Below are 56,983 nucleotides of genomic sequence, written 5' to 3'. Positions count from 1 at the left end.
AGCACTAAAGACAACGTATTGGCCCGCACGTCGCGCCTCGCCAGCTCAACAGCCTGGGCGCAATTGTTATCGGTCGAAACGAACATCAGGCCAGCACAAGCGGGACGGACATAAGGCGGGCGGGGTTGGGCGGCGGCGGCCAGCGGGAGGCCGGCCAGCAGCAGCCAGGCAAGATTTTTCATGAACAAGCGGCGGCGGGGTGCCCGGCTTCTACGCGCCGGCAGTCCCCAATGATTCGCGCGCCGGGGCGGGAGCCGCGGGGGGTTCCGGGGCCCCAATGGCTGCCACCGCGGCCGCGGCGGCCTTGCTGATGTCGCCGCTCACTTTTTGCAGGAAGGCCAGCTGCTCGCGCCAGGCGGGGTCGTCGGGGGCAGCGGCGGCGGGCGGGGTGTCGGCGGCCACTTCGGGCGGGGCGTCGGGGGCGAGGGTGCGCAGGGCCGCCGCCAGGGCCGCCTGGGCACTCACCAGGGCCCGCCGGGTGGCAGCCGTGAATTCGGGGCCCGGGTCGGCGGCGGCCAGGGCGGCGATGCCCGCGGCCAGGGTGTAGTTCAGCACCACGAACTCGAACACGGCGGTGGGCTGGCGGTGGGTGCGCTTGGGCTCGGAGAGCATCCGCTGGAAGGCGGCGGCGAGGTTGGCGGCGGCCACGTAGGCGTTTTTGCGGGCCAGGCGGTAGGGCGTGCGGTCGGGGCCGGCGGGGGCGGCCAGGCGGGCCGTCACCTGGTGCAGGTAGGCCAGGTTGGCCCGCAACACCTTGGCCATCAGGCCGGGCAGGTCGGTGGCTTCCCAGCGCGGAAACAGGAAGTAGCCGGTGCCAAAGGCAATGGCGCTGCCGATAACCGTGTCGATGACCCGCTCTTGCAGCACGTTCAGGTACTCGAACTTCAGCAGCCCGTACATGATGATGAGGTAGGCCGTGAGGAAGACCACGAACACCACGTAGCTCAGCCGCTGAAACGAGTAGGCCACGACGGCAAACACCACCAGCACGGCAAAGCGCGCGTCGTTGCTGCCGATGGCGGCCAGCACGGCCAGGCCCAGCAGGCCGCCGCCCAGTGTGCCCAGCACCCGCTGCTCGTTGCGCTGCCGCGTGAGGCTGAAGCCGGGCTTGAGCAGCACCGTGGCCGTGAGCAGAATCCAGTAGCTGTGGGCCCCGTGCCAGAGCAGCTCCGACACGCCAAACGCCAACCCGCTGGCCACCAGTACCCGCAGCGAGTGCCGGAACACCGACGACTGCAGGGTGAAGTTCTGGAAGTACGCCCGCGGCTCCCAGGCCTGGCTGGCCACGAACTGCCCGTGCTGGGCGGCGCGCTCGGGCACGGCGGGGGCCGCCCCGGGCCCGAGGCGGGCGTCGAAGTAGCGCCCCATGTCGGTGAGGCGGCGGCTGAGGTCGCGCAGGGTGACGAGCGTTTTCTTCAGGGGCCACACGCTGGGCCCGCCCGCCCGAGCCCCCAGCGCGTCGAGGTGGGCCTTGATGGCGTCGAGGGCGGGCAGGAAATCGGGCGGGGGCCCGGCCAGCGCGCGGTTGGCCTGCACGGCGGCCCCCAGGCGGTCGAGGGCGGCGGCCTGGCGTCGCAGCAGCTGGGCAATTTCGTCCATCACCCCGCTCCCGCCGAAGTCGCGCCGCAGGGCTTCGTAGTCCAGGAATACGGCCGTGGCCCGCTCGTACAAGTCCACCAGGTCCACGAAGGTGAGCACGAGGCGGCGGCCGGTGCTCGTGGACTCGTTCACCACCTGGCGGCTGCGGAAGAGCACGGCCCGCACGGCCTCCTGGGTGTCGCTCACGGCCACCTGGCGGGCCACCAGGCGGCGGTAGTCGTCGGCCAGGTTGGTGCGGGTGCGGTAGAAATCGGCCTTGGCGTTGAGGAAGCCGGCCAGCGCGTGGATGCTCTCGCCCAGCGCCTGCTGGGCCGCCCGGTAGGGCCCCACCCAGTTCAGCACCAGCGCCAGCAGCCCGTACCAGGCGGCCCCCGCGGCCAGGGCCAGCGCGTGGGGCAGCACCAGCGCCGGCCGCGCCGCCGGGTGGGCCAGCGTGAGCACCAGGGCCAGCAAGCCGGCCGTGCCCACGGCCCCGGCCCGGGCCCCCCACACGAGCAGCATGCTCAGCCCGAAGCTCAGGGCCACCACCTCCAGGCCCAGCAGCCAGCGCACCGGGGCCGCGTAGCCCGTGAGCAAGGCCACCGCGAACACCAGCGCCAGGGCCGCGAGCTGGCCGTTGCGGCGGTGGCTGGCGGGGCCCGGCGTATCGGGCACGCTCACGCACACCGCCCCGGTGGCCATGGTCAGGCCCAGGTCGAACTGCCCGAACTGGGCCCCCAGCGCCGCCGGCAGCAGGATGGCCACGGCCGTGCGCAGCCCACTCGAAAAGTCGGCCCCGAAGAAAAAGTATTGCAGGCGGGTGGGAAAGCGCGGACGGGGCATGGGGCCAATGTACGGCCGGCCGGGCCCCGGGGGTGCGGGCCGCCGGGGTTTGGCCGCGCCCCGCACCCCCGGGGCCAGCCGCGCCGGCGCTACCGCACTTGCGGCACCGTCGCGGTGAACGTGCTGCCCTGCCCCTCGGCGCTGGTGAAGGACAGCGTGCCGCCGTGCCACTCGACAATCGTTTTGCACAAGGCCAGGCCCAGCCCCGTGGACGGCTCCCCGCGCAGGCCCGGCCGCCGGGCTTTGGTGAAGCGCTCGAACAAGTGGGGCTGCAAGTCGGCCGGAATGCCGATGCCCTCGTCCCGCACTTGCACGCGCACCCCGTCGGGCCCGGCGTCGACGCTCACCCACACCGTACCCCCGTCGGGCGTGAACTTGACGGCGTTGGCCACCAGGTTGATGAGCACCTGGGTGAACTTGTTCACGTCCAGGGCGGCGTACACCGGCGCGGCGGGCAGCGCGTACTCCACCCGGTGGCCCAGCAGCGCCTGCGCCCGCTGCAGCTGGTCCAGCGGCTCGCGCAGCACGGCCCCCGCGTCCACCCGGCTCCGTTTCAGGTCGGTGCCGGCCGCCGCCAGGAACTCCAGGCTCACGAAGTCGCGGATCAACTTCACGCTTTCGCGGCTGGTTTCTTCCAGCACCCGCAGCATTTCCGGCACCCGGCTACCGGCCGGCACCGGCACCTCCTCGCCCAGGTACTGCACTATTTGCTGCACCATGATGAAGGCCCCGCTCAAATCGTGCGACAGGATTTCGAGCGTGGCGTTTTTGCGGCTGTTGAACCGGTCGGCGTTTTCCTGGTAGCGCTTGAGCACGCTGGTGTCGCGCAGCGTGCCCCCGAGCAGCGCCCCGCCGCCGGCCGTGGCCTCGTAGTACGGGGTGAGGCAAAACCACTGGTCCGGCTCGCCGGCCATTTGCAAACGAATTTCTACCTCGTCCCGGGCGCGGCCCCGCTGCCACAGCCGCCAGTAGTGCGCCAGGTACGCCCGGTCGTCGGGATGAATCCGCTGGAGCAGGCCGGGCAGCTCGTCGTTCACTTGGTCGGGGCGGCCGCCCAGCACCCGCTCGTAGGCCGCGTTGACGAACACCACGCGGCCGGCCGCCAGGTCGTACACGAACTGCACGTGGGGACTGGCGGCCGCCACGTTGGCGAAGAACGGAGCGGCCTCAAACACTGCCGTCAACAATAGCCTGTTGGGCAGCGGGAGCCGGCCGGGTGGCCAGCCGGTCTTCTAAATAGTCGAGGGAGAAGCTGCCGCGCACGAAGGCGGCCAGCAGCTGCCGTTCGTACAGGTCGGGGGCCAGCGGGGTGCCGTGGGCGAAACGCAGGGCGAAGCCCACGAGGCGTTGGCGGCCCGGCTCGGTGGCCAGGAGCGAAAAAGAGGGATGCATCAGGGCAGGAACAGGGAGGCTTCGTCCCTATAGATTGCCGTGGTGGAGCGTCACCAAACCCCGCCCTGGCCCCGCTCGGGCGGCATCATGGGGGAACGGCGCGGAGCCACCCGGGTTTTACGAGAGGTAAGGACCCTGTATACCCCAACCCCGCGTAAATGTTTGGGGCCGGTTTCCAAAGCCAGCCGCCGGGCGCCGCCGAACGGCCGGAAAATGGCGGGTCATTCCGTCGACCTTGGCCCCGGGCCCCGGCGCGGCAACCGCGCTAGTACAGCACGTCGTCCACGGGCTCGATTTTGGGCGGCAGCGCGGTTTCGCCCAGCAGCTCGCGCAGGTCGATTTCGATGCTGCGGCAAATGGTGGTCATCGGCACGTCGTGGATTTGGTTGTCGAAGGGGTTTTCGGTGGCGTGGCCCATCAGCTCGATGATGTTGAACACCCACGACACCAGCACCGCGAAGGGCACCATCAGCCAGACGTGGTACTGGCCCAGGGCCACGCGGTGGTCGAACTCCTCGACCAGGCCCAGCGGCAGCAGGGCGGCAAACACCCACACGAACACGAAGCTGAAGTAGGCGTACTGGCGCGGAAACGGCGTGTTTTTGATCCGCTCGCAGCCGCCCTGGGCGTTGAACATGTCCTGAATCGTTTCCATCAGGGCCACGTGGCGGAACTCGCTGAGCAGGCCGCCTTCGTAGAGGGCCCGCAGCTCCTCGCTCTGGTGGCGCAGCAGGTGCGTGGGCGGGTTGCTCATGCCCTTGGCGGCGGCCGACTCGGCGGGGTCGAGCAGGAAGGGGGCCACTTCGGCGTCCCAGCGCTCAGCGATTTGGCGGCGCAGGTGCAGGCGCAGGGCGTTGCACCAAGCCACCTGGCGGTACACGAGGCGGCGGTGCGGCTCCTGGGGGTCGGGCAAGTGGGCCCCCTGGCCGGGTTCGGGCTGCACGAAATCGAACACCCGGATGGCCCAGGTGCGGCTCACGTTCACGATGCTGCCCCACAGCTGGCGGCCCTCCCAGAACCGGTCGTAGGAGCCGTTGCTTTTGAAGCCGATGTAGAACGCCACCGCCGTGCCCAGTGTGGCCACCGGCTGCCACGGAATGTCGAGCACGTGCACGTCGAGGGGCCCGTAGAGCAGGCAGACCAGCGTGTTGTAAATGGTGAAAACGATGAGGCTGCGGCGCGACATGCGCCAGATAAGCGCCGGCCGAAGGTTGGAACGGATGTACATGAAGGAATAATGAATTAATTCCCAAAAATACGCAGCTGGGGGCCCCCGCAGTTAGCTGGCGGGGCAGGAGCCGCGGCCGGCCGGCGGCTTCGGTTTGGCACTTTTTCGGGCCGGGGCCGCCAGCAGCGCCCGTCAGAACGCTTAAAATTAGCGTATTTTGGGGAGCCTATTCGCCGTTACTTCTTTTTATTCCCGTCCGATGATGCTACCTGTTCCGCCCAAACCCCTGCTGCTGGCCCTGTGCCTGGCCGCCGCCACCGCCCACGCCCAGAAGCGCGCCATGCCCCCCAAGCCCGACCGCGCCGAAGTGTACGACTCGGTGGCCCAGCCGGCGGTGCCCATCGGCGGCACCGCGCGCTACGCCCAGTTCCTGGCCGACCACCAGCGCTACCCCACCACCGCCATGCAGCAGGGCCAGCAGGGCACGGTGCCGGTGCGCTTCGTGGTGGAAAAAACCGGCGTCGTGAGCCACGTGGAGGTGGCCAAGCCCGTGGCCCCGCTGCTCGACGCCGAGGCCGTGCGCCTCATCAAAAGCGGGCCCCGCTGGACGCCGGCCAAAAACCGCAACCAGGTGGTGCGCCAGCGCGTGACGGTGCCGGTGAGCTTCGTGCTCTCGCCGCCGGCCGCCCCCGTGCAGCTGCCGGCCAAGGGCGGGGCCCCCGCCCCGCCGCCCAACGCGGCCGACATTGCCGCCTCGGCCCACCCCGACCAGCCGGCCGTGGTGGCCCCCGACCGGCCCGCCCAGCCCGTGGGCGGCACCGACGCGTTTTTTGCCTGGATTGAGAAAAACCAGCAGTACCCCAAGCTGGCCCGCCAGCGCAAAATCCAGGGCAAGGTGCCGGTCGAGTTCATCGTGCAGGCCGACGGCAGCCTGACGGATGCGCGCGTCATCAAAAAGATGGGCTCGGGCCTGGACGAGGAGGCCCTGCGCCTGATTCGCACCGCCCCGAAATGGGAGCCGGCCAGCTACCGGGGCAAGCCGTTAAAGCAAAAGATGGTGCTGCCCGTCTTGTTTCAGCTGTAGGCCGGCCGCGCCCCCCCGCCGCCCGCCGCGGCAACGCTGGCGGGGGCCGGACTTTTCGCCCGCTTTCGCTGTTGTGGTTATTCCGCGCCCCCTTTCCCGCCGCCCATGTTTCTCTCTTCAACCGATACCCTGCTCTCCGACGACGTGGCCGCCCTCACGAACGCCCCGCCCGTGTGGCCCTACCAGGCCCGCTACCGCCGCCTGGCCCAGGCCCTGGCCGAGGAGCTGTTTGGGGCCCTCGACGAGGAGCTGCACCCCGTGGTGCTGCTGCTGGCCCTGCCCGCCGAGCACACCTTGTCGGCCCGCTGCCTCGAGCCCCACGCGCGCGCTCTGCCCGCCGACCACTTTGCCGGGGCCGTGGCGCGGGGCCGGTACTTGCAGGATTCTGTGCCCCAGGGCGGCTACCTGGACCGCGACGACCTGACGCCCGCCATCCTGCGGCGGCGGCAGCAGGGCCGGGGCCTGCGCACGGCCGTGCAGGAGGTGCTCGACGGGCTGGATGTGGACACGTCGCACGTGCACTTCGCGGGCTGGCCGGTGCTCATCAACGAGCACTTTATTGTGACGGTGCTGCGGCTCCAGCGCAAGGCCCTGCGGGCCCACCCCAGCCTACTGCCCGACCGCTACTACACCGACGGCCGGCCGCTGGCCGCGTCGCTGGTGATGGCCGCGCTGTACCGCTTCAACGAGGAGGGCGTGAAGAACCTGAGCGAGCCCGAGCCCGGCGCGGGCGTGGTGGGCCGCCCCCGCGAAACCGAAGAGCTGCTGCGCGCCGCCGGCCGCGCCTTTCTTGACACGCCGGCCCAGGCCCTGGGCCTCGACCCGCTGGTGGCCCAGCTCTTTACCACCTGCAACACCATCTCGAGCCTGCGCTACGAGGGGGCCGAGGGCGTGGGCCGGCTGCTGCTGGGCCGCCGCCACCACCCCAACCTGGAAGAAATATTCGCCCTCACCTGCCCCACCCCGCTCACCGACTACCGGGCCGTGCGCAAGCTGCTGGAAATGACGGCCCCCGACGTGCACCTGCTCGCCGACGGCGAAAACGTGTACGCCCTGGGCCGCCAGGTGGGCCACTACGACGCCACGCGCGAAGACCTGTTCGCCGTCAACTTCATCACCCACTACGCCTGGGAGCTGCAGCACGCCAGCCACGTGCTCATGCGCACCCACTACGGCCTGCCCGGCCTGCCCCGCGCCCGCCTGAGCCGCGCCAGCTTCCGGCGCGACCTCAAGCGCACCTTCGGCCTCACCGAGGCCCCCAAGGTGGAAAAGCTCTGGGACGTGGTGTTCGAAGCCAGCCGCCAGAAGCACGGCACGCTGCTCGTCATCACCACCGAGGCCCTGGCCGAAGCTGACCGCCTCAAGCTCCAGTGCACGCTCATCGAGCCCGTGCCGCTCACGCCCCTCATCACGCGCCTCGTCACGGCCATCGACGGGGCCGTGCTGCTCGACCCCGAGGGCTACTGCTACTCCATCGGCGTGATTTTGGACGGCACCGCCAGCGGCCGCGGCGACGGCAGCCGCGGGGCCCGCTACAACTCGGCCATGCGTTACGTGGAAAGCTCGCGCTACCCCTGCCTGGCCGTGGTCGTGAGCGAAGACGGCCTGGTGAACGTGCTCACCTCCAAGCGCGAGGGCGGGGAGCGGTAGGCAGCTGGGCAACTCAGGCCCCCGTTGCCGGCGGTGGGCGGGAGCGGGGTGGTCCGGCGACTTTTTCAGTCGTCGGGCCACTCTGACAGTACCCCGGAGCGGCTGCTTTTTCAGTGACTGCTGTTACGCGGTGCTTCAGCTCAGGGGGCCCCAGGGGAGCAGCGCGAGCTTTGTGGTTAGTCAGAGTGGCCCGACGACTGAAAAGTCGCCGGACCACCCCGCTCTGAGCCACCGGCGGTTTGCTTTTTCTACGCGTCATTTGGAAACGCGCCGGCCGTCGTGCCAGCGCACTTTGCCTTAATCGTTCAGGCCCCTGCCCATGCTTAACCTTAGCCCTACCGCTCGCCTCGCCCTGCTTCTGTGTTGCTGGCTGCTGCTGCCCGCGGCCGGCCGGGCCCAGGCCCATTACCCCACCCCGGTAGAAGGCGACTTCGCGCTGCCCCAGTTCCGGTTTGCCAGCGGCGAAACGCTGCCGGTGCTGAATTTGCACTACACCACCGTGGGCCAGCCGCGCAAGGACCGCAGCGGCCGCGTCACGAACGCCGTGGTCATCATGCACGGCACCACGGGCGCAGGCACCAGCTTTCTGAGCGACCTGTTTGCGGGGCACCTGTTCGGGCCCGGACAGCCGCTGGACGCGGCCAAGTACTACGTCATCCTGCCCGACGCCATCGGCCACGGCAAGTCCAGCAAGCCCAGCAACGGCCTGCGGATGCAGTTCCCGAAGTACACCTACGACGACATGGTGCTGGCCAATTACCGGCTGCTGACCGAAAAGCTCGGCGTGGCCCACCTGCGCCTGGTGATGGGCACGTCGATGGGCGGCATGGAAACCTGGGTGTGGGGCTACCAGTACCCCGGCTTCATGGACGCCCTGCTGCCCCTGGCCAGCCTGCCGGTGGAAATTGGGGGCCGCAACCGCATGCTGCGCAAAATGGCCATCGATATGATTGAAATGGACCCCGAGTGGAAGGGCGGGGCCTACACCGCCGAGCCCAAAACGGGCCTCGCCGGGGCCGCGTCGTCGCTCATCTTCATGACCAGCAGCCCCAAGCAGATGCAGCGGCTGGCCCCCACCCGCGCCCTGGCCGAAGCCGCCCTGGCCAAAACCGAAGCCAGCCTCTACGCCGCCCTCGACGCCAACGACTTCATCTACCAGTTCGACGCCTCCCGCGACTACAACCCGGCCCCGCACCTGGCCGCCATCCGGGCCCCGCTGTTCGCCATCAACTCGGCCGACGACCAGGTGAACCCGCCCGAGCTGGGCATCCTGGACAATGAAATCAAAAAGGTAGCCAAGGGCCGGTACATCCTGCTGCCCATCACCGACCTCACCACCGGCCACGGCACGCACTCCAACCCCGCCATCTGGGGCAGCTACCTGCAAGAGCTGCTGACGCTGACCGAAAAGCCCAAGCTGTAGTGCTGCCCGGCAGGCTGAGGGCCCTGCCGGCCGGACACCGCGAACAAGCGGTCATAGAGGACATCCATGGCCCACAGGCGCGGCGAAGCCTGGCCGGCTGGGGCGCGACACGATGGCTGTCGTCGCCGCGGTAGCCCGAACTAGTCCACCTCGGCCAATGCGCGGTATCCTAAATAATTTGCCCTTAAATTTGGCTTACTGCCCAAAACAGGCTTTTGCTTCTTTCTATGACCGCCGACGAACGCCTCAACCAACTCGAGCCGCTGATTGCCGAAACCATCACCATCCTGGACCGGCACACCTACCAGCTCAAACAGTTGGGCAGTGCTATTAGTCAATTGAACGGCGCTGTTGGTCAATTAACTACGGCAGTAGCCCAGCAAGGGGATAATATCACCTTCCTGCTGCACGAGCAAATGGCAATGAAGACCGACATCGCGGACATAAAAACCGACGTTGCCGGCCTCAAAACCGACATCGCGGACATAAAAACCGACGTTGCCGGCCTCAAAACCGACATCACGGACGTAAAAACCGACATCACGGACGTAAAAACCGACATCACGGACGTAAAAACCGACATCACGGACGTAAAAACCGACGTTGCCAGCCTCAAAACCGGCCAAACCGAAACTAACAGCAAGCTCGACCAACTGCTGCAACTACTACAAAAGCCGGGCAACTAGCGGCCGGCCTTCTGTTGGCTCGCCACTCCGGGCAGCGCCGGAAACCGCGCCGGGGCCCGGCGGTGGTGCGTAGCCTGCTCGTAGGCGTAAGCGTACTTTATCAGCGTCGGCTCGTCGAAGGAACGGCCCAGGAACTGCAGGCCGGCGGGCAGGTGGTCGTAGGTGAAGCCCATGGGTACGGTGAAGGCCGGCTGGCCGGTGTGCGGGGCAATGAGCTGGCTGTTATCGCCTTTGTAACCTTTGAAGTCGCCCACTTTGGCGGGCGGGTTGTTCCAGGTGGGGTACACCAGGGCCCCCACTTGGTAGCGGTCCATTACGGCCGTTACGGCGCGGCGGAAGGCGATGCGGCGCGGGTCGGTATAGGCCTCGCCGCGGCCGGCGGTGCTGGCCGCCGGGCTCACGCCGTGGGCCAGCTCGTCCTGCAAATTTTCCTTAATGTAGGCCGCGTATTTGCCCGAGGCCAGCACGGCGTCGATGTTTTTCACGGGCACGCCGGGGCCCTGGGCGGCCAGGTAGGCGTTCACGTCGTGCTTGAAAACCGAGGCCCACTGGCCCTTGCTGACCTGGGCAAAGTCCGGGATGTCCACGTCCACCACCACGGCCCCGGCCCGGCGCAGGTCGGCCACCGCCTGCGCGAACACGGCCTTCACCTGCGGGTCGGGGTTCCGCTCGCTCAGGGTGCGGAGCACGCCGATGCGGGCCCCCTTGAGTCCGTCTTTGATCAGAAACCGCTGGTAGCCGCCGGCCGGCACCTGGCCGGCGCTGTAGGCCGTGAGCGGGTCGGCCGGGTCGGGGCCGGCCATCACTTCGAGCAGGCGGGTGGCGTCGGCCACGGAGCGGGCCATGGGGCCCCCGGTGTCGTTGCGCAGGTACAGCGGCACGATGCCGGCGCGGCTCACCAGCCCCAGCGTGGGCCGGAACCCCACCAGCGCGTTGTGCGACGAAGGCCCCCGGATGGAATTACCGGTGTCGGTGCCCAGGCCGGCCGTGCCGAAGCTGGCCGCCACGGCCGCCGCCGTGCCCCCGCTGGAGCCCGCCGGCACGTGCGCCAGGTTGTAGGGGTTGCGGGTTTCGCCCGCCAGCGAGCTGATGGTCACCATCGGGCTAAAGGCCCACTCGGCCATGTTCGACTTGGCCAGCACGATGGCCCCGGCCGCCTTAAGGGCCCGCACCACCGTGGCATCGGTGGTGGGCGCGAAGCCCTTGAGGGCCAGCGAGCCGGCCGCGGTTTGCAGGCCGGCCGTGTTGTAGTTGTCCTTCACAATCAGTGGGATGCAGTGCAGCGCCCGCATTTTGCCGGTGCGGCGGTACTCGGCGTCCAGCTCCTTGGCGGTGGCCAGCGCGGCGGGGTTTGTTAAGATGATGGCGTTGAGCCCGGTGGGCTGGTCGTAAGCGGCGATGCGGGCCTGGTACGCCCGCACGAGCTGCTCGCAGTTGCAGTCGCCCCGTTTCAGGGCCCCTTGCACGTCGGCAATCGAGGCCTCTGCCACCTCAAAGCGCGGGGCGTTGGCCGGGGCGTCCGGCCTGGCGGATTGCCGGCAGCCGCTGCCCAGCACCGTGCCGAGCAGGACCAGCAAAAAGAGCCGGCCGGATGTGTAGCGTGTCGTCATACGGAAGGAATAAGGAATTAGGCAAAGGAAATTAGCGCTTGGCCCGGAACGACCACGTGACGCGGAACACCGCCACCACGTCGCCGGCCTCGTCCACGCCCGTGCTGGTGCACACCACGGTGCGGCCCTCGCCGGTGGCGCGGCTCTCGGCCACGGCTTGGGCAATGGCCGCGCCGTCGGGGCAAGTGAAGGTTACCAGGCCGGTGGCTTTCTTGGTGAACTCGGCCGTCAGGCCCGTCACCAGCATCGACACGGGGGCCCCGGTTTGCACGTGCATCATGGCCTGGAGGCCGCTGGCCAGCTCGGCCGCCATCGCCAGGCAGGCAAAGTAGATGCTACGAAACGGATTCTGGGTAAGGTACTTGTACCGAATAGTGACCGTGGCCCCTTCCGGCGTCAGCGCGCGCAGGCGCAAGCCGGCCAGCCAGGCCATCGGCAGTTTGCGCAGCATGAACAGCCGCAGCTTGGCCGGGCTGAGCACCTGGCGGCGGAAGGCGGCGGCTTGCGGGGTATCGGTGGTGACGGGCATGGGGCGAAGGTACGTTTTGCCACTGCCAGACGACGCAACGCAGCAACTGCTAGCGGGGCCCAGTGTTGCACCCCGGCGGGCCCCGACGGTGCAGTCTGTGCCGGGGTGAGCCCCGCTTCCTACCGCACGGCCGCTAGCCCTTCTTGTCCAGCACTAGCACCACCTTGTTCCAGTTAGCCGCCGCGTTCACCACGGCCCGAAAGGCTTCGAAATCGGCCTTGGGCCAGCGCACTTCGCGGTAGTGCTCGGCAATGGTCACGGTCACGGTCTGGCCCTGCTGCACGTAGGACGAGCGGAAATCATAGACGGGTTTAACGGCGTCGGGGCCCGCTTTCACGTCCACGTTCAGGTCGGCGAGGTTGCGCACGCTGTAGCCCGGCGGCACGTCGAAGCGGATGGTGCGCAGGTAGCGGCGGTTGTGCTCGTTTTCTACGTCGAACTGGCGGGTTTCGGTCTGGTACAGCTCGGTTTGGCTGCCGAGCAGGGTGCCGATTTTGAAGAGGTAGCGCGGCCCCGCCTTGTCTAGCAGCGACGCCGATTCGCACTGGCCCTCGACGATGAACGGCTTGTCGAGGGGGTTCACGCCGCGCTCCGCGTTGCGGACGCCCAGTCGCTGGAAGTTGCTGGCGTCGGGCACGATGGATTTTTGCAGCTGCTGCAACAGCTCGGTGCGCTTGGCTTCGGGAATCAGCGGCCAGTAGGGTTGGATTTGGACGGCCGGGTAGCCGCCCAGGGTCTGGCGCAGCTGCACGGTGCTGGTGCTCAGGTCGGGCGAAAAGGCCACCGCCACGTCGAGGTCCTGCGGGCTCTGGTCGGCCCCCAAGGCCGGAATATCTTTCACCCGGCCCACCGCCGACTCTATGGTGCCCAGCGCCACGCTTTTGATGAACAAGCCCGAGCCGGCCGTCCACTCGGCCGGCAGCATCCCGTAGCGGTACTCGGGCCGGCCGGGGGCCAGGTACTGCCCGGTGGCCGGGAAGTACAGCGCGAAGTGGTCGAGCGAGTCCCAGGTGTCGAAGCTGCCGTCGAAGGGCGTGGCGTCGCGGCTGCTGGTCACCACCAGCTCGTAGTCGATGCCCATGCTGCGGTACAGGGCGGCCAGCAGGCGGGTGAAGCCGGCCTCGGGGGCGTTGTGGCTGGCCACCACTTGGGCCAGCACGGGACTGGTGCTTTCCTCCAGATTGAAGTTGAGCTTGACGTAATTTTCAGCGGCGGCAATGCGCTCGGCCAGCGGGCCGGTGGCGGGCAGCTTGGCGGCGGCCAGCACCTGGGCCACGGCCTTCGCATCGTCTTTGCTCTGCGCGGTGGTGGAGCGGTACACGTATTGGCTGGCATCGGCCCAAGTGAACTGGCGGGCCGCGCCCTTGCTGGCGATGTAGGCCAGCTTGTAGGCCACGCGCATGCGCTGGGCTTTCATTTGGGCAAAGGCTTCTTCGCGCAGCGCGGGCACGGTTTTCAGGGCCAGACGCAAGACCCGGTGGCCGGGCAGGGTGGTGTCGGCCACGGTGGGCGGGCCGTGGTACACGCGCGTTTCGAAGGTGAGGACGGTAGGCGAAATCAGCTCGAAGGTGACGTCGCGGGCGGGCGTTTCCCCCTGCAACACCTCGTTGCCGAAGTAGTTGAGGGGCCGCTCACGGGTATAGAAGTACTCCACCTCGCTTCCTTTCTCCACCCCGTCCACGGCAAAAACGCGGTAGCCGCGGCCCCCGTCCTGGTCCTTCAGCTCCTTCATGTCGGCGGCTTTCACGTCGCGCACCTCGCCCCGCGGGCTGATGGTGCGGGCCTTGATGTCGACCACGGCCCCGGACTCCAGCACCGGCACCACAATTTTGTTAAACCGCTCGATGCCCTCCGAGGTGTTGACGCGCACAATGCGGTGCTCGGTGGCAAACAGGCGCAGGTCTTTGCGGCCGGCGTCGTAATAGTACTCCAGACTCGTGAAGTTTTTCAGGATGATGGCCGGCAGCACGGCCTCGGCCGCCGACACGGGCAGGCGCTGGTGGCGCCCCCCATCCCAGTCGTAGCCCGCGTGAATAAGGTTGGGTGGCAGGGTCTGGGCTGGGGCCCCGGCGGCGACCAGCAGGAGCAGAAAAAGTAAAAGGAATCGCATAATTACTATTTGATAATCAAATGTTTATTGAATAGAACATTAGCCTTTTTTCTTCTTTAAAATCACCACTTCGCGGTACGCGGTGCCAAGCTTGTTCACCACGGCGTTCCAGCGGCCAAATTGCTGGGGCTGGAGTAGCAGGTAGTTCACGTACAGCTCCCGGTCTTGGATAATCTTGTCGCCTTTGCGCTCGTAGCTCACCTTAAAGCCCAGCGCGTCGCCCTGGGCCTGGGCGCTGGGGGGCAGGTAGCTCACCTCGTAGCCGGCGGGCACTACCAGCTCGGTGCGGGTGTGGTCGGTGTGGGCAAACTCGTTGTAGCGCGGCAGCTTGCGGGTAGTCGAGTCGATGCGGTCGGTGGCGTAGGGCCGCTCCAGGCTGAGGTTGACGTATACCTCGTCGTCCACCCGCTGCACGTAATCCTGCAGGCGGTAGTCGTAGCTGATGCTCAGGGGCCGGTCGCGGGCGTCGAGGTTGGCAATGGTGTACTTGTCCACGAAAAACTTGTTGTTGCCGCGCTCGAGCAGGCTTTTAACGTACTTGGTTTCGTCGGTGCCGTCCAGGCCGTCGAGGCCGTAGCTCTGCCGCACCTTGGAATAGCCGGCCAGGCGGAGCTGGCCGGTACCGCGCAGGGCGGTGCCGTCCAGCGTCAGTACCGACGTGTCGTCGGCACCGCTGCGGGCCTTGTCCATCGCCGGGATGTCGACCACGCGGCTGGTTTTGGCGTCCAGCGCCAGCAACCCTTCCTTGCCCTGAATCATGGCCGAGGGCATGCCGTAGGGCGTGTGCTTGCTCGTGGCGTCGAGGAACACGTAGTGGCCCGGCGTGGGCTCGTAGGTGGCAATCATGTGGTTGTCGACGCCGGGCGTGGCCAGCTCGGCGTACTTGTAGGGCAGGTCGCGGGTGCCCACCCAGGTCAGGTAGGCGTGTTGCACGCCGGCCAGGTGCAGCATCTCGTTGGTGAGGTTGGCCATGTCCTTGCAGTCGCCGTAGCGGCGGGCGCACACCAGGCCGGCGTCGTGCGGAATGAAGCCGCGCAGGCCCTGCTCGAAGGCGATGTAGCGCACGTTGTCCTGCACCCAGTAGTAAATGCGGCGCACTTTTTCTTCTTCGCTGGGGGCCCCGGACACCAGCGAGTCGACGCGGTGCTGCAAGGCCGGGCTCGGGTGCCGGTCGATGCGACGCACGAAGTCGGCGTACATCGTGTACAGCTGGGGCACGCCCGAGAGCAGTTGCCGGGCCTGCCCGCCCACGGGTGCTTCCTCCACGAAAAACACGATGTGCGGCAGGTAGTAGCTCGCCTCGGGCGCGTCCTCGTCGCGGGGCGGGCTAGGCAGGTTGTCGGCCGTCCAGCGGTACACAACCTGGTTGCCCTTTTCCTCCTGCGTGTACTTGATGGGCGTGTTCTCGGCGTGGAAGGTTTTGTAGCCGATGCGCACGCCTCTGGGGGCCGTAATGGTCAGCTCGGCGTGGCGCACGGGCACGTAGGAAGCCACGTAGAACGGCAGCACGAAGCGGGCATCCACGTGGCGCACGGTGTAGTCGGTGACAGTGCGGGCCCCGGGCCCGACGGCCGGAAACGAAAACGACGTGGACCGGGTATCGTCGAAAAACACCCCGTTCTGCATCTCAAACTTGTCCTTGAAGTCCGTCACCTTCACGGTTTTGAACTTGTCGCCGGCCGGCACCAGCGTGCGGGCCCCCAGCTTCTGCAAGCGGCTGAAGTGGGAACTGGACACCCGGTCGTTGGCGTACATGGCCGACTGTTCGCCGAGGTGCAGCATGTCGGCGTGGTGGCGGGCCAGCACCTGCACCGAATCGTTGCGGATTTCCACGGTCAGGTCCTGCCGCAGCTCCAGGTACACGGCTTTTTCGCCCGGGTATTGCTGCTGCATGGCGGCCAGCAGCGGGCTGGGGGCCTGGGCGCGGGCCGCCACCGCCAGTAGCAAGGCCGGCAGCAGGAATAATCGACGCAGCATAATGATTCAATTAATAATCAATAGGTTAATAGGATAAGATTGTCCGGCTTCGTTATTTCTTCCCGTACACCATCTGGTTCCAGTACACGTCGGTGTGCAAGGGCTTACCGGCGGCGTTGTAGGCGGTGGCGGGGCCGCTGCGCTCGCCGCTGAGGTAGGTTTCTTCGCGTTCCAGGGTGCCGTCGGGGCGGTAATAGCGGCAGCGGCCGTGCAGTTCGCCGTGCAGGTAATGTTCCTGCTCCATGAGCTTGCCGTTGGGGTAGAAGCTTTCCAGCAGGCCCACGCGCGCACCGTGCTGGTACGCCCCGCGCCGAAACACCCCACCCGCGGCGTAGTAGAGCGTGGCCGGGCCGGTGGGCTCGCCGTGGGCGTAGGTTTCGGCGGTGGCGGGGCGGCCGTTGGCGAAGGCGGTTTGCACGGGGCCGCTCAGGTTGGCTAGGGACTGCCAGGGCGCTTCGGGGGCCCCGGGCCCGCGGAAGCTCACGAGCGCGCCGTGCTCGTAGCGCTTCTCGGCCAACAGCTCGCCGGCGGGGTTGTAGCGACGGCTCGGGCCGTGCAGCTCGTCGGCAACGTACTGCTGTACCGTTTCCACCTGGCCGTTGTCAAAATAAAAAATCCACTCGCCTTCTTGCTGGCCGTTGGCGTAGCGGCCTTTGGCGCGCAGCTGCCCGCTGGGGTAAAAGGCCTGCCAATCGCCGTTCACCTGGCCGCCCTGGTATTCCAACACCTGGTTGGGCTTGCCGGTGGCAAAAAACGTTTGGTAGGGCCCGTAGCGGCGGTCGTTGAGCAAGCTGCCGCTGACCGATACGCTGCCGTCGGGCCGCAGCCACGTGACCGGGCCGTAGCTGTCATAGCACGAGAGGGCGGTTCGGTACAGCGGCTGGCCCCCGGGGTAGTGCAGCACGTACTCCTTGCTGGCGGGCGTGAGGTCGACCTGCGTCAGCACCCGCCCCGTCGAGTCGTAGGTGGCGATGCGGCGCAGCTGGTCGTAGGCATACGTGCGCTCTTGGGTGAGCTTGCCACCGGGCGCGTAGCTGCGGGCCAGCCCGTTTTGCAGGCCCTTGTGCAGCTCGTACTCTTCGCTGAGCTGGCCGGTGGGATAATAGTCTTTCCAGGGCCCCTGGCGCTCGCCGGCTTGGTAGTAGCCGGCCTGGGCCAACTGGCCGTCGGCCAGGAATCGCTCAAAGTAGCCGTCGAGGCTACCATCGGCCCCGTAGTGCAGCCGCTGCTGCACCTGCCCGTCGCGAAAGAAGACCTCCGACACGCCGGCTTTTACTCCCTTGTCGTCGTAGTGGCTGATTTCGCGTACCTGGCCGTCGGGGTAAAACCACTTCCATTCGCCGGCAAATTGTCCGTCGTTGAAGGTGCCCGTGGCCAGCGGCCGGCCGTCGGCGTCGATGGCGTGCACCGGCACGCGGCCTTTTTTCACGGGCTGGTCGAGCGCGGTTTTACCGGCCCGGTCGTAGTAGCGCAACCGGGCAGTGCGGCCGTGGGCGTACTCGGTGTCGGCGTATAGGTGGCCCTGCTCGTCGTAGTCGCGGTAGAGGCCGTGCAGCTCCCCGGCCTCGTCGTAGCTTTTTTCCACGCTCGGCTTGCCGCCGGGGAAGTATTCGTGCCAGGTGCCGGCGCGCTTGCCGTGCTCGAAGCGGCCATCCTCGCGCAGGGTACCGGCGGCAAAATATTCGGCGTAGGGCCCGTGGAGGGTGCCCTGGTCGTAGGTGCCTTTCTTTTCGGGGGCCTTGTTGGGGTAGTACGTGGCGTAGGGGCCCTGTTTTTTGCCCGCCGCCAGCACGATGCTGTACTCGGGGGTGCCGTCGGGGTAAAAGCCTTCTTCCAAACCGTCGGTTTCGTCGGCGTGGGCCACGGCGCGCAAGTGCACTTGGCCGTTGGCGTAATACGTGGCGTAAGGGCCCTCCAGGTTGCCGGCTTTCAGGGTGCGCGTGCTGGTGCGGGCCCCGCACTCGTTGTAGCGGGTGGCGGGGCCCTCGGCCTTGCCCAGGTGGTAGGTGATTTCCAGCGAGGGCTGGCCGCCGGGGTAAAACTCCTTGGTGGGGCCTTCGCGCACGCCCTTGTCAAAGGACAAGGTTTCTTGCGGGGTGCCGTCGGGCCGCAGCACTTGCCACGGGCCCGTGACCTGGCCAGCCGCGTTGTACTGCCCGCGCTCCGTTACCGCGCCCGCGCTGCTCACCCCAATCCACGCGCCGGAGCCCACGAACTTGCCTTGTTCCCGGCGGCCCGGGCCCAGGCCGTCCAGCTCGCCGTCGCTGAACCAGCCGGCCACGCGCTGGCCGGGCGCACCGCCCACCACCTGCTGCTGCTCGCGCAAGGTGAGCAGGGCGGGCACCAGTTCGCGCACCAGCGCATCGACTTTGCCTTTGTTGCTTTTAAGCCACTGGGCCGCGCTTTTGTCGTCGGCTGATTGCAGGATGAGGTAGGTAAAGGGCACCAAGTTGTCGTTGCGGCGCAGCACGGCCACCACTGGCGCGTAGGCCCGCACCCAAAAATCGGTGGCCGGCCCGTCTACCGGAAATTTTTCCACCAGCAGTTGGGTCTGCTTCACCACGGCCGCCGCAAACTTCACTTTCGACACGTATTCTTTTTGCAAAGCCACTTTGCTTTCCAGCAATTGGTCCAGCTCGGCAAACGCTTCGTTGGGCGACACCGGGGCCGTGCGCTCGTTGTCGAGCACCACCGGCACGCCCTGCGCCAGCCGCTCGGCCTGCACCAGCACGCTGTGAGCGGCCGGGCTGGCATCGCCGGTGGCCAGGCACAGCAGCGAGCTGAGGAGTGCGTGGGACGTGTGGCCCTGCTCGGCGGCCAGCAAGGCCAGCAGCCGGTGCGAGTTGGCGTGTAAGGGCTTCAGCTCCAGGCTGTGCTGGAGGCTGGCCAGGGCGGCAGCCGTCTGGCCCTGGCGCAGCTGCGTCAGGCCCTGGTTGTAGTACAGGGTCTGGCTGTAGGGGAACAAGTGCAGGCCTTGCTGGTAAGTAGCCAAGGCGGCCTCGGGCTGCTTCAGCTCTTCCTGGGCATCGGCCAGCGTTGCGTAGGTAATGCCCTCAAAGGGGTTGATGGCCAGGGCGTGGCGGGCGGCTTCGGCAGCCTCGGCGTGCTGCCCGGCGGCCTCCAGCGACAGGGCTAGCTCGCTCTGGGCCAGGGCGTAGGTGGTGTCGCCGGGCGTCACGGCCCGATACTTGGCAATGGCCCCGGCGTAGTCTTCCTTGTCGTGCAGGGCCACTCCTTCCTTCACCAGCTGCCCTTGGGCAGGCCACGAGGGGGCTTGCTGGCCCGCGCCTAGCCGCGGGGCCAGCACCAGCAGGGCCAAGCCGGCCCCGCAAATAGTGCGTAACATAACAATCGGTAGAAGAAGTATAACAGGACCGGAAAGGGCTGTGCGTCCCCGGCCGGGCCGGCGGGCACTGCCACAATAATAAGCACTGGTAGCGCATCTGCGCCCCGATTTGCTCATTAATTATCCATCCGCCAGTATTATTTTTTTGCATGGCCCAGCGCGGGGCTCACTACCAATTCATGGTAGCCGAAGGTGGGGTCGGTTTCGCGCCGGAACTCCAGCGCCGGCAGTTCGGCCAGCACGATTTCGGCGGTGGTGTAGACGCGGCAGCCGTCGAGCAGGTGGCCGCCCAGGGTGCGGCCCGTGCTGTCGGCCACCGACAAATGCAGGTGTGAGCCGTTGGTGGAAAGCGTGCCCACGAGCGACACAATCTCGAAGTGGCCGCGGTACTCGGTGGGGCCCTCCTGGTTGGCCAGCCGCAGCGTGGCCACCGTGAGGCTGCCCACGCACGTGAGCAGGGCCCCCGCCCGCAGGTGCTGGGCTTGCACAAAGGCCAGGAGGCCCTGGCGCAGGTCGTCGCCGGGGCGCAGGCGCAGGGCGTATGTTTTCAGCGAAGAAGACGGGGCGGCGGACACGGCGGCGGCGGAAGGGCGCGGCCCGGACTGCGCCAGGGCGGGGCCGGCCAGCAGCCCGAGCAGCGGAAGGAGGAAGCGGGACACCCGGTAAAGTAACGGCATTCCGGGGGCTTTGCCGGCCAACACCAGGGGCCCCGGCGGCTCACTCGCCCGGGTAGCGCAGCCCGATTTCGCGCCGCACCGCGTCCAGCCGCTCCATCAGCTCCAGGCTGAAGGCCAGCGGCAGCAGCGGGCTCTCGCGCAGGCCCTGGGCCAGGCACTGCTGCACGTGCGCCGCCTCGTAGTGGTAGCCGCCGCCCGCCGTGGGCGCGGGGTATTCCCGCGCTTCTTCCTCGCCCAGCAGCTGCACCCGTACGCCGGTGGGCGCGTGGAAGCGCCCCAGGAGCTGCAGCTGGCCCTTGGTGCCGTACAGCACGCAGCGGTTGTCGGTGGGGGCGGCGATGGTGGAAAACAGCGTAGCCGTGGCCCCGCTGGCGTAGGCCAGCGCCATCGCGCAGTTCGCGTCTACGCCGGTGCCGGTGGGCGTGGCTACGGCCCGCACAGCCGCCGGCCTCCCCAGGAACAGCTGGCTGATGAAGAGCGGATACACGCCAACATCCAGCAGGGAGCCGCCGGCCAGCGCGGGGCTGAACAGCCGCCCTTCGGGCTCAAAAGTGGCCGCGAAGCCAAAGTCGGCCACCAGGTGCTTCACCTCGCCGATGGTGCCCGCCTGCACCAGCTCCAGGGCCTGGGCGATGGCCGGGAAGAAGCGCGTCCAAAACGCTTCCATCAGGAAAACGCCCTGCTCTTGGGCCACGCGCACCATTTCCTGCGCCTGGCTAGTGTTCTGGGCAAACGCTTTTTCGCACAGCACGGGCAGGCCGCCGCGCAGGCACAGCAAGGTGTGGGCGTGATGCTCGGAGTGCGGCGTGGCGATGTACACGGCGTCGATGCCGGGCACCGCCAGCAATTCTGCGTAGCTGCCCACGGCGTGGGGAGCCCCGAACTCGGCGGCGAAGGCCTCGGCCGTGGCCCGGCGGCGCGAGGCCACGGCGTGCAGCCGGGCCCCGGGCACGTGCGCCAGGTCGGCGGCAAATTTGCGGGCGATGTGGCCCGGGCCCAGGATGGCCCAGTTGAAGGTGCGCATGAGAAACAAGCCGGGTGAGTGGGCGGCCGAAGGTAGGGCGGGGCCCGCTTTGCGGCGGCCGTGCTCCGGGCCTGCGGGGCCCCAGCGACTACTTGGACTATAGGGAACCGTCGTGCTGAGCGCAGCCGAAGCGTCTCTACTGCATAACCAATCAAACCGATTACTGCTGCGGGAGAGATGCTTCGGCTGCGCTCAGCACGACGTTCTTTTAGTTTGAAAACCGCTTCTGCATCCCCTTCGCCTACCGGCTGAAGCGCACCGTGCCGTAGCGCACCTTGATGCTGACGTTGCCCGCGCCCCGCGCCGGCTGGGCCCGCCCGAACACGCCCGACACGTCGCTCGACTGCGCTTGATGGGCTTCCGAAAGCACCCGCACCAGGGCGGGGTCCACCAGCAGCTGGCCCTGCTCGGTGCGCACGTCGAAGCGGAAGGCCGGGGTGGCGGCGAAGCCCAGGCGGATGGTGCTGTAGCCGCCGTCGAGGGTAATCTGGCGAAAGTTGGGGCCCGTGCCGCGCACCTCGAAATCGGGGCAGTAGCGCAGGGCCATGTCCAGCTCCTCCCCTATCTTCTCCACGCTCACCCGCGAAAAGCCCGACGAGCCCCGCAGCGAGCGCACCGTGCCCAGGGCCACGTCGCCGTACTTGCTGTGCACCACCAGGTTTTCCACGGTGCCCACCTCCACGTCGGCGTAGTTGGTGCGCAGGTCCACGGTCTGGCCGGCGTCGAGGCGCAGGTGCGCGTAGCTGGCGTCGATGCTGGCGCGGCCCGCGAACGGAATGGTGCAGTTGCCGTTGGCCACGCGCACCGCGTTGCGGCCCCTCCCGAGGCGGGCCGTGCGCAGGTCGCCGTAGTCCACGGCCAGGTCGGTGGGGCCCGTCAGGTCGTCGGCCACCGTCACGGTGCCGAAGCCGTTGGCCACCCGCAGGGCCGTGGCGGCGGGCAGCCACACCGTGTAATTGATTTCGTAGCGCCGGCCGCTGCACCCGCTGCGGCCGCGCAGCATCGGCCCGAACTGCGAGGCCACCAGCACGCCGCCGGTGCGGGCGTCGTAGTCGAGCCACTGCACGCCCAGCGCGTCCAGCACCTGGCGGGCCCCGGCGTCGGTTTCGGAGCGGGCCACCAGCTCGGCTTCCACCTTAATTTCAGCCTTGCCCCAGGTGTTGATTTGCACCCGGCCGTAGCGGGCCTCCAGCGCAAAGGGGCGGCCGCCGGCCGGCACCCGATAGCGCCGGCTCAGGTGGCGGCGCAGCTCCACGGGGGGCGTAGCGGCGGCATCGGCCGGCCCGGCCAGCTGCTCGGGGCCCGCCGGGGCCGCCGGGCCCTGCTGGCCCGCGCCGGTCTGGCCGGCCGGGGCCCCCGGCCCGCGCCGGGCCTGGGCGGGCCCGCCGGGGCCCAGCAGCCCCGCGGCCAGCAGGGCCAGCGCCGCCCAGCCCGCGCCCCGTCGAGTGGTGCGGGGCCCCACTACGGCAGGCGGTGGTAGCGGCTGTCGGCCAGCACGAGGCCCCCGGCGGAGCCGGCCGGCCGGCCCTGGGCCATGGTGCGCGACTGCAACTGGCGGTCGAGCAGGTCGAGGCGGATTTGCAGGTTGCGGTTCATGGCGCTCAGCACCACGTCGGGCTGCGGGTGGCGGGGCAGCTCGGCTTTCAGCGACTGGTAGCTCGAGTCGAGGCCGGCCAGCTCGTGCCGCCACTCGGCCGTGGGGCTGCCAGCGGCCGAATCGGCCAGCTGGCGCAGCTCGGTTTTGCGCTCGCTGAGCTGGGCCACGTAGTAGGTTTCCATGCCGCGCACGGCCGTGGCCAGGCGGCTCTCGGTAAGGTCGTTGCGGTCGGCAGCAGCCAGCGGTTGCGGGTCGCCGCCCAGGTACAGGGCCGCGTCGGAGCCAGCGGCGGGCACGCGCAGCACCGGCTCGGCGGCGATGCCCGGCTCGGCCCCGGCCGGCGCGTGCCCCGACTTCCAGGCCTCGCTGGCCCCGGCGGCCGTTACCAGCAGCGCCAGCGCGGCGGCCACGCCGTAGCGGTGCAGCCACGGGGCCCGGGCGGCGGCGGGCAGCGCCGGGGCGGGCGGGGCCGCTGGCGCGGCTTCGGGGCCGGCGGCGCGGGGCGCGGCCAACTCCTGCGCCAGGGCAGCCCACAGCTCGGGGCGCGGCTCGTGGGCGTCGAAATCGGCGCGGTGCCGCTCAACAAAGTGTTCTAACGAATCGGGCTTAGCGGATTGCATGGTAGTGGTAAGGACAGGCGGGCGGCGGTGGGTGGGAAGGGCTGCCGGCGCGGCATAAAGAGGAAAAGCAAAAAAGGGCGGGGGCCCGGCAATAGTAGTACCATCAGCGCAGCCCCTGCCGGGCCGCCAGCTCGCGCAGCTTGGTGCGGGCCCGGCTGTACTGCGACTTGGACGTGGATTCGGAGATGCCCAGGATGCCGGCTACTTCCAGGTGGTCGTAGCCTTCGAGCAGGTAGAGCGTGAGCACCACGCGGTAGCCGTCGGGCAGCTCCTGGATGCAGCGGCGCAACACGTCGGCGCGGTAATGGGTTTCCGCGTCGTCGTCGGGCCCGGCGGCGGCCCCGCTGTCGGCGGGCGCGTCGTGGTGCTGCTCGCCCAGCGGCACCAGCGCCAGCCGCCGCTGCCGCAGGCAATTGATGCTTTTGTTGACCACGATGCGCTTCAGCCAGGCCCCGAACGCCGAGTCGCCTTTGTAAGTGCCCAGCTCGCGAAAGGCGCTCAGGAACGACTCCTGGAGCACGTCTTCCGCCTCGGCGTAGTCGCCGGTGATGCGCAGGGCCGCGTTGAACATGGCCTTGGCGTAGCGCCGGTACAGCTCGGCCTGGGCCTGGGGGTCGTGCAGGCGGCAGCGCTCCACCAGCGGCGCGTTGATGTCGACGTAAGCAGAATAAGCAAGGGCTTCCATGCAGGCAATGTAGGAAAGGAACGCGTCAGCAACCCAAAGACCGGGCGTTGGGTTCGTGGGTTGCATGGGGCAGGCCGGTTAAGGGGTACCAGGCCGCCGCACGAGGCCCGGCAGGCCGGAGCCGGGGCCCCGGCCCGCCGGGGCGCTGCTTTCGCGATTAAGTCTTATTTTACACCTGAATATGGCTACCGACCTCCTTTTGCCTGTGCCCCCAGCGGCGGCGGCTCCCCGGCCCGCGCCGCCGGGCCCCGCGCTGCCCATATTCCTGGACTTGGCGCAGCGGCGGGTGCTGCTGGTGGGCGGCGGCCCCGAGGCCCTGGCCCAGCTCGCGGCCGTGCTGCACGAGCACCCGCACGCGGCCGTGACCGTGGTGGCCCCGCAGCTGCTGCCGGCCCTCTACGCGCTGGCGGCGCAGCACGAGCAGGTTATTCTGCGCCGCCGCGCCTTCACCCCCGACGACCTAGCCGGCCACGACCTCGTGCTGGTGGCCACCGACGACGCGGCCCTGCACGGCCGCGTGCAAGCCGGCGCGGTGGCCCGCCGCCTGCACGCCGTGGCCGCCTTCGGGCCCGCCGACGAGGCGTCGGCCGTGGCCTACTGGCAGCACGTGGCCACGGCCACGCTGGGGGCCTTCGCGCTGTTTTTGATGCTCACCATCCTGTCGTACTACTTCACCTGGCCGCAGGTGTGGGGCGTCGTCCGCTCGTCGGGCACGTTTTACACGTTCGTGGCGGTGGGCTTCGGGGCGCAGCTCATCGACGGGATGCTGGGCATGGGCTACGGCGTGGTGTCGGCCATCAGCCTCATGTCGCTGGGCCTGAGCCCGGTGGCGGTCAGCGCCAGCATCCACACGGCCGAGATGTTTGCCAGCGGGGCCTCGGGCTACCACCATTACCGGTTCGGCAACGTCAACAAGCGCCTGTTCAAGGTGTTGCTGCTGCCGGGCGTCGCCGGCTCCGTGGGCGGAGCCCTGCTGCTGGCCCACTTCGGCGAAAAATACGCTAATTACATCAAGCCCCTGCTGGCCGTGTACCTGCTCATTTTGGGCATCCGCATCCTGGTGAAGGCCGTGCGCAAGCAGCGCGAGCGGCGGCGCAAGGTGAAGAACGCCGGCTGGCTGGCCGGCGCCGGCGGCTTCCTCGACTCGTTCGGCGGGGGCGGCTGGGGGCCCCTGGTCACGAGCACGCTCATCGCCAACGGCCGCACGCCCAACTACGTCATCGGTACCGTCAGCCTGGTCGAGTTCTTCGTGACGCTCGCCAGCGCCCTCACGTTTTTCTCGCTCCTGGGCCTCTCGCACTGGCAAATCGTGGCGGGCCTCATCGTGGGCGGCGTGGCGGCCGCGCCCATCGCCGCCCGCCTGGCCGGCCGCATCCCCACCCGCTGGATGTTTCTGGGCGTGGGCCTGATGGTGGTGCTGTGGAGCCTGTGGGCATTGCGCAAGCTGCTGTAACTAGACTTATTCAGTCTATAGGATTCATTATTATTCCGTTCCGGCGTAAATTGCCATCCTAATCCTATTGCCTACGCCATGACTAAAGAACAGGTAATAACTTCTTTGCAAAACCTGCCTGATGATTTTCAATTAGAGGATTTATTTGAGCGGCTACTGTTTGTGCAGCACTTAGAAGAACGTATTGCGCTGTCCGAGCAGCCCGGTACTGGCGTTTCTTTTGAAGAAGCGCAACGCCTAATGAATGCGGCCTCTCATGCGGCCTGAGTTTCTCACGGTTTGCCTCGAAGACATTTTAGCAATCAAAGAACACCTGGCTGAACACTCGGCCAGCGCAGCTGCCCGCTTCATAGAATCGATTTTCACCAAGGTGACCCAGCTGGAAGCATTTCCCCAGCTTGGCCGGATGGTGCCCGAGTACCAGCAGCCGGCCATTAGAGAGTTGCTGTACCGTCAGTACCGCATCGTCTACCGCTTGTTCGACGATGGCCGAATTTCAGTAATTGCCGTGCGCAGCGGCTTATTACCGCTCGATTTGGACCTATAACGAAGCGGCCTGCTCCAGCATTTGAGCAGGCCGCTTTATTCAAAAGTCTACCCGGGGCCCTAAATATCGAACTTGATGCCCTGGGCCAGGGGCAGTTCGGTGGAGTAATTGATGGTGTTGGTTTGGCGGCGCATGTACACTTTCCAGGCGTCGGAGCCGGACTCGCGGCCGCCGCCGGTTTCCTTTTCGCCGCCGAACGCGCCGCCGATTTCGGCCCCGCTCGTGCCGATGTTCACGTTGGCAATGCCGCAGTCGGAGCCGCTGGCGGCCAGGAAGGCCTCGGCCTCGCGCATGTTCAGGGTGAAGATGCTGCTGCTCAGGCCCTGGCGCACGTCGTTTTGCAGGTCGATGGCGTTTTGCACGTCGCCGCGGTACCGGATGAGGTAGAGGATGGGCGCGAAGGTTTCTTCCTGCACCGTGGCGTAGTGGTTTTCCACTTCCACCAGCGCGGGGCGCACGTAGTGGCCGCCGGCGTAGGCGGGGCCCGTCAGCACCTCGCCGCCGGTCAGCAGCGTGCCGCCTTCGGCCTGCACTTTTGCCAGGGCCCCGGTGAAGGCGGCCACGGCGGCCCCGTCAATCAGGGGCCCCACGAGGGTGCCTGCTTGCAGCGGGTGGCCGATGGGCAGCTTGGGGTAGATGGCCAGCAGGCGCTGCTTCACGTCCGCAAAAATGCCGTCCTCGATGATGACGCGGCGGGTGCTGGTGCAGCGCTGCCCGGCCGTGCCCACCGCCCCAAACACGATGGCGCGGATGGCAATGTTGAGGTCGGCGTTTTTGGTGACGATGATGGCGTTGTTGCCGCCCAGCTCCAGCAGGGCGCGGCCCAGGCGGGCCCCCACCACTTCGCCCACTTTGCGGCCCATGCGGGTGCTGCCCGTGGCCGAAACCAGCGGCACGCGCCGGTCGGCGGCCATGGCCGCGCCGATGGCGGCGTCGCCGATGATCAGGTTGAACACACCCTCGGGGATGTCGTTGTCGGCCAGCACTTCCTTAATAATGTGCTGCACGGCCACAGCGGTGAGCGGCGTTTTCTCGGAGGGTTTCCAGATGCTCACGTCGCCGCAGACGGCGGCCAGCATGGCGTTCCAGGCCCACACGGCCACCGGGAAGTTGAAGGCCGAGATGATGCCCACAACGCCCAGCGGCTGGTACTGGTCGTACATGCGGTGCGCGGGCCGCTCCGAGTGCATGGTGAAGCCGTGCAGCTGCCGGCTCAGGCCCACGGCAAAGTCGCAGATGTCAATCATTTCCTGCACTTCGCCCAGGCCCTCTTGCAGGATTTTGCCCATCTCGGCGCTCACCAGCTTGCCCAGCGGCTCCTTGCATTCGCGCAGCTTGTTGCCAATCTGGCGCACAATGTCGCCGCGCTTGGGCGCCGGCACCAGGCGCCAGGTTTTGAAGGCTTCTTGGGCGGCCTGCACCACGGTTTCGTAGTCGGCGGCCGTGGCGAAGGCCACGCTGGCGATGCGCTGGCCGTCGGCGGGCGCGTTGATGACGCGGCGGTCGGCGTTGGGGGCCCCACCCCAAGTGCGGCCAGTGCAGTAGGCAGCGTTATCGGCTTCCACGCCGAGCTGGCGCAGTACGTCTTGCAGGCCGTGGGGGTCGGCGTGGAGGTGGCCGCCGGGCACGGCGAGGTCGGCGGCGGTTTCTTGTTCGAGGGCTTGCTTCATCTTCTTAATAGAACGGGGATGGGAAGGCAACGGAAGGGGCCCCACGCGGCGGCGGGGCCCAGGCAAAAGTAGGGCCCCGGGCGGCCCGCCGCCCCGGGGCCCCCAAGCCGCTGGTTTTGTGCAGCGCCGGGTGAAGAATCGGTGTCATTTGCGCCTAACTTGCCGGCGATATTCACAGTTTTCCATTCTTTCTTCCGATGATGCAAAAAAGACTCTGGCTGATGGGCTTGGGCACGGCGCTGGCCCTGCAACCGGCCGCCGCCCAAACCAAAAAAGCGCCCACGCCCAAGCCCAAAACCGTGGTGGCCGCCAAGCCCGCCGCCACCGGCGCCAAGCTGGTGGAAACCGTGGTGCGCAAGCCCGGGGCCCTCACCATCCCCTACAGCAAGTACGTGCTACCCAACGGCTTGACCGTGGTGGTGACCGAGGACCACTCCGACCCGCTGGTGCACGTGGACGTGACCTACCACGTGGGCTCGGCCCGCGAGCAAATCGGCAAGTCGGGCTTTGCCCACTTCTTCGAGCACATGATGTTCCAGGGCTCCGACCACGTGGGTGACCAGCAGCACTTCAAGCTAGTGACGGCCGCCGGCGGCACCCTGAACGGCAGCACCACCCAGGACCGCACCAACTACTTCGAAACGCTGCCCAATAACCAGCTCGAAACCGGAATGTGGCTGGAGGCCGACCGCATGGGCTTCCTGTTGGACGCCGTGAGCCAGAAGAAGTTCGAGATTCAGCGCGCTACCGTGAAAAACGAGCGGGGCCAGCGCGTGGACAACGCGCCCTACGGCCAGGCGGGCGAGTACATCGGCCGGACGCTCTTCCCCTACGGCCACCCCTACTCGTGGTCGGTCATCGGGTCGCTAAGCGATTTGGACGCCTCGAACGTCAACGACCTCAAGAACTTCTTCCTGCGCTGGTACGGCCCCAACAACGCGACGCTGACCGTGGGCGGTGACGTGAAAACGGCCGACGTGGTGAAGTACGCCGAGAAATACTTCGGGCCCATCAAGCGGGGCCCCGCGGTGCAAAACCAGCACCTGCCCGAGCCCGTGCTGACCGCTGACCGCTACGTCAGCTACGAGGACAACGTGCGCTTCCCGCTGCTGGACATGGTGTTTCCGAGCGTGCCCCAGAACACGCCCGACGAAGTAGCGTTCGAAGCGCTGGCCGAAATCATCGGCCAGGGCAACAATTCGCTGCTCTACAAAAACCTGGTCAAAACCCAGAAGGCCGTACAGGCCGGGGCCTACAGCAACACCTCCGAGCTGGCCGGCGAGTTTACCCTGCAGGCCCGCGCCTTCCCCGGCAAAGGCCTTGACAGCACCGAAGTACGCCTACGCCAGAGCCTGGCCGAGTTTGAGAAAACCGGCGTGAGCGATGCCGCCTTGCAGCGCTTCAAGGCCAGCCGCGAGGCCCAGGTGGTGAACGGCCTGGCCAGCGTACAGGGCAAAGTGAGCCTGCTGGCTGCTTACCAAACCTACACCGGCAACCCCAACTACCTGGCCGTGGAATTGCAGCGCCTGCGGGCCCTCACCAAGGCCGATGTGCAGCGCGTGTACGACAAGTACCTCAAGGGCAAGCACGCCGTCATCCTGAGCGTGGTGCCCAAGGGCAAGCCCGAGCTGGTGGCCCACAAGGACAACTTCACCGTGGATAAAGCGGGCTACCAGGCCCCCAAGGACCAGTACGCGGGCTTGACCTACGTGAAGGCCCAGGACACGTTTGACCGCAATGTGCAGCCCAAGAGCAGCGGCAACCCTGTGGTGAAGGTGCCGGCGCTGTACGAAGCCACGTTTGACAACGGCCTGAAAGTGGTGGGCACCCGCAACACCGAAATCCCAGCCGTGACGATGCTGCTCACCATCCGCGGCGGCCACCGCCTCGAGCAGGCCGACCCCGCCAAGGCCGGCATTGCCGTCCTCACGGCGGCCATGCTGAACGAGGGCACCGCCAAGTACACCGGCGAGCAGCTAAGCGCCGCCCTCGACCAGCTCGGCAGCGCCGTGCGCGTGAACGCCGGCAACGACAACACGACCGTGTACGTGCAGTCGCTGACGAAAAACATTCCCGCCACCCTGGCCATCGTGCAGGAGGTGCTGCTGCACCCGCGCTTCGACGCCGCCGACTTTGCCCGCCTTAAAAAGCAAACCCTGGAGGGCATCGCCAACCAGGTAACGCTGCCGGTGGCCATCGCCAACAACACCTACGGCCGCCTGCTCTACGGCCCGGCCAGCATCATGAGCGTGCCCGCCATCGGCACCACCGCCTCGGTGGGGGCCCTCACGCTCGACGACGTAAAAGCCTTCTACGCCGCCAACTACGCGCCCAACGTGGCGTCGCTGGTGGTGGTGGGCGACGTGGCCGAGGCCGACGTGCTGCCCCAGCTGGGCTTCCTGAAAACCTGGGCCAAGAAGGACGTGGTGATTCCGCCCACGGTGGCCGCCATTCCGCAGCCGGATAAGACGCGCGTGTACTTCGTGAACAAAGACGGCGCGGCGCAGTCGGAAATCCGGGTGGGCTACCTCACCTCGCTGCCCTACGACGCCACCGGCGACTACTACAAAGCCTACCTGACCAACTACGTGCTTGGCGGCGCCTTCAACTCGCGCATCAACCTGAACCTGCGCGAAAACAAGGGCTACACCTACGGGGCCCAGTCGTATTTTCAAAGCACGCGCAACCCGGGGCCCTTCACAGCCCAGGCCGGCGTACGCGCCGACGCCACCGCCGCCTCGGTGAAGGAATTCATGAGCGAAATCTCGGGCTACCGCACCGGCATCACCGACGAGGAGCTAGCGTTCCTGCAATCCTCAGTGGGCCAGAGCGATGCCCTGAAGTACGAAACCGGCGGCCAGAAAGCGGCCTTCCTCGCCCGCCTGGTCGAGTACGACCTCAAGCCCGACTACGTGACCCAGCAGGCCGCCATCCTGAAAAACCTCACCCGCGCCGACGTGCAAGCCGCCGCCCAGAAGGACCTGCCCGAGAGCATGTACGTCGTGGTGGTAGGCGACAAAAAGCAGCTGCCCGCCGTGCAGGCCCTGGGCTACGAAGTGGTGGAGCTGGACACCGACGGCAAGCCCGTGCCCGCCGCGGCCCCCGCCCCGGCCGCCGCCGTCGCCCCGGCCACCCCCGCGCCCAACGAAAAGATAAAGCGCAAATCGAAGGACGCCGACGGCAAAAAAACCAAGGAGAAAGACAAGGGCAGCGACGCCAAGTAAGCCCTGGTTTGATTCATCATGAAAAAGCCCCGCCGGAGCATCCGGCGGGGCTTTTTGCGGCGGGTGCGGCCGTTCCCTACCGCCGCGCCCCGTCGGGTGCGCCGTGGCTGAGGTTGCGGAACGCGTTGGCGCTGTCGCCCTGCACGTTGCGCAGCTCCTCGTCGGAGAGCTGGCGCACCTTGGTTTGGTAGTCCTGGTAGTAGGCCACGAACACGGCCAGCTCCAGGGCCCGGTTTTCGAAGGGCACCATGTTCTCGATGATTTGCGTGAACAGGTAAGGGCTGTGGGTGGTGAGGAAAAACTGGTTGTTTTCGTTGGCCACCACGCGCCGGGCCAGCTCGGCCACGTACTGCGGGTAGGAATGGGCCTCGGGCTCTTCGAGCAGGATGATGGCCTTGCGGTTCGATTCGAGCAGGGCCAGCAGGAAGCCCTGGCGGCGCAGCGCGTCGCCGGTGCTGGTGTAGGGGTACACGGTGCTCAGGCCGTCGAGGTCCTTGGAAATTTCCAGGCGGCCGGCGTCCACGCGCACGCGCAGCGTGAGGCCGTGGGCGGCGAACAGGCCCGCGAACTCGCGGCGCAGCTCGGCGTTGGTTTCCAGCACGCGCACCAGGTTGTCGCCGTAGGGCGGGTAGAGGGCCGCGCCGGGCCGGGGCACGGCCAGCTTGTTTTTGTTGCGGAAGCGGTAGGCCTTCACGGCCTGCGGCAGCCAGGGCGTGCCCGACGACAGGTAGCGGGCCTCGGCGGGGGCCACCAGGCCGGGGTAGCCGCGCTTGTCCAGCTCGGTGTAGTAGTAGCCGGGCTGCGGCACGTGCGCCCCGCCCAGCAAAAACGCGGGCAGGCGCTCGAGCAGCAGGCCGTCGTCGCCGGCCCGCGAGAGGTGGCCGCCGGCCAGCGGCGTGCCCATCTGGGTGCGCAGCTCGCGGTAGGCCTCGTGGCTGAAGCTGGCGTAGCGGTAGCCGGGGCCCTGGCTGCTTTTGCCCAGCAGGCACAGGTCGCGGTCGGTTTCCACCTTCACGGTGTTGGCCGTCAGGTTATCGTGGAACAGCTGGCGCGGCTTGTCGTAGCGCACGAAGCTGCCCAGGAACTTCTGCTTCTGCTCGTAGGGCACACTGCCGAGCAGGCTCATGGCTTCGAGCAGCGTCGATTTGCCCACGTTGGGCTGTCCAATGATAATATTTACCCGCCGCGGGTGCAACAGCGCACTGCGGATAGACTTAAAGTTTTGGATATGCAAGGTATTGATAACGCTTTCCATGCAAGGGCACGAACGGACTAGAATAGGTTGGGGCCCTTACGCGAAAGAACGGGGGTTGGACGGTGGTCCGGGCTAACAAACTTACAACTTGAACAAGCAAATAACTGAATTTTTAAAGTCAACATTTTCCATCACAGCCGCCTAATGCTCAAATACTTGCAGCCAGTAGGATTCTCCCAAGAGGCTCGTTTAAAATCCTAAAATTATCCCCCAAAAATACCCAAAAAAAGCCCCGGCCGCACCGGCCGGGGCTAGTTGTGTTGGCGGCCGGAACCTACTCCTGGCCAATGGGATAGAACGCCTTGCGGCCGTCGGGGTACACGCCTTCCACGAGGGCCCCGGCGTTGTCGCGGGCCTGGTCGAGGTAGGTTTGCACGTCGGCGGGCTTGCGCACAATATTCTTATCGATGCGGGTGATGATGAAGCCGTCGGCCATCCCGGTTTCGCGGAAATTGCTGCCCTTGATGCCGGTCACGGCCGCGCCCCCGGCAATGCCCAGCTTGTTCTGCTGCGGGGCCGGCACGGCGGCAAACGTGGCCCCTTCGTACTTGAGGGCGGCGGCGGCGGCGGCCTCGCGCACCACGGCGGTGGTGCCGGTGGCGTTGCGCAGGGTGGCCAGCACGGTGGTGGGCGTGGCGCCGCGCAGGTAGGTCACCTTAATCTGGTCGCCGGGGCGGAAGCGGGCCACCTGCTCCTGGAGCTGCGACGACGTGTTCACGGCCAGGCCGTTGATTTGGGTGATGATGTCGCCCTCCTTCAGGCCGGCGGCGGCGGCGGCGCTGTTGGGCGTCAGCCCGGCCACGTACAGGCCGTTGAGGCCGGTGAGCTTCTTCTCCGAGGCCAGCGTGGCGTCCACTTCGCGCATTTGCACGCCGAGCAGGGCCCGCTGCACCACTTTGTACTTCAGCAGGTCGTCGACCACCTTGCTCACCAGGGCGCTGGGAATGGCGAACGAGTAGCCCTCGTAGCTGCCCGTGTGCGAGGCAATGGCCGAGTTGATGCCCACCAGGTCGCCGTTCAGGTTCACCAGGGCCCCGCCCGAGTTGCCGGGGTTCACCACGGCGTCGGTCTGGATGAACGACTCGATGCCCATGTTGTCCTCGCGGCGCAGGATGTTGATGTTGCGGCCCTTGGCCGAAATGATGCCGGCCGTCACGGTCGAGTTCAGGTTAAAGGGGTTGCCCACGGCCAGGACCCACTGGCCCACCTTCACGTCGTCGGAGTTGCCGTACTTCACGAAGGGCAGGTTGTCGGCCTTCACCTTCAGCACGGCCAGGTCGGTGTTGGGGTCGGCCCCCACCAGCTCGGCGTCGTACTTGCGCTTGTCGTCCATCACCACCGTAATTTTCGAGGCCTTGTCAATCACGTGGTTGTTGGTCACGATGTAGCCGTTGGCAGCGATGATAACGCCCGAGCCCGAACCCTGGCCGCCGCCCTGCGGCTCCTGGCCCTGGCCCTCGCCCCCGTCGCCGAAAAACTGGCGCAGGAAGGGGTCCATCTGCATGCGGCGGTGCGCGTCTTGCGGCGCGGCGGCGTACTCGGTCATCACGTGCACCACGGCGGGCGTCACGGCGGCGGCGGCGGCCACGAAGTTCAGGCCCTCGGGGGCGGCGTAGCTGCTGCTGCGCATGGCCGAGGTGTAGCGCACGCTGGGGTCGGCGGCCATCGCAGCCTGCGGGGCGTTGGTGGGGGCGGCTTCCAATAGCTTATAACCGCCCACGGCCACGCCCCCGCCCAGAATGGCGGAACCGAGCAGGCCGAGCATCATTTGTTTTGCTTGCATGATTGGTTAAAGAGAAAGTAATTAAAGTATTCGACCGAGGAAGCGGGCCCGCCAAAATCCAAACGGAATGCCAGAATTTTTCGGAACTTTCCGCTAGGCACCGGGGCCCGGAACGCTTCCCCCACAACGCAAAAAGGATTCCAATTCGTGCGGCAAGGTTGCTTGTTCTTAAAATCAAAAAATGGCGCGAAATGTTCGCTCCGCCGGTCCGCTCCTTCGGCTTGCCAAACTACAATACTTAAGCCAATTAAAAAAGGCACCCCGGGCAGGGTGCCTTTTTGCCACTACTCCGCGTTGCGGGGCCCCGCGCGGCGGTAAATTCGTCAGGCTCAGGCCGGGCGGGGCCCCGGCTAGTGCTGGGTTGGCAGCTGCTGGCGGCCCGCCGCGCCCAGGCCCGCCCCGAAAGTGAAGCGCACGTCGAGGCCCAGCAGCGGGGTGCGGGTGTTGAGGTTGCCGCCGGCCGTCTGGTTGCCCTTGCTGTCGTACTGGGGCAGCGTGACGATGTAATTGGTGCCGTAAGCGAACCAGGGCGTGAAGTCGAACTGGGCCCCGGTGCGCACGCCTATTTCGGCCCGCAGGTTGGTGTACTGAATGAACCGATCGGAAGGCTCGTTATCGTTCTTCTGCAAGCGCAGGTGGGTGGCGGCCTCGAAGCTCAGGCGGGGCCGCAGGGCCAGGCCGGTGGCCGGGTCGGCCCCGCCAAGGGGAATGATTTTTTCCAGGTCGAGCCGCAGCCGAGCCCAGTTCTGGTTGCCGGCGGAGTTATTGCTGTAAAAGCGCCGTTCCACGCTTAAACGTTGCCCAAAGGTGAGGGGGCCCACAGCCGAGCGGTGGCGCAGCAGCACCTCGGGTACCACCGTCGTGCTGCTGCCGCCGTAGTACGTGGCTAGCACCCGGCCGCCCCAACTCCAATTAGGAGACCAAAAATGCTCGTAGCTCACCGCTGCCACCCCCTGGTTGGAATAGTCGTCGCCGGTATAGTGGTAGGCGCCCACTTCCAGCAGCAGGTAGTCGCCGTTTTGCAGCGCCAGTTCGGCTTGCGCGTTGGGCACCAGCGCCAGGGGCTGCGTCGCGCGGGTGGTTTGGGCGCGGGCCGTGAGCGAAGCCGCCAGCGGCAGCAGTAACGATAGTAAGCGACGCATGAATTAACTAGATAGTTAAGATATAATGGGGTGCTCGTTCAAAAGCAAATCAAGTAGTCAGTCATTCGGTATCAGCTGGTTATTGTATTTTGACTAACAACTGACAACGAACAACCGACAACTAATCCACGCTTTCACCGGCCAGCGCTTGCAACTCGCGCACGGCCAGCCAGGCCATCAGGCCGGGGCCCACGGCCAGGGCTTTTTCGTCGATGTCGAAGGTGGGCGTGTGGACGGAGGCGGCGAAGCGGCCGTCGGCGGCGCGGGTGCCCAGGCGGTAGAAGCAGGCCGGGCCCGCCTGCGAGAAGTAGGCGAAATCCTCGGCGGCCATCCACTGGTCCAGCTCCACCACGTTTTCGGGGCCCAAATATTCCTCGGCGGCGGCGCGGGTGCGGGCCGTGAGGGCGGGCTCGTTTTCGAGGTAGGGGTAGCCGCGGCGAATTTCCAGCTCGCACACCGCGCCCATGCTGGCGGCCAGGCCTTCGCAGAGCTGGCGCAGGTGGCGGTGGGCTTCGTTGCGCCACTCCTCGTTCAGGGTGCGGAAGGTGCCCTCGATGTACACCTCGTTGGGAATGACGTTGGTGGCCCCGTTGGCAATCACCTTCCCGAACGAGAGCACCGACGGAATTTTGGGGTTGGCGCGGCGGCTCACGATTTGCTGGGCCGCCACAATAATATGGGCGGCCACCAGCACCGGGTCGAGGTTTTGCTCGGGCATGGCCCCGTGGCCGCCCTGGCCCTTGATGGTGAGGTACAGCTCGTCGGTGCTGGCCATGTAGCGGCCGGGGCGCAGGCCGATTTTGCCGGCCGGCAGCTGCGGAAACACGTGCTGCCCCAGCACGCTCCGCGGCGCGGGGTTTTCGAGCACGCCCTCTTTAATCATCAGCGACGCGCCGCCCGGCAGCCGCTCCTCGCCGGGCTGAAACAGCAGCTTCACGGAGCCCGGCAGCTGGCCCTGCTCCCTTAGGGCCACCAGAATACGGGCCGCGCCCAGCAGCGAGGCCGTGTGGGCGTCGTGGCCGCAGGCGTGCATCACGCCGGCCCGCTGCGACTTGTAGGCCACGTCGTTCAGCTCCTGAATGGGCAGCGCGTCCATGTCAGCCCGCAGGGCCACGGTGGGGCCCCCGGCCGGCCCTGCGATGAGGGCCACCAGGCCGGTGCCGGCCACCGGCCGGGGGTCGAGGCCGAGCTTGCGCAGCTCCTGGGCCACGAAGGCCGCGGTTTCGGTTTCCTGAAACGACAGCTCGGGGTAGGCGTGCAGGTGGTGGCGCACGGCCACGGTATCGGCGGCGTGCGCGGCGGCGAGGCGCTGGATGGTCTGAATCACGGGTTTTTGTTGATTAACACCTGCGTGGCTTCCACTTCGGCGCGTTGGGTGAGGCCGCGCAGGCGGGCCCGGGCGCGGGCCGCGTCGAGCCGGGTGAGGTAGTCGCCCACGTAGAGCCGGTACACGGGGGCCTTGAACGACAGGTAGTCCGTCTCGTCGGGGTAGCGGCCGATGACGGCCCGCCGGATGGCCATGGCCTGGTCGCGCTCCAGGCCCAGGTACACCAGCAGGCGGAAGCCCTGGGCGTACTTCACGGCCTGGTTGGTGTAGGCTTGGTCGCGCAGGCGCTGCTCTACCTGGGCGTTCACTTGGTTGGTGGGCAGCGGCGCGGGGGGCCGGGGGGCCGCCGGGGCCGGCACCGGGGCTTTGGCTCCGGCTTCGGGCCCCGCGGCGGGCGGCGCGGGCGGCACTGGCAGGCGGTAGGCCCGCAGGTCGTCGGCGGGCAGCGCGGTGGCGGCCCGGCCGCCGGGCAGCGTGTCGGCCGCCGCGGTGGCGCGGGGCGCGGTGCCGGCGCAAGCGGCCAGCAGCAGCAGAAACGGCGCGGCCAGCACGCTAAGCAGGGAGGGTTTCATCGTCCGCAATCAAGGTCAAGCTGTTCGACGAGCCAATCCGGTCGGCCCCGGCCGCCACCAGGGCCAGCGCCGCCGCCCGCGTGCGGATGCCGCCCGCGGCCTTTATTTTGACGGCGGCCGGCAGCACGCGGCGCATCAGCCGCACGTCGTCGGGCGAGGCCCCCCGGCTGGCAAAGCCGGTGGAGGTTTTCACGTGGTCGGCCCCGGCGGCGGCGCACAGGCCGCAGGCCAGCTCCACTTCGGCCGCGTCGAGCAGGGCCGTTTCGATGATGACTTTCAACAGGGCGTCGTGCACGTGGGCCAGGTCGGCCAGGTCCTGCACTTCGGCCTGTACCCGGGCGACGTGGCCCGATTTCAGCGCCGAGATATTCAGCACCAGGTCCAGTTCCCGGGCCCCGTCGGCCAGGGCCACCTCTGCTTCGCGGAATTTTACCAGGCTCGTGGCGTAGCCCAGCGGAAACCCGATGACGGTGCACACCGCCGTGCGGCTGCCTTCGAGCAGCGCCGCGGCCAAGGCCACGTAGCACGGCGGCACGCAGGCGCTGGCGAAGCCGTGAGCTGCCGCTTCCTGGCACAGCTGCCGGATTTGGGCCTCCGTGCAGTCGGGCCGCAGCAGGGTGTGGTCGATACGGGCGGCGAGGTTCATGCCGCAAAGGTAGCGGGTAGCCGGGGCCCTACCCCGCCGCGCCGAAGCGGGCCGCCAGGGGCGCACTTGCCGGCGCAAAGGCCACGAACGTGGCCACCGGGCGGGGCCGGGCGGGCGGGGCCGTTTCGTGGGCCCGCGTGACGAAACCGGCCAGCAGGGCCAGCAAAAGCAATAAAAAAGCCCCCAATCCGGTGGCAAACTTGCGGAACAATAGTTTCATAACGAATGGATAGCGGGAAGTAGAATTAGTCGGTTTGATAGTGTTGGCCAGCCTGCCCCTTTGGGGCGTAAGCGGATAGGTATTGGACACCTTATTTACGGGCTTTGGGTACCAGCGGGTTGCGGTTGTAAACAGCCTGAATACAGCCCGTTTTAACGGTTATGCTCACCAAATATATTAAGCCGTAAGTAAATGGTAAACAGCAATTTATCGATTATTAATAAATTTATATTCAACATTGGCACGGTACCTCGTTTACCCGGCTGCAATGGCCACGCCCTGCGCAGCAGCCCTGCAACCCACCGCCAAAAGGGAACTTTCGCTCCCCGCAGCAGTCAGCTATTTGCCGGCAGCAAGCCAAATACCAGGCCAGCATTTGACGGCCTTTAACGGCGGACTTCAGCGCCCGGGCCGCAACCTATGCGCACGAAAAAGGCGGCCTCCCCACCGGGAAGGCCGCCTTTCTATTTCGAGCCGGGGCCCCTAGTCCACCAACACGCAGCGCTGGGTTTGCAGGTCTTGCTCCACGGTTTTGTATTTCACGTCGCGCAGCACGCGGCCGTCCATGTACTGCACGCTCACCTTGTCGTTGCGGTTGGCCACTTTCTGGCTGCGGGCGGGGGCCTGCTTGGGGGCCGGGGCCGCTACCACGGGCGGGGCCTCGGGGCCCATGTCTTCGGGGCCCGCGCCGAGCGACACCGACGACAGCTCCTTCTGCTCGACCAGTTTGGGCTGCGGAATCTCGTCTTCGTAGTAGAACTCGGCGTCGTGGTTGGTGCCCACGGCTTCCTCCTGCACCGGCACGTCGGCGTGGAAGAGGAAGGCCGAGGTCTCCTCGTTCACCTTGCCAATCATGCGCTTGAACAGCTCGAACGACTCGAACTTGTACACCAGCAGCGGGTCTTTCTGCTCGTACACGGCGTTTTGCACCACCTGCTTCAGGTCGTCCATCTGGCGCAGGTGCTGCGTCCAGGCCGTGTCGATAGTGCTCAGCACGGCCACTTTTTCCATGCCGCGCAGGATTTCGTGGCCCTGCGTGGCCTGGGCCCGGCGCAGGTTGGCCAGGGCCGTAATGTGCTTGCGCCCGTCGGTGAAGGGCACGGCGATGTTCTCGTAGGCGTTGGGCTGGGCCAGCAGCTCGTTCACCATCGGCAGGGCGTTGGCGGCAATGTGCTCGTTCTTGCTCTCAAAGTAAGCCAGGGCCTCTTCGTACAGCTTTTGGGTGAGCGCCGGGGCTTGCAGGGCCCCCATCTGCTGGGCCGTGATTTCGGTGTCGTAGCCGAAGGTTTTGATGACGGACAGCTTGAAGTCCTCGTAGTCGCCGGTTTGCTTGTGGCCCACGGCGAGGTCCTCGCTCACGTCGTAAATCATGTTCAGGATATCCACCTCCATCCGGTCGCCGTGCAGGGCGTTGCGGCGGCGCTTGTACACCACTTCGCGCTGGGCGTTCATCACGTCGTCGTACTCCAGCAGGCGCTTGCGGGTGCCAAAGTTGTTCTCCTCTACCTTCTTCTGGGCCCGCTCGATGCTGTTGGTAATCATTGAGTGCTGAATCACTTCACCCTCTTCCATCCCCATCTTGTCCATGAGGTTGGCGATGCGGTCGGAGCCGAACAGGCGCATGAGGTTGTCCTCCAGGCTCACGAAAAACTGCGAGGTGCCCGGGTCGCCCTGGCGGCCGGCGCGGCCCCGCAGCTGGCGGTCCACGCGGCGGCTCTCGTGGCGCTCGGTGCCGATGATGGCCAGGCCCCCGGCGGCCTTCGAGGTTTCCTTGAGCTTGATGTCGGTGCCGCGGCCGGCCATGTTAGTGGCGATGGTCACGGTGCCGGGAAAGCCCGCGCCGGCCACAATCTCGGCCTCGCGCTGGTTCTGCTTGGCGTTCAGCACCTGGTGCTGGATGCCGCGCAGCTTCAGCATACGGCTCACCAACTCGCTGATTTCCACCGACGTGGTACCCACCAGCACCGGGCGTCCGGCTTCCACCAGCTTCTGGATTTCCAGGGCCACGGCGTTGTACTTCTCGCGCACCGTTTTGTACACCTGGTCGTGGGCGTCGGCGCGGGAGATGGGGCGGTTGGTCGGAATCACCACCACGTCGAGCTTGTAGATTTCCCAGAACTCGCCGGCCTCGGTTTCGGCCGTGCCGGTCATGCCGCACAGCTTGTGGTACATGCGGAAGTAGTTCTGCAAGGTCACCGTGGCGTAGGTCTGGGTGGCGTCTTCCACGCGCACGTTTTCCTTGGCCTCGATAGCCTGGTGCAGGCCGTCGGAGTAGCGGCGGCCCTCCATCACGCGGCCGGTTTGCTCGTCCACAATCTTCACCTTGCCGTCCTCGGTGAGGATGTACTGGTCGTCCTTCTCAAACAGCGTGTAGGCCTTCAGCAGCTGGTTGACGGTGTGCACCCGCTCCGATTTCTCGTTGTAGTCGCTCATCAGCTGCTCCTTGCGCTGGAGCTTCTCCTCGGCGCTCAGGCCCGGAGTGTTCTCGATGGCAGCAATTTCCATCCCGATGTCGGGCATGATGAACAAGTGCGGGTCCTCGCCCTGGGCTGTAATCAGGTCGATGCCTTTTTCGGTCAGCTCAATCTGGTTGTTTTTCTCGTCGATGGTGAAGAACAGCGGCTCGTCGGCCTTGGGCATCTGGCGCGAGTTGTCCTGCAAGTAGAAGTTCTCCGTCTTCAGCAGCACGGCGCGGTTGCCGGTTTCGCTCAGGTACTTGATGAGGGGCTTGCTCTTGGGCAGGCCCCGGGCAGCGCGCAGCAGCAGCAGGCCGCCGTTGCCGTTCTTGTCGCCATCTTCGGGGCCGTCCTTGCCTTCGGCAATCAGCTTGCGGGCCTGCACCAAGTAATTCTGCACCAGCTTCTTCTGCTCGTCCACCAGGCGCTGGATGCGCGGCTTGAGCTGGTAGAACTCGTGCACGTCGCCACGCGGCACGGGCCCCGAGATGATGAGCGGCGTGCGGGCGTCGTCAATCAGCACCGAGTCCACTTCGTCCACCATGGCGTAGTGGTGCTTGCGCTGCACCAGCTCCTCGGGGTCGCGGGCCATGTTATCGCGCAGATAATCAAAGCCAAACTCGTTGTTGGTGCCGTAGGTGATGTCGGCGGCGTAGGCGCGGCGGCGCTCGTCGGTGTTGGGCTGGTGCTTGTCGATGCAGTCCACCGTGAGGCCGTGGAACTCGAACAGCGGCGCGTTCCACTCCGAGTCGCGCTTGGCCAGGTAGTCGTTCACGGTCACGATGTGCACCCCGCGGCGCGACAGCGCGTTGAGGAACGCGGGCAAGGTGGACACCAGCGTTTTGCCCTCGCCGGTGGCCATTTCCGAGATTTTGCCCTGGTGCAGCACCACGCCGCCGATCAGCTGCACGTCGTAGTGCACCATGTCCCAGGTGATTTCCGCGCCGCCGGCCAGCCACTTGTTGGCCCACACGGCCTGCCCGTTCTGGATGGTCACGTTGCCCTTGCGGGTGGCGTACTCGCGGTCGAAATCGGTGGCCGTAACCGTCAGTTGGCCGTTTTGGGCGTAGCGGCGGGCGGTGTCCTTCACGATGGCGAAGGCGGCGGGCAGCACCTCCAGCAGCACGGCTTCAAGGTCTTTGTTGCGCTGCTTTTCCAGCCCGTCAATCTGCTCAAAGCGGGCCTCTTTCTGGGCCACGTCCATGTTGGGCTGGTCGGCCATTTGCTGGTGCAAGGCCCCAATCTGGCCGTCGATGCCGGCCAGGCGCTCGTCGATGCGGGCCCGTACGGCCTGGGTCTGCTCGCGGAGCTGGTCGTCGGTCAGGCCGGCCAGTTTGGCGTATTCGGCATTGATCAGGGCCACGTAGGGCACGATTTCTTTCAAATCACGCTCCGATTTGGAGCCGAACAGCTTGGCGACGGTCTTGCCGAAAAAATCTAACATCGGATAATTTCTTTTTAACGAATAAGCGCCGGGGCGCACCCCAAATTTACGGCTTCTTAGCTAAAACCGTCCCAAACAAAAAGCCCCGCCAGATTGGCGGGGCTTTTCTTGAGGAAGCAACGAGGGGATGAAGGGATAAGGGATGAGCAGTTGCCCACAATCCTTCATCAATTATCTTTTATCCATCACTAAAAATTACTTCTTGGCCGGGTCGCGGCTTACCAGCTTGTCCACCAAGGCGGTGCTGCCCGAAATGGCGGGGCGGGCGGGCTTGGCGGCTTCTTCCTTATCGGTCAGGCGCTTATAAAGCGTCAGGGCCTGGGCTACTACTTGGTCCATGTTGTAGTACTTGTAGGTAGCGAGGCGGCCCACGAAGTGCACGTTGGGCGTCTCGTCGGCCAGCTTCTTGTACTTGTTGTACAACTCGGCGTTTTCGGGCTGGGGCACGGGGTAGTAGGGGTCGCCCTCGGCCTGCGGGTACTCGTACACGATGGCCGTTTTGCTGTGTTCCTGGCCGGTGAGGGCCTTGAACTCGGTGATGCGGGTGTAGGCGTGCTCGTTGGGGTAGTTCACCACGGGGGCCACCAAGTGCTTCTCCTTGCTCAGGGTTTCGTGCTTGAACTCGAGCGAGCGGTAGGGCAGCTTGCCGAACTGGAAGTCGAAGTACTCGTCCACGGGGCCCGTAAAAATCATTTCCTTGAAGGGAATGAAGTCCATGATTTCGTGGTAGTCGGTGTTCAGCATCACCTTGATGTTCGGGTGGTCGAGCATCTTCTCGAACATCCGGGTGTAGCCGTGCAGCGGCATGGCCTGGAACGTGTCGGTGAAGTAGCGGTCGTCGCGGTTGGTGCGGGTGGGCACGCGGCTGGTCACGCTCTTGTCGAGCTGCGAGGGGTCGAGGCCCCACTGCTTGTTGGTGTAGTTCTTGAAGAACTTGTTGTACAGCTCCCGGCCTACTTTACTTACCACCACGTCTTCCGACGTTTTGATAACGGGCACGTCCTCGGCCACCGACTCAAAAAACTGGTCCAGCTCGAAGCTGTTCAGCTTCAGGCCGTAAAGTGAGTTGATGGTGTCCAGGTTGATGGGCATCGGCACAAACTGGCCGTCCACCGAGGCGAGCACGCGGTGCTCGTAGGGGCGCCAATCGGTGAAGTTGCCCAAGTAATCGAAGACGTCCTTCGAGTTGGTGTGGAAGATGTGGGGGCCGTACTTGTGAATCAAGATGCCGTCCTCGTTGTAATGGTCGTAGGCATTGCCCCCGATGTGGTTGCGCTTGTCGATGACGAGCACCTTCTTGTTGCTGCGGGTGGCCAACCGCTCGGCCAGCACGCTGCCGGCAAAACCGGCCCCTACAATGAGGTAGTCAAACATAAGGAGGGTAAAAAGTGAAGGGAGGATATAAAGGAAACGGGAATTCTAACAGAAAGAAGAGCAAGCAGTTTCGGCTACACCGCCGCGGTTTTGGCCGAAGCAATGGCCCGCGGAACAGGGGCCTTGGCGGCCAGGCGGGCCTGCATCAGGCCCACCATGTGCTGCCAGGTTTGGTCCCAGGAAATGGTGGCCAGGTAAGCATCGGTGCGCTGCCGCCAATCGGCGTCGGCCCGCTGCGTGAGGGCAATTTCAATGGCCTGGCCAAAGGCACCAGCATCGGCGGCAATCTGCACCAAGTCCAGGTCACCGTAAGGCCGCACCACGTCGCGGATGGGGGTGCTCACGACGGGGTTGCCAGCGGCCAAGTACTCAGGGGTTTTGGTGGGCGAAATAAACTTCGTGCTCTCGTTATCAGCAAACAGCAAAGTAGCTACATCCCAACCACTTAAATAGGCGGGAAGTTCCTGGTAGTCTTTACTACCGAGGTAGTGCACGTTGGCCGGGCGCGGCAGCGTGGCGGGGTCAATCTTCACCACTGGCCCGATGATGACGAATTGCCACGCGGGGTAGCTGGCGGCCAGTTGGCCCAGCAACTCGATGTCCAAGCGCTCGTCCACGACCCCAAAAAAGCCGATGCGCGGATGCGCGATGCCGGCCTGGTCGGCGGGTTCGGCCATGTTGCCGCGGGCCTGGCCAAAGTGGGCCTTGTCGATGCTGCTGGGAAAGGCATGGGCGTCGGCGTGCTGCTCGCGCTTGGCTTCGTAGAGCGTCATGCCGCCCGTAAACACCAGGTCGGCCCGCTCGAACAACTCCTGCTCGCGCTGGCGCAGTTCGGGCGGCGCGAATTTGAAGGCCGCCAGCTCGTCCATGCAGTCGTACACGGTGAGCACGGGACGGAAGTGGCGCGACTTATTCAGCGCCATCGGCGTGTAGTACCAAAACACATATTTCTCAATGCCTTGCTGGGCAAAGTATTGGCTCAGCAATTCGGCTTGTACGTGGTCGGCTTCGGCCTCGCCGAGGCCGGCCGGCAGGTGGGCTACCACCACGCGCAAGCCGTGCTTACGCTCTTTAACTTCGAGGTGCGGCGCTACTTGGTCGGGGTGAAAAAAAGCGTCTTCGACGTAAAAAACGCGGCCGTGCTGCGCGAAGCGCGACAACAAATGCTGGGGGCGCTGCCACACAAAATCCCAGTGCAGGTGCGCGAAGCACACCAGGTCGGGCAGTGTATAAGCGGGTGCGGAGGGAGCAGCAGAAGCCTGCAGCGGCGCGGCGCGGCGCGTAGCAGCCTCCGCCGGTAGGGCGTGGGGCATGGGGTACAACAGGAAGAGGATGCCGCGCCGCGTATAATATAATTGCCGATAACCGGCCTAGCGTGCAGCGCTGCGGGTTATACGGCCCCCCGTCTAAAAAGGATACGCGCCCGGCGGGGCGCTGGCCGGGCTTGCCGGGGCCAGCAGCAGTTGGAACTCTACGGCGTCGTGCCACTGGCCGGGCGCGGGGCCCCGCAGCCAGGCACGGCGGGTGCCCACGCGCCGGAAGCCGGCCGCCCGAAACAGCCGAAGGCTCGCGTGGTTGTGGGCCGCTACGGTGCAGTATAGCTGGTGCAGGCGCAGCACGTCGCGGGCGTGGGATACCAGCTGCGCGAGGGCGTGCCGGGCGTAGCCTTGGCGCCGCGCGCCGGCCAAAATAATTATGCCCACCCCTGCCCGCTGGTGCAGCGGCTCGAAGCCAAACAGGTCGACTACGCCCACGGCGGGGCCCCCAGCGGAGGGCTCGACGACCAGCCGCAGCTGCCGCACCTCGTGGAAATCGGCGGTGGCGTGGGCCAGGTATTCGCGCAGCGCGTGGCGCGACACGGGGGCCAGCGTGTCGGACACGGCCCACACGGCGGGGTCGTTTTCGAGGGCATAGAGGAACTCCAGGTCGTCGGGCTCCAGGGCCCGCAGGCGCACCAGGGGCCCGGGGAGGGCGGCGGCCACTACAGGCTGATTTCGCCGCCGAACACGCGCACGGCGGGCCCGCTCAGCCACACGTCGGCAAAGCCGCCGTCGGGCTGCGTTTGGAAGGCCACTTCCAGCAGGCCGCCGGGGGTTTGCAGGCGCACGGGCGAGGCCGCGCCGCGCTGCGAGGCGGCCAGGGCCACGGCCGTGACGCCGGTGCCGCAGCTCAGGGTTTCGTTTTCCACGCCGCGCTCGTAGGTGCGCACGGGCCAGGGGTGGGCGGGGTCGGCGGGCACTTCCACGAAGTTGACGTTCACGCCGGCCGGGTCGTAGGCCTGGTCGTAGCGGATGTCGTGGCCCGCGCCGTACACGTCGAATTCGGCCAGCGTGTGGCCCTCCTCGGCGTCGAGGAAGTGCACGTGGTGGGGCGAACCGGTGTGCATAAATACGTCCTCCTCCCCTACTTCGGCCAGCTGCGGGGCGGCGGCGTCAATCATTTTCAGGCGCACGGTGCCGTCGGCTTCCACGCGGGCGGCGTGGGGCCCGTCCACAGCCAGAAAGTAGGCGTCATCGGCCACGAGGCCTAGGTGCTTGGCGAAGGCCACCAGGCAGCGGCCGCCGTTGCCGCACATGGTGCTGGGGCGGCCGTCGGCGTTGAAGTACACCATCTCGAAATCGTAGCCTTCCTTATTACGCAGCAGCATCAGCCCGTCGGCCCCGATGCCGAAGCGGCGGTCGCAGAGCTGGGCGATGCGCGCGTGGTCGGCGGTATCGAACTGCGCGGCGCGGTCGTCGAGGATCACGAAGTCGTTGCCAGTGCCTTGGTATTTATGGAAAGCGAGGGTCATGGGGCCGGGGTTTGCACAAATTTCGGCAGGCGGGGCCAATTTTGCGCACCCGTGCCGCAAGTATTGGCGCAAAGCTTGCGCACCGGGGCCCCAGCGGCTCAGGTGCTGCACCGGGCCACCGCCCAGGCCACGCCGGCCACGGCCAGCAGCGTGCCCAGCCGCAGCACTAAAAACACCCACGCGGGCAGCTCCGGGTCTTTGCGAATGCCGAACATGCCTGCTTATACGAGCACCATTGAATGAAGGGGGCCCGGCCAGGGGCCCCGGCTAGTACACCAGCTCGCCGCCCAGGCCGGCGGCCTCGATGATGCGCGGCACCCAATCCTCGGCCCCGATGGAGCGGATGTGCAGGCCCGAAATGCCTTCGATGTCGCGGATGCCGTTGATGAGTTCGAGCGTGATGGCCAGGCTTTCGCGCTCGCTGTTGTGGCCTTCCACGCGGGCCAGCAGGTGGTCGGGGATGCTCAGGCCCGGGATTTCGCGCAGCACGTGCAGCCGCTCGGCCCCGCTGAAGGGGAAGATGGCGGCCAGGAACCGGGCCCGCCGGTGCAGGCCGCGCCGCACCACTTCGGCCATCCAGAACTGCATGGGCCCCAGCTCGAAAATGGCCTGCACCTGGATGTACCGGGCCCCGGCGTCGATTTTCTCGGTGAGCCGCTTCATGCTGTCCTCGATTTTGTCGGTGGCGCAGGGGAAGTCGATGGTGCCGACGGTGAACTTCGGGGCCGGCTTGATGACGTCGCCGTTGAACATCTTGCCCTCGCGGGTCAGGGCCGTGATGCTGGCAATGGCCTCCACGCTGCCCAGGTCGGTGGCGTCCCTGGCCTCGGGGTCGGTGCCGATGGCGCAGGGGTAGCCGCCGAGGATGATGACGTTTTCGAGCCCCAGGTTGGCAAAGCCCAGCAAATCGCCTTGCAGCGCAATGCGGTTGCGGTGGCGCAGCGTGAACTGCAAGATGGGCTCCAGGCCGGCGTTTTTGCAGTGCATCCCGGCCACCAGGTTGCTGAGGCGGGCCCGCGAGAGCAGGTGGTCGTTGAGCTGCACCACGTCCACGTACTCGCTCACGATGCCGGCCGCTTCCATAAACTTGGTCGTGTCGAAGTGCCGCGGCGGCGTCAGCTCGGCCGATACGATGAACTTGTCCGAGGCCAGCAGCTCGGCGAAGGTGCGTTTTTTGGTGAGCGTTTCCATAGGTCAGGCGCGGGCTTTAACGGTGAGGATTTTGACGGTATCGGTGGGCGCGGGGGCCCCGGCCTGGTGCTGGCGCACGGCGGCCACGAGGCGCTCCTTCTCGGCCTCAGCGGCCGTGCAGGCAAAGCCATAGATAGCAGTCACGCGCCGGCTGGCAAAGTCCAGGCCCCGCAGCGCCTGGGCTTCGAACTCGCTCAGGCTCAGCTCAACGCCGGGCTTCAGGTATTCGACAATGGTGCTCGACGGCGAGTACACGGTATCTTCCTGCCCGTTGGGCCAGGCAATGCGGACGAGGGTTTCGGGCATGGCTTCTTTAATTATGAATTAAAAATTATGAATTAAAAATTATGAATTATGAATTTTAGGAATAGCCATCGCCCAATGGCTTCCAATCTTTTCGGGTTTAAATTTTTAATTCATAATCATTTCAGAAGTTCCTACCGGGGCTAGTAGGGCGGTGTGGCCCTGGTAGCTAAGGGTTACTTCCAGCGTGTCGTTTATCTGACCGATTACAGCGGCGGCCACGCCGTTCTCGCTGAATTTCTGGAGGATGCGGGCCGTGTTTTCGTCCCGGCTCGTGAGCAGGTAGCCGAAGCTGGGGAAGCTGGTCAGCCACTTTTCGAGCGGGGCCCCGGGCGGGCGCGGCACGGCATCCACGTCGAGCCGGGCCCCCACGCCCGAGGTGCGGGCCAGCATGTGCAGCGTACCGGGCACGCCACCCATGCTCAGGTCCTTGGCCACGCCCGACCAGCCGGCGGCGGCGATTTCGGGCAGCAACTGCATTTTGCGCTGCAAGTCGGCCGGCGCTTGGGTGGTGCTGGCGTTCCAGAAGGGGTAATTCTCGAAGTAGGCCCCGGCCAGGTCCACGGCCATTACCAGGTCCTCGCCCGGCTGAGCATCGAAGCTGGTGAGCAGCTTAGTAGCCTGGCCCAGCACCGACACGGCCAGGTGGCGGGCGGCGCTGCGGTAGCAGGTGTGGCCGCCCACCATGGGCACGCCGTAGGCGGCGCAGGCGGCCAGCATGCCATCCCACAGGGCCCCGGTGTCGGCCGGGTCGCGGGCCCAGATGACGTTGGTGAGGGCCGTGGGCCAGCCGCCCATCGCGGCAATGTCGCTCAGGTTCACCATCACGGCCGAGTAGCCGGCAAACCACGGCTGGTCGGCCACGAAGGCTTCGACCAGGCCCTCGGCGGCAAAGAGCAGGTAGCCACCGTGCCCGTCGGGGATGGCCGCGCAGTCGTCGCCGAGCGGCACGGCCCCGGTGCGGGCCTGCGCCACGCCGCCGGTGGGCGCGTAGGTGCGGGCAATGCGCACCTTGTCCTGCACCGCGGACACGGCCAGCAAAGCGGCGGCGAGGACTTCGGCGGCATTCATTACCAATTAGATAAAGCCTGCGACACGGCCCCCAGGCACGCCACATCGGTGGCCAGGCTGGCGATGCGCTCCTTGATGTCGGGGTTCACGATTTCGTTGCCCTCGAAGGCGCTGGCCGTCACGTACACGAACTTGGGCACGATGACGCACTTGTAGTCCAGCATCAGGCTGTTGGCGAAGGGCATGACGGCCATGAAGCTGGCCACCGTGCCGGCCATGCAGGCGAAGCCCACCGTTTTCTTGAACCAGGCCGAGCCGGTGCCGGTCAGCTCCACAATGTTTTTGGCCACGGCCGAAAGGTCGTATACGTACACCGGGGCGCAGAACACGATGCAGTCGGCGGCGGCCACGCGCTCGGTGATGGCGATGACGTCTTCGTGCTGGTAGCAGCCGCGGCCGTCGCAGAGCGGCAGGTTGTAGTCGCTCAGCTCCAGCAGGTCCACGGCCTGGCCTTCCACCAAAAAGGCATTATGCACGGCGTGCGCCAGCAGGTTGGTTTTCGACCCCTTCGTGAGGCTGCAACAGATGAGGAGGGTGGAGGTCATAGCAGGCGCATGGGCAGGTGAAACGCGGGGGCCAGCAGGTTGGGCGGCGGGGCCAGCCGGGCGGCGGGGTAGTGGGCCAGGTCGGCCGCCATGCGGGCGTGGGGCAGGCCAAACAAGTTCTCTTCAAACAGCACTTTCCAGTGCATGCGCTCGAAAAACGGCACGTTCTGGGCCTGCACGTTGGCCAGGAAGCGGCGGGCCCCGCGGGCCTTGGCGGTCGATACGGCCTTGTAAATCAGGGCCGCACCCACCGATGTGTCGAAGGGCCCCACCGGCTGGCCGCCATCGAAGAGGCCGGTGATGGTGAAGCGGGCCGTGCGGCGGTAGTCGGGGGCCACGCCCAGGCGGCCGCCGTACCACACGCCGGGCGTGCGCTCATCAATGCGCACCACGCCCACCACTTGGTCGGGGGCCCCCATGCAGCTGGCCACGGCCACAATGGGCGTAGCGCGGCGGTCCAGCTCGTCCTCGTCGGTGCCCACAAACAGCCGCTGCTCATCGCAGAACACGCGGCGGCGCAGGGCCCGGTACTGCCCCAGCTGCCAGCCCACCTGCGCGAAGCCGAAGTGCAGGTGCTCGTTTTTGTAGGGCGGGGGAACCTCGATAATCATGCGGCGAGGGCCCCGGGGGCGCTTTTCTTCTCGAATGATTTTAGTGTGGAGCAGGCCCCGCACTTGCCGCAGCCGGCTTTCAGGGTGTCGGAGGTCATGCCGGCGTCGGCCAGCAGTTGGCCCACGGGGGCCAGCACCTGCGCCATAAAGGCCTGACTGGGGCCCGGGTGGGCGGCCAGCGGCGTGTGGCGCACCGGCACAAACGGCACCACGAACGGGTACACGCCGATGGCCACCAGCTCGCGGCTGATGTTAATCAGGCTTTCAGCTGAATCGCCGAGCCCGGCCAGTAAGTAGGTCGAAACCTGCCCGCGCCCGAACACCGCCACGGCGGCTTTGAAGGCCTCCATGTAGTAAGGCACCGTCACCTCGGCCTTGCCGGGCATGATGCGCCGGCGCACGGCCTCCTCCACCGCCTCCAAGTGCATGCCCAGCGAGTCGGCCCCGGCATCGTACAGCTTCTGAAACCAGCCAAAATCGTCGGGCGGCTCGCACTGCACCTGCACCGGAATGTTCACTTCGCGCTTGAGAGCCAGCACGGTATCGTAAAGGATTTTCGCGCCCCGGTCCTTGGTGGCGGGCGTGCCGGTGGTGATGACGAGCTGCTCCACGCCGTCGAGCTCCATGGCCATGCGGGCCACCTCGATGAGGTGGTGGGGCCGCTTGTAGGCGATGGTGCGGTCGTTTTTCAGCGACTCGCCGATGGCGCAGAACTGGCAGGAAGTCGTCTTGTCGTTGTAGCGAATGCAGTTTTGCAGCAGCGTGGTGGCCAGCACGTTGTGGCTGTGCAGCTGCGCGATTTTCCAAAACGGCACCCCGTCCGACGACACGCCGGCGTAGAACCTGGGCTGCTTGGGAAAGCTGATGAGGCCCACCGGCTCATCGTGCCGGAACAGCTCGGCCACGCCCAACACGTCGGGGGCCCCGGCGCGGTAGGGCGAGCGGCTGGCCTCGGCGCTGAACACGGGCACCATGATGGTGGTGTCGCCCACGCGCACGGCCTTGTGGTCGGTGGGGCCCGCGCCGCCCTGCCGGGCCGCCGGGCCGGCGGCCGCGCCGTCGAGCCGCAGGCCCACCGACTGCAACTCGGTCAGCACCGCGTCGGAAAGCTGGATGGTGGAAGTCAGCATAAGCTATTGATTTACATCTAAATAAAGCCAGGCAGTAGAGACATGACACTTCGCGTCTCTACACCCGTTCCAAAGCTTCAACGCCCACCGGCGCGGGCGCCACCGGGGCTGCCGTAGCGCCGTGCACCGGCTGCTGTACATCGCGGTTCAGGTGCAGCGACAGTAGCTCAGGCCGGGCGTAGTGGCCCACCGAGTCCATCATGCGCTTGCGCTTCTGAATGAGGCGCATGTCCATTTCGGCGTACACAATGCCTTCGCCTGCCGTGAGCGGGCCGCCGATGACCACGCCCTCGGGCGAGATGATGGCCGTGTAGCAGCCGCCGCGCAGCCCTTTTTGCAGGGCCGGGTCGGGGGTGATGCTGGCAATCTGCTCCTCATCCAGCCAGCCGCAGGCGTTTATCACGAAGCAGCCCGCTTCCAGGGCGTGGTGGCGGATGGTGACTTCCATCTGGTCGGCAAAAATCTGCCCCACCAGCGAGCCCGGGAACTGGGCGCAGTGGATTTCCTCGTGCTCGGCCATGAGGGCGTAGCGGGCCAGCGGGTTGTAGTGCTCCCAGCAGGCCAGGGCCCCCAGGCGGCCCACGGCGGTGGCCACGGTGCGCAGGCCGCTGCCGTCGCCCTGGCCCCAAATCATGCGCTCGTGGTAGGTGGGCGTGATTTTGCGGCGGTGCAGCACCAGCTCGCCGGTGGCATCGAACACCAGCTGGGCGTTGTAGAGCGTGCCGTGGTCGCGCTCGTTCACGCCCAGCACCACCACCATGCCGCACTGGCGGGCGGCGGCGGCCACCAGCTCGGTGAGGGGCCCCGGCACTACCACGGCCTCGTCGTACAGGGCCAGGTGGTCTTTGCCGGCCAGCACGGGCGGCCGCACGAAGGAAAAATAGGGGTAATTCGGCACCACCGTTTCGGGAAAAACGATAATTTCCGCGCCCTCCCGGCTGGCCGTGCGAATGGCCTCGCACACCTTTTCGGTGGTGGCCCGGCCGTCGTTCAGCACCGGCTGGAGCTGGGCAGCGGCGGCTTTGATGATGCGGTACGGGGCCATTGGACAGACGTTGAGTTTATGAAAATACTCTGAAACGGGGTGGTCCGGCGACTTTTTCGTCGTCGGGCCACCCTGGCAATTGAACAGCGGCCCTATTCAAGGATAAGAGTGGTCCGACGACGGAAAAAGTCGCCGGACCACCCCGTTTCAGACCGCCATTCTGGTGACCTACATCGTCCAGGAGTCGATGATAACCGAGCCGTTGCGGCGGTGAATCAGGTTCAGGTCGAGCACGTCGAGCGGGCTGATGGGCGTGATGCCGGGCAGCAGCGAGGGCTCGCCGTGGCCGTAGAGGGCTTGCAGGGCGAAGCGGCAGGCATAGACCTTACCGCCTTCTTCCATGAATTTAGCCAGGCGCTGGGCGTACACCTGGTGGCCGGGGAAGGCCTCATTGCCCAGTTTGGGGAAGCCGCGCTGGAGGCCCAGCGTTACGCCGGGGCCGTAGAGCAGGATGGACGTGTCGAACCCTTTGCGCTGCAAGCGCGTGGCCGACAAGATGTTCACCAACCCAATGGAACCTTCGAAAGCCACGGTGTGGAACGTCACCAGGGCCTTTTCGCCGGGGTTGGCTTTCACGTCTTCAAATACCTTCTCTTCGTAATCAACGAAATAATCGCCGTCTTTGTGGGCTTCCAGCTCGACCTTAGGCATGAGATTGGGGGTGTAAATGGTTGAAGGATTTCAAGAACTTATCAAAACTAAGGAGGAGCCTTGCCGATGTCAATCACCTGAAAGGGTGATTTCAGGCATTTATACTTAATTTCACGCTAGTACCCTTTATACTAGAAGGCCTTTTGTAGTTTTTCACATCGGTTATTCGTATACACCCCCGTCTTAACACCCCATTTTAGCCAAACAGCACAACTTGGCTGCGCCGCAGGGTTCAGCCCTGAACTCCTGCTGGCCGCACGGCGCAAGCTGGGCCCTATTCACCTTCCCGATGTACCAAGCCGCTGAAGAAGGCCAGGCCTTCGTGTCGTTTCTGGCGGGACTGCCCGCGCACTACGCCGCGCCGCCGCCGGACGGCCCCGAGCAGCAAATCGCGCACTACCTGGCCACCGTGCCGCTGTGGCCCAACCAGTTCGTGTACATCCACGACATGCGCACGGGCCGGTTCCACCACAAGGGCTTCGACGCGTGCCTGGGCTACGCGCTGGACGCGCTGACGGCCGACTTCTTCGTGCGCAACATCCACCCCGCCGACCGCAGCCTGTACTTCAAGGTGTCGAAGGCGCTGGTGGCGTTCGTGCTGCACCACGCGCCGCACCTGGGGCCCTTCGTCACGATGTTCCAAATCAACTACCGGGTGCGGCGGCACGACGGCAGCTACATCGCGGTGCTGCGCCAGAGCACGCCGTTCCTGAAAAACGCGAACAACGAGGTAGAAGCCTACCTCAGCTTCTGCACCGACATCAGCCTGCTGGGCCTTCCGGCGCAAATAAAATGGTCGTTGCAGGGGCCCCGGAGCGAGACGTTCCCGCAGTTTTTTGCCGAGGCCGCCGCCCCGCAGCGGCCCGCGCTGAGCGAGCGGGAGCAGCAGGTGCTGCGCCTGCTGGGCCGCGGGCTCACGAGCCCGGCCATCAGCAAGGCGCTGTTCATCAGCCTCAACACGGTGAACACGCACCGCAAAAACCTGATGCGCAAGGCGGGGGCAAAGAAGACGGTGAACCTACTGGCCTTCGGGCGCGACCACGGGTACCTGTAGCGCGGGCGGCGCGGGCGGCGGCGGCTTGCGGCCCAGGCGGTGCTCGCGCTCGTAGGCCTGGCCGCGGTACTTCATCCGCCGCTCCCAGCGCTTGCGGCGGGGCGACGAAATGTGGCCGCGCAGGTACTTCTCGATGACCAGGGCGGCGCAGGGGGCCGCTTCGGTGGCCCCGAAGCCGGCGTTTTCGAGGTACACGGCCACCGCAATTTTGGGGTGGTGGGCGGGGGCGAAGGCCACGAACGTGGCGTGGTCGTCGCCCTCGTCGTTCTGCACGGTGCCCGTTTTGCCGGCCACGGCAATGCCCACGTCGGCCAGGCTGGAGGCCGAGGCCGTGCCGCCGCGCTGCACCACGGCCACCATGCCGGGCACCAGGGCCTCCAGGTTGGCGCTGTCCACGAGGGTGTGGTGCCGCACCAGGAAGCGCGGCAGGGGGCCCCCGGTGCCCACGCCGCGCACGAAATGCGGCGTGTAGTACCAGCCCCGGTTGGCGATGATGGCCACCATGTTGGCCATTTGTAGGCCTGTCAGGTTGATTTCGCCCTGCCCGATGCTGAGCGAGTAGATGGAGCGAAACCGCCAGTTGCGGGTTCCCCGCGCCTTGTCATAATAAGCCGGCGTGGGCAGGAAGCCGGCCTGCTCGCGGGGCAGGTCCACGCCGAGCAGCGTGTCGAGCCCAAACGACTGGGCGTAGCGCTGCCAGGTGGCCAGGTTGGCGTGGCGGGCCGCCACGGTGTCGGCCGCCAGGCTGTCGGGCACGTGGTCAATCAGGGCCCGCATGGTTTGGTAGAAGAACGGGTTGCAGCTGTATTGCAAGCCCATGGTGAGGCTGCGGGCCCGCGGGTGGTCGTGCACACAAGTGATGAGCGACTGGTCGCACGCAAACGAGGTGCCGGGCGTGATGGCCCCCAGCTGCAAGGCAATGGCGGCGTTCACGAGCTTGAACACCGAGCCGGGCGGGTTGGCCAGCACGGCGGGCCGGTTCAGCAGGGGCAGGTCCTCGTCCTGCAGCAGCTGGCGGCGCCGGCCGGCCTGGTCGGGGCCGGTGAGGGCGGCCGGCGCGTAGGTGGGGGCCGACACCGAGCAGAGGATTTCGCCGGTGCGCGGGTCGAGGGCCACGAGGTAGCCCTTGCGGCCGCCCAGCAGGCTTTCGGCGTAGGCTTGCAGCTTGGCGTCGAGGGCCAGGTGCAGGTCCTGCCCGTCCTGGAAGGCCGTGTCGGGGGCCCAGCGGCCGTGGCGCCCGCCGGCCGCGTCCACCAGCGGGTGCAGGTAGCCGCGGTGGCCGGTCAGCAGCCCGTTGTAATAGGTTTCGACGCCGCCGTTGCGCAGCCGGTAAAACCGGCCGCGGCGGTAACGAATGGTTTGGTTGATAAAGGGTTGGGCATTGGCGGCGAGGTAGCCCAGCACCGGGGCAGCCGAGCGCACGGTGTAGGTGCGGCGCACGGCTTCGGCCAGGGCCAGCTGGGGCCACTCGGGCAGGTGGCGGCGCACGCTGTCGGCCTCGGCCGCGGTGAGGACGAGCTGCACGGGGCCCCGGGGGCGGGCCCCGGCGTAGGGCAGGGCCTCGCCCAGGCGGCGCGCCAGGGTGCTGTCGGGCCAGCCCAGCAGGTGGTTGAGGGCCACGGAAGTGGCCGAATCGAGCCCCGGGCGCAGGGTCACGTTCAGCAGGTAGTTCAGCCGGGTGTCCACCAGCACCGAGTCGTGGCGGTCGAGGATACGGCCGCGCCGGGTGGGCGGGGCGGTTATTTCGCGGCGGCGCAGGTAGGCTTCGGCGGGCTTGTCGGCGGCCGGGCCGGAGGGCGACGAGCACGCGCCCAGCCCGAGCCCCACGAGCCCCAACCAGCCACAAACCGTTATCAGCCAATTTTTTTCAGCCATTGCCTAAAACTACGCACCCATTTGCTCGGCCATACCAACCGGTTCGGTGAATGACGCCCAGCGCCTTGCGAGTGGCCCCCGGTAACGGCTAAAAGAAGCAGAGGTTTGGGGGGCGTTTTGTAGAGAATCCCGCTACGTACGAGGGCCCGCGCCGAAAGGCTTGACCCGGGCGGCGGGGCCCCGGGGGCCCGCCCCTACCTTTGCGGCCCGCTATGTACGACTTCCTCACCACCTCGCCCTGGCCCGACTACGAGCTGATTGATTCCGGCAATTTTCAAAAGCTGGAGCGCTTTGGGCCCTACCTGCTGGCCCGGCCCGAGCCCCAGGCCATCTGGGACCCGCACCTGCCGCCGACGGAGTGGGAACGGGCCGACGCCGCCTTTGTCCGGGCCCCCGGCAGCACCGAAAAGGGCCAGTGGCGCCTCAAGCCCGCCATGCCCGAACAGTGGGTCATCGGCTACGAGCGGCCCGACGGCCTGCGGCTGAAGTTCCGGCTGGGCCTCTCCTCGTTCAAGCACGTGGGGCTGTTCCCGGAGCAGGACCCCAACTGGCAATTCATTTACAACCAGACCCGTAAGCGCCGCGCCGCCCTACCGGGTCGGACCCAGCCGCGGGTGCTGAACCTGTTTGCCTACACCGGGGCCGCCACCCTGGCCGCCCGCGCCGCCGGGGCCGACGTGACGCACCTGGACTCGGTGAAGCAGGTCAACTTCTGGGCCCGCGACAACATGGAGGCCAGCCGCCTCGACGGCGTGCGCTGGCTGGTGGAAGACGCCATGAAGTACGTGCGCCGCGAGGTGAAGCGCGGCTCGAAATACCAGGGCCTCATCCTCGACCCGCCCGCCTACGGCCGGGGCCCCAACGGCGAGAAGTGGCAGCTCGAAGACGAGCTCAACGAGCTGCTCAAGCTCAGCCAGCAGCTGCTCGACCCCGCCGACCACTTCTTCGTGGTGAACCTGTACTCGCTGGGTTTTTCGGCGCTGATATTAGACAACCTCACCACGGCCATCTTCCCGGGCCCCACAGCGGTGCGCGAGCTGGGCGAAATTTATTTGCACGACGCCGGCCAGCGCAAGCTGCCGCTGGGCACGTTCTGCCGGTTTGCGAATTAGGGGCGGCTTGGTAGAAAGCATGCAGTCGATTTGAACGTCATGCTGAGCTCGTCGAAGCATCTCTACTGCGGCAGTAATCAGGATTAGTTGAGCAGTAGAGATGCTTCGACTGCGCTCAGCATGACGTCTTAATAGCTTCATCCTGCCCTTTATTACCCCCTCTAAGTGAACCTTCGCACGCGGCTGGCTACCCTCTACGACATGCCCGCCCTCAACCGGCTCGTGGAGCTGGCCGTGCGCCAGCTGAGCGCGGGCTACTACACGGGGCCCCAAATCGAGAGCGCGCTGCGCCACATGTTCGGCATCGACTCGCAGCTCATTGCCGACGGCACCTACTACGTGGCCGAAATGGACGGGCAGCTGGCCGGCGGCGGCGGCTGGAGCCGCCGCCAGACCCTGTACGGCGGCGACCAAAGCAAAGCCGCCGCCGACCCGCTGCTGGACCCAGCCCGTGACGCCGGGCGCATCCGGGCGTTTTTTGTGCACCCGGGC

Annotated in this window: 48 protein-coding genes (2 of these 48 running past the window's edge); 11 read left to right on the top strand and 37 right to left on the bottom strand. The window is 66.4% G+C overall.

Features of this window, described 5'->3' with window-relative positions:
• From HNP98_RS05185 to HNP98_RS05165, 5 genes are all read right to left on the bottom strand, one after another.
• Positions 1-182, bottom strand: partial view of an FEKKY domain-containing protein gene (locus HNP98_RS05185; protein ID WP_173808967.1) — the beginning only. It extends 223 nt beyond the left edge of the window; only the first 182 of its 405 coding nucleotides appear in the window; the start codon lies at positions 180-182; its stop codon lies off the left edge, out of view.
• 28 nt (positions 183-210) lie between these two features.
• Positions 211-2,421 (bottom strand): FUSC family membrane protein, encoded by a 2,211-nt coding sequence (locus tag HNP98_RS05180; RefSeq protein ID WP_173808966.1) that lies wholly within the window; start codon positions 2,419-2,421, stop codon positions 211-213.
• Between the two features lie 89 nt (positions 2,422-2,510).
• Positions 2,511-3,596: a sensor histidine kinase gene (locus HNP98_RS05175; RefSeq protein WP_317171047.1), complete on the bottom strand. Its 1,086-nt coding sequence runs from the start codon at positions 3,594-3,596 to the stop codon at positions 2,511-2,513.
• Positions 3,589-3,813 carry a hypothetical protein gene (locus tag HNP98_RS05170; RefSeq protein ID WP_173808964.1) on the bottom strand — a complete coding sequence of 75 codons (225 nt, stop codon included), beginning with the start codon at positions 3,811-3,813 and terminating at the stop codon, positions 3,589-3,591. Before HNP98_RS05170 ends, HNP98_RS05175 begins: the two co-directional genes overlap by 8 nt.
• A 265-nt stretch (positions 3,814-4,078) precedes the next feature.
• Positions 4,079-5,041, bottom strand: a complete 963-nt coding sequence (locus HNP98_RS05165; RefSeq protein WP_173808963.1) for a bestrophin family protein — start codon at positions 5,039-5,041, stop codon at positions 4,079-4,081.
• Between the two features lie 199 nt (positions 5,042-5,240).
• Between HNP98_RS05165 and HNP98_RS05160 the strand changes: the two genes are divergently transcribed.
• The 4 genes from HNP98_RS05160 (at position 5,241) to HNP98_RS05145 (ending at position 9,824) form a co-directional block, all read left to right on the top strand.
• Complete coding sequence (locus tag HNP98_RS05160; RefSeq protein ID WP_173808962.1) at positions 5,241-6,065, top strand: energy transducer TonB; 825 nt, start codon at positions 5,241-5,243, stop codon at positions 6,063-6,065.
• A 105-nt stretch (positions 6,066-6,170) separates the two neighbouring features.
• Positions 6,171-7,715: a diadenylate cyclase gene (locus tag HNP98_RS05155; protein WP_173808961.1), complete on the top strand. Its 1,545-nt coding sequence runs from the start codon at positions 6,171-6,173 to the stop codon at positions 7,713-7,715.
• Positions 7,716-8,034: 319 nt separating this feature from the next.
• Positions 8,035-9,138: an alpha/beta fold hydrolase gene (locus HNP98_RS05150; RefSeq protein WP_173808960.1), complete on the top strand. Its 1,104-nt coding sequence runs from the start codon at positions 8,035-8,037 to the stop codon at positions 9,136-9,138.
• Positions 9,139-9,365: 227 nt separating this feature from the next.
• Entirely contained in the window at positions 9,366-9,824 is a 459-nt protein-coding gene (locus HNP98_RS05145) for a hypothetical protein (RefSeq protein ID WP_173808959.1), read from the top strand.
• Here HNP98_RS05145 and HNP98_RS05140 read toward each other — a convergent pair.
• The 10 genes from HNP98_RS05140 to HNP98_RS05095 form a co-directional block, all read right to left on the bottom strand.
• Positions 9,821-11,434, bottom strand: coding sequence for an amidase (locus HNP98_RS05140; protein ID WP_173808958.1), 1,614 nt, complete (start codon positions 11,432-11,434; stop codon positions 9,821-9,823). The genes HNP98_RS05145 and HNP98_RS05140 overlap by 4 nt on opposite strands.
• Positions 11,435-11,465: 31 nt before the next feature.
• Entirely contained in the window at positions 11,466-11,963 is a 498-nt protein-coding gene (locus HNP98_RS05135) for a DUF4442 domain-containing protein (RefSeq protein WP_246274970.1), read from the bottom strand.
• Between the two features lie 133 nt (positions 11,964-12,096).
• A complete protein-coding gene (locus tag HNP98_RS05130; protein ID WP_173808957.1) occupies positions 12,097-14,073 on the bottom strand; it encodes a DUF3857 domain-containing protein in 1,977 nt (658 codons plus the stop codon).
• A gap of 39 nt (positions 14,074-14,112) precedes the next feature.
• Entirely contained in the window at positions 14,113-16,050 is a 1,938-nt protein-coding gene (locus HNP98_RS05125; RefSeq protein WP_173808956.1) for a DUF3857 domain-containing protein, read from the bottom strand.
• Between the two features lie 52 nt (positions 16,051-16,102).
• Positions 16,103-19,396, bottom strand: coding sequence for a hypothetical protein (locus tag HNP98_RS05120; protein WP_173808955.1), 3,294 nt, complete (start codon positions 19,394-19,396; stop codon positions 16,103-16,105).
• Between the two features lie 137 nt (positions 19,397-19,533).
• Positions 19,534-20,055, bottom strand: coding sequence for a PPC domain-containing DNA-binding protein (locus HNP98_RS05115; RefSeq protein WP_317171045.1), 522 nt, complete (start codon positions 20,053-20,055; stop codon positions 19,534-19,536).
• Between the two features lie 58 nt (positions 20,056-20,113).
• The gene (locus HNP98_RS05110; RefSeq protein WP_173808953.1) at positions 20,114-21,097 is read right to left on the bottom strand and encodes a Gfo/Idh/MocA family protein; all 984 of its coding nucleotides are present in this window, start codon (positions 21,095-21,097) and stop codon (positions 20,114-20,116) included.
• Positions 21,098-21,338: 241 nt separating this feature from the next.
• A complete protein-coding gene (locus tag HNP98_RS05105) occupies positions 21,339-22,559 on the bottom strand; it encodes a hypothetical protein (protein WP_173808952.1) in 1,221 nt (406 codons plus the stop codon).
• Positions 22,559-23,314 carry a hypothetical protein gene (locus HNP98_RS05100; RefSeq protein ID WP_173808951.1) on the bottom strand — a complete coding sequence of 252 codons (756 nt, stop codon included), beginning with the start codon at positions 23,312-23,314 and terminating at the stop codon, positions 22,559-22,561. Before HNP98_RS05100 ends, HNP98_RS05105 begins: the two co-directional genes overlap by 1 nt.
• Before the next feature lie 103 nt (positions 23,315-23,417).
• Complete coding sequence (locus HNP98_RS05095; RefSeq protein WP_173808950.1) at positions 23,418-23,999, bottom strand: RNA polymerase sigma factor; 582 nt, start codon at positions 23,997-23,999, stop codon at positions 23,418-23,420.
• Between the two features lie 181 nt (positions 24,000-24,180).
• Here HNP98_RS05095 and HNP98_RS05090 point away from each other — a divergent pair, with 181 nt between their 5' ends.
• The 3 genes from HNP98_RS05090 (at position 24,181) to HNP98_RS05080 (ending at position 25,999) form a co-directional block, all read left to right on the top strand.
• Positions 24,181-25,452, top strand: a complete 1,272-nt coding sequence (locus tag HNP98_RS05090) for a TSUP family transporter (protein WP_173808949.1) — start codon at positions 24,181-24,183, stop codon at positions 25,450-25,452.
• Positions 25,453-25,530: 78 nt separating this feature from the next.
• The gene (locus tag HNP98_RS05085; protein ID WP_173808948.1) at positions 25,531-25,719 is read left to right on the top strand and encodes a hypothetical protein; all 189 of its coding nucleotides are present in this window, start codon (positions 25,531-25,533) and stop codon (positions 25,717-25,719) included.
• A complete protein-coding gene (locus tag HNP98_RS05080; RefSeq protein WP_173808947.1) occupies positions 25,709-25,999 on the top strand; it encodes a type II toxin-antitoxin system RelE/ParE family toxin in 291 nt (96 codons plus the stop codon). The genes HNP98_RS05085 and HNP98_RS05080 overlap by 11 nt, the downstream gene beginning before the upstream one ends.
• Positions 26,000-26,058: 59 nt before the next feature.
• Here HNP98_RS05080 and amaB read toward each other — a convergent pair whose 3' ends face one another.
• Entirely contained in the window at positions 26,059-27,669 is a 1,611-nt protein-coding gene (gene amaB / locus HNP98_RS05075; protein ID WP_173808946.1) for an L-piperidine-6-carboxylate dehydrogenase, read from the bottom strand.
• Positions 27,670-27,869: 200 nt separating this feature from the next.
• Here amaB and HNP98_RS05070 point away from each other — a divergent pair, with 200 nt between their 5' ends.
• Positions 27,870-30,893: a M16 family metallopeptidase gene (locus HNP98_RS05070; RefSeq protein WP_317171044.1), complete on the top strand. Its 3,024-nt coding sequence runs from the start codon at positions 27,870-27,872 to the stop codon at positions 30,891-30,893.
• Between the two features lie 76 nt (positions 30,894-30,969).
• Here the strand turns inward: HNP98_RS05070 and HNP98_RS05065 are convergent, their stop codons facing one another.
• The 20 genes from HNP98_RS05065 to HNP98_RS04970 form a co-directional block, all read right to left on the bottom strand.
• Positions 30,970-32,046, bottom strand: a complete 1,077-nt coding sequence (locus HNP98_RS05065; RefSeq protein ID WP_317171043.1) for an AAA family ATPase — start codon at positions 32,044-32,046, stop codon at positions 30,970-30,972.
• Between the two features lie 376 nt (positions 32,047-32,422).
• Positions 32,423-33,931: a S1C family serine protease gene (locus HNP98_RS05060; protein ID WP_246274969.1), complete on the bottom strand. Its 1,509-nt coding sequence runs from the start codon at positions 33,929-33,931 to the stop codon at positions 32,423-32,425.
• Positions 33,932-34,281: 350 nt separating this feature from the next.
• Positions 34,282-35,073, bottom strand: coding sequence for a hypothetical protein (locus HNP98_RS05055; protein ID WP_173808943.1), 792 nt, complete (start codon positions 35,071-35,073; stop codon positions 34,282-34,284).
• A gap of 121 nt (positions 35,074-35,194) precedes the next feature.
• On the bottom strand, positions 35,195-36,400 hold the full coding sequence (locus tag HNP98_RS05050; protein ID WP_173808942.1) for a M20 metallopeptidase family protein: 1,206 nt from the start codon (positions 36,398-36,400) through the stop codon (positions 35,195-35,197).
• Entirely contained in the window at positions 36,397-36,972 is a 576-nt protein-coding gene (locus tag HNP98_RS21795; RefSeq protein WP_173808941.1) for a hypothetical protein, read from the bottom strand. The genes HNP98_RS05050 and HNP98_RS21795 overlap by 4 nt, the downstream gene beginning before the upstream one ends.
• Positions 36,953-37,618, bottom strand: coding sequence for a deoxyribose-phosphate aldolase (gene deoC, locus HNP98_RS05040; RefSeq protein WP_173808940.1), 666 nt, complete (start codon positions 37,616-37,618; stop codon positions 36,953-36,955). Before deoC ends, HNP98_RS21795 begins: the two co-directional genes overlap by 20 nt.
• A gap of 28 nt (positions 37,619-37,646) precedes the next feature.
• Positions 37,647-37,838, bottom strand: a complete 192-nt coding sequence (locus HNP98_RS05035) for a hypothetical protein (RefSeq protein ID WP_173808939.1) — start codon at positions 37,836-37,838, stop codon at positions 37,647-37,649.
• A 483-nt stretch (positions 37,839-38,321) separates the two neighbouring features.
• Positions 38,322-41,738: a preprotein translocase subunit SecA gene (gene secA, locus HNP98_RS05030; RefSeq protein WP_173808938.1), complete on the bottom strand. Its 3,417-nt coding sequence runs from the start codon at positions 41,736-41,738 to the stop codon at positions 38,322-38,324.
• A 195-nt stretch (positions 41,739-41,933) separates the two neighbouring features.
• Complete coding sequence (gene glf, locus HNP98_RS05025) at positions 41,934-43,112, bottom strand: UDP-galactopyranose mutase (RefSeq protein WP_173808937.1); 1,179 nt, start codon at positions 43,110-43,112, stop codon at positions 41,934-41,936.
• A gap of 74 nt (positions 43,113-43,186) precedes the next feature.
• Positions 43,187-44,425 carry a glycosyltransferase family 1 protein gene (locus HNP98_RS05020; protein ID WP_246274968.1) on the bottom strand — a complete coding sequence of 413 codons (1,239 nt, stop codon included), beginning with the start codon at positions 44,423-44,425 and terminating at the stop codon, positions 43,187-43,189.
• 93 nt (positions 44,426-44,518) lie between these two features.
• Positions 44,519-45,094: a GNAT family N-acetyltransferase gene (locus HNP98_RS05015; protein ID WP_173808936.1), complete on the bottom strand. Its 576-nt coding sequence runs from the start codon at positions 45,092-45,094 to the stop codon at positions 44,519-44,521.
• On the bottom strand, positions 45,094-45,903 hold the full coding sequence (gene dapF / locus HNP98_RS05010; protein WP_173808935.1) for a diaminopimelate epimerase: 810 nt from the start codon (positions 45,901-45,903) through the stop codon (positions 45,094-45,096). Before dapF ends, HNP98_RS05015 begins: the two co-directional genes overlap by 1 nt.
• Positions 45,904-46,170: 267 nt before the next feature.
• Positions 46,171-47,094, bottom strand: a complete 924-nt coding sequence (locus tag HNP98_RS05005; protein WP_173808934.1) for a methylenetetrahydrofolate reductase — start codon at positions 47,092-47,094, stop codon at positions 46,171-46,173.
• 3 nt (positions 47,095-47,097) lie between these two features.
• Positions 47,098-47,400, bottom strand: coding sequence for an MSMEG_0570 family nitrogen starvation response protein (locus tag HNP98_RS05000; RefSeq protein WP_173808933.1), 303 nt, complete (start codon positions 47,398-47,400; stop codon positions 47,098-47,100).
• A gap of 105 nt (positions 47,401-47,505) precedes the next feature.
• On the bottom strand, positions 47,506-48,468 hold the full coding sequence (locus HNP98_RS04995) for a sll0787 family AIR synthase-like protein (RefSeq protein ID WP_173808932.1): 963 nt from the start codon (positions 48,466-48,468) through the stop codon (positions 47,506-47,508).
• Positions 48,468-49,013, bottom strand: coding sequence for an NADPH-dependent FMN reductase (locus HNP98_RS04990; protein WP_173808931.1), 546 nt, complete (start codon positions 49,011-49,013; stop codon positions 48,468-48,470). The genes HNP98_RS04995 and HNP98_RS04990 overlap by 1 nt, the downstream gene beginning before the upstream one ends.
• A complete protein-coding gene (locus tag HNP98_RS04985; RefSeq protein ID WP_173808930.1) occupies positions 49,010-49,624 on the bottom strand; it encodes an MSMEG_0567/Sll0786 family nitrogen starvation N-acetyltransferase in 615 nt (204 codons plus the stop codon). The genes HNP98_RS04990 and HNP98_RS04985 overlap by 4 nt, the downstream gene beginning before the upstream one ends.
• Positions 49,621-50,754, bottom strand: a complete 1,134-nt coding sequence (locus tag HNP98_RS04980; protein WP_173808929.1) for an MSMEG_0568 family radical SAM protein — start codon at positions 50,752-50,754, stop codon at positions 49,621-49,623. Before HNP98_RS04980 ends, HNP98_RS04985 begins: the two co-directional genes overlap by 4 nt.
• A 58-nt stretch (positions 50,755-50,812) precedes the next feature.
• The gene (locus tag HNP98_RS04975; RefSeq protein ID WP_173808928.1) at positions 50,813-51,799 is read right to left on the bottom strand and encodes a Nit6803 family nitrilase; all 987 of its coding nucleotides are present in this window, start codon (positions 51,797-51,799) and stop codon (positions 50,813-50,815) included.
• A 168-nt stretch (positions 51,800-51,967) separates the two neighbouring features.
• Complete coding sequence (locus HNP98_RS04970; RefSeq protein ID WP_173808927.1) at positions 51,968-52,450, bottom strand: MSMEG_0572/Sll0783 family nitrogen starvation response protein; 483 nt, start codon at positions 52,448-52,450, stop codon at positions 51,968-51,970.
• 289 nt (positions 52,451-52,739) lie between these two features.
• On the opposite strand from HNP98_RS04970, the gene HNP98_RS04965 reads away from it, so the two are divergent.
• On the top strand, positions 52,740-53,504 hold the full coding sequence (locus HNP98_RS04965) for a LuxR C-terminal-related transcriptional regulator (RefSeq protein ID WP_173808926.1): 765 nt from the start codon (positions 52,740-52,742) through the stop codon (positions 53,502-53,504).
• On the opposite strand, the gene HNP98_RS04960 is transcribed toward HNP98_RS04965, so the two are convergent.
• Positions 53,469-55,379 (bottom strand): peptidoglycan D,D-transpeptidase FtsI family protein, encoded by a 1,911-nt coding sequence (locus tag HNP98_RS04960; protein WP_173808925.1) that lies wholly within the window; start codon positions 55,377-55,379, stop codon positions 53,469-53,471. The two genes, HNP98_RS04965 and HNP98_RS04960, sit on opposite strands and share 36 nt — an antisense overlap.
• 212 nt (positions 55,380-55,591) lie before the next feature.
• Between HNP98_RS04960 and HNP98_RS04955 the strand changes: the two genes are divergently transcribed.
• Together HNP98_RS04955 and HNP98_RS04950 are read left to right on the top strand one after the other, a co-directional pair.
• Positions 55,592-56,491, top strand: a complete 900-nt coding sequence (locus HNP98_RS04955) for a class I SAM-dependent methyltransferase (protein ID WP_173808924.1) — start codon at positions 55,592-55,594, stop codon at positions 56,489-56,491.
• Between the two features lie 165 nt (positions 56,492-56,656).
• Positions 56,657-56,983 carry the 5' portion of a GNAT family N-acetyltransferase gene (locus HNP98_RS04950; protein ID WP_217425651.1) on the top strand. The gene runs 210 nt beyond the window's last position, so the window shows 327 of its 537 coding nt (coding positions 1-327); the start codon lies at positions 56,657-56,659; its stop codon lies beyond the right edge, outside the window.

It is taken from the genome of Hymenobacter caeli (genome assembly GCF_013294115.1).
Taxonomy (GTDB): Bacteria; Bacteroidota; Bacteroidia; order Cytophagales; family Hymenobacteraceae; genus Hymenobacter; species Hymenobacter caeli.
This window is presented reverse-complemented; position numbering and strand designations above follow the sequence as displayed.

Excerpts from the sequence above, each read along its gene's own strand:
- HNP98_RS05130 (WP_173808957.1), bottom strand. The coding sequence starts at position 14,073 with ATGCGATTCCTTTTACTTTTTCTGCTCCTGCTGGTCGCCGCCGGGGCC.
- HNP98_RS05005 (WP_173808934.1), bottom strand. The coding sequence starts at position 47,094 with ATGGAAACGCTCACCAAAAAACGCACCTTCGCCGAGCTGCTGGCCTCG.
- HNP98_RS21795 (WP_173808941.1), bottom strand. The coding sequence starts at position 36,972 with ATGAAACCCTCCCTGCTTAGCGTGCTGGCCGCGCCGTTTCTGCTGCTG.
- HNP98_RS04990 (WP_173808931.1), bottom strand. The coding sequence starts at position 49,013 with ATGACCTCCACCCTCCTCATCTGTTGCAGCCTCACGAAGGGGTCGAAA.
- HNP98_RS05140 (WP_173808958.1), bottom strand. The coding sequence starts at position 11,434 with ATGACGACACGCTACACATCCGGCCGGCTCTTTTTGCTGGTCCTGCTC.
- glf (WP_173808937.1), bottom strand. The coding sequence starts at position 43,112 with ATGTTTGACTACCTCATTGTAGGGGCCGGTTTTGCCGGCAGCGTGCTG.
- HNP98_RS05145 (WP_173808959.1), top strand. The coding sequence starts at position 9,366 with ATGACCGCCGACGAACGCCTCAACCAACTCGAGCCGCTGATTGCCGAA.
- HNP98_RS05170 (WP_173808964.1), bottom strand. The coding sequence starts at position 3,813 with ATGCATCCCTCTTTTTCGCTCCTGGCCACCGAGCCGGGCCGCCAACGC.
- HNP98_RS05160 (WP_173808962.1), top strand. The coding sequence starts at position 5,241 with ATGATGCTACCTGTTCCGCCCAAACCCCTGCTGCTGGCCCTGTGCCTG.
- HNP98_RS05080 (WP_173808947.1), top strand. The coding sequence starts at position 25,709 with ATGCGGCCTGAGTTTCTCACGGTTTGCCTCGAAGACATTTTAGCAATC.
- HNP98_RS05090 (WP_173808949.1), top strand. The coding sequence starts at position 24,181 with ATGGCTACCGACCTCCTTTTGCCTGTGCCCCCAGCGGCGGCGGCTCCC.
- HNP98_RS04995 (WP_173808932.1), bottom strand. The coding sequence starts at position 48,468 with ATGAATGCCGCCGAAGTCCTCGCCGCCGCTTTGCTGGCCGTGTCCGCG.
- HNP98_RS05100 (WP_173808951.1), bottom strand. The coding sequence starts at position 23,314 with ATGCAATCCGCTAAGCCCGATTCGTTAGAACACTTTGTTGAGCGGCAC.
- HNP98_RS05135 (WP_246274970.1), bottom strand. The coding sequence starts at position 11,963 with ATGCCCGTCACCACCGATACCCCGCAAGCCGCCGCCTTCCGCCGCCAG.
- HNP98_RS05060 (WP_246274969.1), bottom strand. The coding sequence starts at position 33,931 with ATGCAAGCAAAACAAATGATGCTCGGCCTGCTCGGTTCCGCCATTCTG.
- HNP98_RS05085 (WP_173808948.1), top strand. The coding sequence starts at position 25,531 with ATGACTAAAGAACAGGTAATAACTTCTTTGCAAAACCTGCCTGATGAT.
- HNP98_RS04985 (WP_173808930.1), bottom strand. The coding sequence starts at position 49,624 with ATGATTATCGAGGTTCCCCCGCCCTACAAAAACGAGCACCTGCACTTC.
- dapF (WP_173808935.1), bottom strand. The coding sequence starts at position 45,903 with ATGACCCTCGCTTTCCATAAATACCAAGGCACTGGCAACGACTTCGTG.
- HNP98_RS05110 (WP_173808953.1), bottom strand. The coding sequence starts at position 21,097 with ATGCGCACCTTCAACTGGGCCATCCTGGGCCCGGGCCACATCGCCCGC.
- HNP98_RS05035 (WP_173808939.1), bottom strand. The coding sequence starts at position 37,838 with ATGAAACTATTGTTCCGCAAGTTTGCCACCGGATTGGGGGCTTTTTTA.
- HNP98_RS05155 (WP_173808961.1), top strand. The coding sequence starts at position 6,171 with ATGTTTCTCTCTTCAACCGATACCCTGCTCTCCGACGACGTGGCCGCC.
- HNP98_RS04970 (WP_173808927.1), bottom strand. The coding sequence starts at position 52,450 with ATGCCTAAGGTCGAGCTGGAAGCCCACAAAGACGGCGATTATTTCGTT.
- HNP98_RS04955 (WP_173808924.1), top strand. The coding sequence starts at position 55,592 with ATGTACGACTTCCTCACCACCTCGCCCTGGCCCGACTACGAGCTGATT.
- HNP98_RS04975 (WP_173808928.1), bottom strand. The coding sequence starts at position 51,799 with ATGGCCCCGTACCGCATCATCAAAGCCGCCGCTGCCCAGCTCCAGCCG.
- amaB (WP_173808946.1), bottom strand. The coding sequence starts at position 27,669 with ATGAAGCAAGCCCTCGAACAAGAAACCGCCGCCGACCTCGCCGTGCCC.
- HNP98_RS05020 (WP_246274968.1), bottom strand. The coding sequence starts at position 44,425 with ATGCCCCACGCCCTACCGGCGGAGGCTGCTACGCGCCGCGCCGCGCCG.
- HNP98_RS05165 (WP_173808963.1), bottom strand. The coding sequence starts at position 5,041 with ATGTACATCCGTTCCAACCTTCGGCCGGCGCTTATCTGGCGCATGTCG.
- deoC (WP_173808940.1), bottom strand. The coding sequence starts at position 37,618 with ATGAACCTCGCCGCCCGTATCGACCACACCCTGCTGCGGCCCGACTGC.
- HNP98_RS05120 (WP_173808955.1), bottom strand. The coding sequence starts at position 19,396 with ATGTTACGCACTATTTGCGGGGCCGGCTTGGCCCTGCTGGTGCTGGCC.
- secA (WP_173808938.1), bottom strand. The coding sequence starts at position 41,738 with ATGTTAGATTTTTTCGGCAAGACCGTCGCCAAGCTGTTCGGCTCCAAA.
- HNP98_RS05000 (WP_173808933.1), bottom strand. The coding sequence starts at position 47,400 with ATGCCCGAAACCCTCGTCCGCATTGCCTGGCCCAACGGGCAGGAAGAT.
- HNP98_RS05070 (WP_317171044.1), top strand. The coding sequence starts at position 27,870 with ATGCAAAAAAGACTCTGGCTGATGGGCTTGGGCACGGCGCTGGCCCTG.
- HNP98_RS05055 (WP_173808943.1), bottom strand. The coding sequence starts at position 35,073 with ATGCGTCGCTTACTATCGTTACTGCTGCCGCTGGCGGCTTCGCTCACG.
- HNP98_RS04980 (WP_173808929.1), bottom strand. The coding sequence starts at position 50,754 with ATGCTGACTTCCACCATCCAGCTTTCCGACGCGGTGCTGACCGAGTTG.
- HNP98_RS05125 (WP_173808956.1), bottom strand. The coding sequence starts at position 16,050 with ATGCTGCGTCGATTATTCCTGCTGCCGGCCTTGCTACTGGCGGTGGCG.
- HNP98_RS04960 (WP_173808925.1), bottom strand. The coding sequence starts at position 55,379 with ATGGCTGAAAAAAATTGGCTGATAACGGTTTGTGGCTGGTTGGGGCTC.
- HNP98_RS05095 (WP_173808950.1), bottom strand. The coding sequence starts at position 23,999 with ATGGAAGCCCTTGCTTATTCTGCTTACGTCGACATCAACGCGCCGCTG.
- HNP98_RS05180 (WP_173808966.1), bottom strand. The coding sequence starts at position 2,421 with ATGCCCCGTCCGCGCTTTCCCACCCGCCTGCAATACTTTTTCTTCGGG.
- HNP98_RS04965 (WP_173808926.1), top strand. The coding sequence starts at position 52,740 with ATGTACCAAGCCGCTGAAGAAGGCCAGGCCTTCGTGTCGTTTCTGGCG.
- HNP98_RS05150 (WP_173808960.1), top strand. The coding sequence starts at position 8,035 with ATGCTTAACCTTAGCCCTACCGCTCGCCTCGCCCTGCTTCTGTGTTGC.